The following is a 40,827-nucleotide window of genomic DNA, read 5'->3' as shown; positions in this document are numbered from 1 at the left end:
CGGTGATCGTTCGGCGCGGATCCGTGAACGACTGGGCGCCGCCTGGCGCGGCTGCAGCTCCCCGCGGCCGCTGACGGCGCGGTGATCGTTTGGCGCGGATCCGTGAACGCCTGGGCGCCGCCTGGCGCGGCTGCAGCTCCCCGCGGCCGCTGGCGGCGCGGTGAATCGTTCGGCGCGATCTGTGAACGCCTGGGCGCCGCCTGGCGCGGCTGCAGCTCCCCGCGGCCGCTGACGGCGCGGTGATCGTTTGGCGCGGATCCGTGAACGCCTGGGCGCGCTGGCGCGGCTGCAGCTCCCCGCGGCCGCTGGCGGCGCGGTGATCGTACGGCGCGGATCCGTGAACGCCTGGGCGCGCTGGCGCGGCTGCAGCTCCCCGCCGGCCACTGACGGCGCGGTGATCGTACGGCGCGGATCCGTGAACGCCTGGGCGCCGCCTGGCGCGGCTGCAGCTCCCCGCGGCCGCTGACGATCGCCCGCGCTGCAGCTCCTCCCAGCCGCCGCCGCCGCGGCCTTGGCCGTTCTTCCGTCGCTGAAACGCCTGGCAATTGCTCGATTCGGACAGAAGCCCCGGTCAATCGTTTTTCCACTTTCGATACTTAGGATGACCGGGTCATCGATCCGAATCGAGCAATTGCCACTCGTTTCAGCTGCTGAGCTGATGGAGTCAAAAACCTTCACCAAAATAAAAAAAGTGCCCCTGTAGGGCACTCATTCCTCCCCCATCGAAGAGCGACGGAGACGTGTTAATTTATCGAAGTCTGGCTTAGGTGGATCAGGCGGAAGCTCTGGTTTTTTTTCTTCCACCGCCGTCTGTTGAACACTTTGAATTAGAGCTTGTATTTCAGGCTCTGGAACAGCTCTGTTAGGGATTGTCCCGTTTACGAAAACACCAGAGTTAATTAAAACTTCAAGAGCCTCATAGATACGGACTTTCTCAGAGTCGACAGCAACTTTCTGCCCTTCAATGATCTGAATGCCAGCCTCAGTCGCTTCGCGCAGCTTCTCCTGGCGGTGTTTATTCTTCTCATTTTGCTGCCACCAATGAAGGATCTTATCGCTTGCGAGCAGTTGAATACGTGCCAATCAGATCATTCCTTTGCAGCCGCAGTAGCCTTTTTCGCAGCCTGTGCCTGGGCTTGTTTTGGCAATTCATAATACCGGCCGAACTTGTACATTCCGCGAGCAGTCGAGAATTGTGGATCCGTTGGGATTTGCACACGACGTGCATTCCAGTCCTTAAAGAGTGGTCCCCACTCTTCTACCGCACCGCCTACTGTAATAATACGCTTAAATCGGTCAGGGTCGTCAATGATTCCATTCAATTCCGCTATTAAATCAGCAAACACAGCTTTTACAGCATGATGATATACGTCATCAAAGCCTTGAACTGCTCCATCAACATTCGTATATGTCTTGATCTTGTTCTTATGTTGGCTCTCAAGTTGTCCAGCAACATCCTGTACGTCAATCTGACGCTGCAATGTTTGGGAAAGCCAGTCAGCGCAACGTTTGTAAACATCCCGGAAAGAGGTTAGAAGAGTTTCTTTCGGCAGCTTAATAAAGTCCATTGCAGAAAAGCGGCTGATATCAGATGTGCCGAAGCCGCAGTTGATGACCAGAATATCTTCATCAAGAATGGTTTCGTCAGCTACGTTTCCGTGTTCGTCAAAATAGAGATCGTAGAGAACAGCTTCCGTTTCACTCATTGGTTCATATTGAACGACGTTTATGACCTTTCGTTCGTCGTTGACATTGACCTTATGCAGGTCGTTGAGGATTGAATTCAGTTTACTTCGAACTTCAGGGTTGTGATAGTCGAATGATGGCGTAGACGTGATTAGTAGCACTGGCGTCATGTTAGGAGCGCCTTCGACAGCCATTGCCAAGCCGATCTTGGCGTATGTAGTAAACATTGGCTGCGCATATCGAACGAGACTGCTACGCGAATGCAAGGGAATCGGATCAACCTTGTATTTGTTTATAGCTTCATATCCAGCGACATATTTCTGCGGATCGGCTTCAATTTGGTAAGTGGTTGCCTCTTGCCGACGTGCCATACGGCCGCTGGACGATGGTGGTGCTTCGTACCGTCCGACAACTGCTTCAATGTAACCGCGCTTAACATAGTCGGAATAGATTTTCATGCCACCATTGCCGGTATCCAACGCAATAACAGTCACCGGCGCTTCGGATTTTGCCACTCAAATTCCTCCATTACACAATGAAATATGAACTTTACACACTCACTCTATCACAAGTTGTGAAATTACACAACAATTGCGCAAAAGTGTGTAATTTGTCGAAGAAATGATTAATTGAAGTGTGTAATGATAAGTGTTTAATACACAAAATCTGTTAAAATGTGTGTAACATGGTCATGTATTTACACAACTAATTGATTTCCAGTGTGTAACATGCATCATAAATTGCGCAATTGCTGAGATGTGAGTGTGTAATATGTTCTGGAAAATGTGTATCCAAGTAAGATGGTTCAAAACTAGTAAAGGAACGGAAAATGTGAAAAACGTAAAATAGGCAAAAAAGCCTATAGTATCAAGGGTTTTCGCGCATAACATGCACAATAAAAAATCATTGGGAAATTGGCGAAAAAAGACGTAACATGGAATATTTTATGTGATACAATTACCATGTAACCAGGAAAGAAAGTGGGTGTAATGATGCTTGAGTCCTTTGTTGACTATCTAAAGGCTCAGGGTAAAAGGGAGGATACAGCACGCGTATATGCGCGAAGCATAATGCGCTTTATGGAGAGCGATGGAAATGCGTCGGATCCAGAACAATTTGCTAAATCCTATCAACTATGGTTTCCACAACAGGGGAATTCGGGGGCAACTCAAAGCTTACATAAGGCTGCTGGCCAAATTTATTACTATTTCCTCACAGGAAAAAAACAAAAGTTTGATTTTCCGGCATCTGCAAGAAAGAGCAATAACCCGACTCCTTGGTTAACTCCAAATCAATTCGACCAATTGCTTGGCGCAATGAAAGAATTGTCGAGTCATAAGGGAAAAAGAGCCTATTTGTATCGAAGAAACGTAACGATTATTCAGACTTTTGTGTATACGGGGCTCAAGGTTTCACAAGTCGCCCAGCTGGATGTCGGAGATGTGGACTTTAAAGAGAACTGTGTTATGAACGGAGACCTTCGAATACCTATGGCACCGTCGTTACGGGACGCTCTTAGACTCTGGATTGATCATCGCAGCGATCTGCGCCAACTAAGTGCAGCTGCGCGCAAGAGATCCCCTCTGTTCCGTTCGAGCGCAGGTAAACGAATGTGTAGAAGGACGATATCGCTCATGATTGAGTCCTACTATCTGCCGGGATTGAAGATTACACCGGAAATTCTGAGGCATACCTTTGCAAAGTGGATGCTGGAAGCGACAAATAATGATACGGAGCTGGTTAGCCAGCTTCTGGGGGCGACATATTCTCCCTATTTGCAACCAGAATCGCGGCTTGATCTGGCTCAAATGAAAGAGCTTCCGCTCGGTTAAGAGGAGAACAAATGAGAGTTAGAAAAGGCGTAACCATACTGATCTATGTCTTGGTGATTTTCGGGGCAATTGGTGGATGTAATGTTTTACTTACTCCATTTAGAGGACAGGCTGCGCAGACAATTGTTGATCATAGTGGAATGCAGAAGGCTGCAGAACATTTCGTCCGTCTGTACCTTGCATGGGATGAACCACTAGAAAAGAGAAAGATAGCTATGCAGGAAATCGCCCCGTCCGTAACGCAATACCTCGTCTCCGGTAAACAAACAGTGGATTATGTGGAGTCGGGGACCCCATATTTTTCTGGGGAACGCGGCTATGTCGACGTTAGCGCCCTGACACATGCGAAGGTAGAAAATGAAGAAATTGCTCGGCGATATAAGCTTACCGTTTATTTCGTGGCTGACGGCGCGGGCGGATATGTTATAGAACGTATGCCCTTGATAGCAATTCAACCGACCCAGGAAGATCCAAGGCCGGTCATGACAAAAGAGCAGGAGACGGCCGCGAACAGCATTAAGCCGACACTGCAAGTGTTTTTGCCGGCGTTACTGAGTGGAGATCTTAGGAGTGTGCAGACTCTCCTGACGGATGATTCTCAAATTGTCCCATACGACGGCGAGTATAAATTCTTGGGAATCCAGGATATACGAGTCCGTGAATCCTCTCAACCGGACAAGGCGGATTATGCTGTCGATGTTGTTCTCAAGGTACAAGACGTACAGTTTCAACAGACGCTCTCAATCCAAGTCTACTTATGGATTAAAAGCTCCAAAGAAAAATACTACGTTGTGAGGGCGAACGTATGAACCATAAAGTTCATCAGATCGCAGGAGTCGTTATCGGCCAAGGTGCGCTGCTTTACCATCATACACCTGCTTTTTCGCTAACGACGATAGGTGTTATGTTTTGCGGATATGCAGCTGCCATGTTTCCGGATTTGGACAAGCCAGGCTCATTTTTTACGCAACATCAACCATTTCGGGCGTTTTCGGAAGGAATGAGTCGCATCGGCGTTCCTCATCGAGGACCAACTCATTCTCTGCCTGCACTCATTTTGGTCTACCTTTTGTTCAAGTTTGTGATCGAATTGCCGGACGTTTATCTATGGGCGATTGTCCTTGGTTACGCTTCACACATTTTTCTTGATCTGTTCAACGCGGCGGGCGTTATGCTGCTCTTCCCTTGGAGATTTGACTTTAAATTGCTGCCCTCGTTTATGGCGGTGTCATCGGAAGATTACAGTGTCACGCAATTGCTCATTTTTACAGTGTTGAGTGGGGTTTTCTATGCAATGCTTGCGAACACAATGCTTGATATTTTATCGAACACGCCACTTGTTGGACATGGAATCGGAAGGTTGAGGCTATGGGCACTAGACAAGACAGAGCCAATCTGGCGCCCGATTGTGCATTCAGTGGTGAGCCTTGTACAAGGGTTTCAAAGAGTAGTCAAAATATAAAAAAACGTTGGAGGAATCACCATGTGGGAGAACCTTAAGTATCAGATCACAGGCATAGCAGTGGTCGACAATATTTTCACGTTGTTGGTCAAAATCATTTGTATGGTATTTCTGATCATTATGGCAGTCCGATGCATTAAGAACTATAACGATGGGCAAACGGGGCAAATGATCATATCCGGTATCTCGGGACTCTTGCTGCTGGCAATGATTATCGGGTTCAGCAACATCGCCAATGCGGCGAAAGGCATCAGTGAGGCGTTCAATTTTGGCGGTGGATCTGGTTCCTCTACTGGCGGCGGATCTGCTAAGTAAATGGCTTACAGAACCTATAAAGAGGTCTTTAGGGTAAGGGCCGAGGTATCATCGCTCGGCGCCGGAAATAAGCGTGTCGTATTGCCAGAGTGGGCGACAATCACAATGGATGTTGTAATAATGTTTTTTCTGCTTCTACCCATCGGCAGCTTGATTATCGCCCCAATACCTAATTTGTTTATCAGCGCATTTCTAAATATCCATCATCCGTTCATGATTTGGATAGAAGGGGCTATCATGGCCGGTGCTGCAGCAATCTTTCTGCACAAGAAAGAGGCAGCCGGCAAAACTCCATTGCAGTTTATCGGAACAATCATGGGATTTGTAATTCGATCTGCTGTGAACAGCTGGCATGACGGGTGGGAAACAAGAAAGATCGAGCTTCAGACACACAAAGAAATGCAGATATACGTTCGACGATACGACGATCGTGCATGCGGTTCTTTGCCGGCACGGGGGTATAATATCAGCCGATTTCGTTTACATAGCGCAACGGCCGTGGCTGTCCGGAAGAATTATATTGAATTCAGCAAATCGGGAAAGCGTTTGGAGCCAGGCTATTACGAAGTCAATGGGAAAGTGATTGTCCCAGTCACTGAACCCATCCGGCGCGCGGCGCCATCACTGCGAGAGGAGGATTAAAATGCTGCCAGTATCACTCTTGGAAGGCAACGTTATATACGATACCCACGGCAATCCCTATGCTGCCTATATCGTGGATTCGGTGCCGTATGCTTTTCAAGACGCGACCACTAAAATGGGCGTCATACGCGAAGTCACGAACGCCTTAAAAGGGCTTACTGACGAGCTTTATTTGTATCTCCTTGCTCGCCAATATTCGGCAGAACAAATAGGGGAACAGATGGCAGACTTTTCGACGACGCCCGGTTGGCAGCGCCAAATTCGGTTGACTCAGAGGGAGTTAGAGGAAGAGCAGCCATTCCACCGGGTGAATTATGTTGTCGTTCCGCTGAATAAGCGTATGCCACTGTACTTTGATCAAGACAAAATTCAGTACATAAAAGAAGTGCTCGGGAATGTTTGGGCGGGCGTTCAGGATGTGACCGGGCGACTCACTCGTCCTTTGTTTGGACAGGAAATCTCATACACGCTTCCGTTCCTAGAGTTCGTGCAAGAGCAAGCAGATGAAATGTTGGATAAGCTGTCCGGATTTAAGAGAATTAGAAAAGCGACGATGAGAGAGTGCGAGTGGTGGCTCAAAAAGGGATACCACCGTGGCTTACCCGATCCAGAACTGCTCCTCCCAGAGCCTTTTCCTGTTCAAGTGCGAACGGACGACAAAGAGGTTCGTCGGATAATGCCTGTCCGAGCGTCGCTGTTTACTCTTTCTAAGCTTACAAAGGATCATTTTGACTTCCTGGAAACACACACTGATGACGGGATTGCCTACCATTCCTACATGCCAATCTTGTCAGTTCCTCCAGAAATCGACGAGCAGCACCCAATAGGGGACGAATGGATTTACGGAATGGTCGAAAGGCTCAGTTTCCCTGTTGACATTGCCCTAAAGCTTGTCCTAGAAACGCATTCTGAGGCCAGTAAAAAGCTCAAACGGCGGAGAAAAGTTGTTAAGGCTCAAATTAAAGAATGGCAGGCCGGCAAACAAGAAGTGCCCGAAGAAGTTGAGGAAGATCTTGATGGCATTGATGATGTTCTTCGGAAATTCCGCGAGCAAAAAATACCCCTGATACATATGACGGGTGTCTGTGCTGTAGGGGCAAGCTCGCAAGGAGAACTTCGCAGCCGTAAAAAAAGTTTAATAGATGCCGCTGAAAAAATGGATGTCATTTTAGCCAATTCTCCTGGTGATCAGCAACGAATGTTTCAGCACTTTTATCCTTTCGCTAAGAAAAACTTAACCGATCGATGGAAAATTCCAATGGAGCCAGGAATTATCGGATCGGCTGTGCCATTTGGGGTGCGGAAACTTGGCGATCCATCCGGTTTTTTTCTGGGGGAATTGTTAGGGGTAAAACGGCCAGTATTTTGTAACCCATATCGACCAGCGATGGATAAAAGCCTTAATCGAGCAAATACAGTTTTGATTGTCGGTGTTCCAGGCTCGGGCAAGACGGCTACAGCCAAAGACTTTATATACAATGTCACGGAATGGGGAGCGTTCGGGTTTGCTGAAGATCCGAAAGGAGACTTTCAACGGTTTTTCGAGCACCCACTCATATCCAAGGTTGGAAGATTGGTTTCATTCACACCTGGTTCGAATACTAGGTTTACACCATTTCGTTTATCCGAAGATGAAAGTGCACGACGTTCTGCTGCAGCAACAAATTTAGAACTGCTACTTAATCCAGCTGGTGCCGGTGTAAACGAGGTTCGGGGATTCGTCATTGATCTCGCAATGAATCGGACCTATGAATCAGACAAATGGGATATGCACCAGTTTGCAAGGGAACTACAACGAATTGAGGAAAACCATCCCAAAGTAGATTATAGGCATCAAGCTGAAATGTGCTTGGGTCATCTAAATAAACTGAAAACTCGTGGTATATCGTCAATGTTGTTTGGTGAAGACACCGGTGAATCCTTATTTGATCGGCAGTTGCTTATCGCAATTACTCGGGGATTAAAAATCCCTGATCGCCGTAAGGCTGTAACTGAGTGGACGGACGATGAAAGAGCTTCGGCTGCTATCAAGTACTCAACCTCTACGATGGCTCTTGACCGACTGATGGCATTGCCGGAGCACCTTCCGAAAGTTCTTGATCTTGAGGAGTATTGGATTCTTAAAGCCTTTCCAGGAGGGCAACAGCTTGTCGAGACGGCAATACGTTTTTCAAGGTACACGAACTTGCTCGTTATTCTTTCAACCCAAAATGCTACGGATGCGGATGACGATCAAGAAGACGGCGATGACGTTACCGGAATGTTCTCCTGGAAAATCGTGCTTCGTTTGGACTCGCAGGATCAGATAGCAGCTGCTTTGAAGCTACTCGGCATGAGCGGCGAACGGGCCAAAGATTGGTTGACCACGTTTTCGAAGGAATATAAGAATGGCAAAGGCATTGTCAAGGATCCGGAAGGAAATATAGGCGAGATGCAGATTAAGCCATTGGATCCGGATCTGATGAAGTATCTCGAGTCAACGCCTGGGGAAGACGAGGAAGTGATGGGAGCTTGAAGAAGGCAATAAAGCGTACGCTGCTGATAATCGGGTTATGCCTAATGGTAATGTCATCGACAGCTGCGGCCGCGGATAGCCAGGCTAGCGACGGTACTATTAAGCCGGATTATGTGGCGTTCTCCATCTTTCCCAAAATAGATGGCTTCGATGTTCCAGAACCTCATTTTTATATGTTCGAGAGTGACGGCATTTTTGGGAATGTGATGGGCATTATCGCATCCGTAATGTTGATCATGGGAACATCGCTTTTGCGAATCGGAATCATGATTATGGACTTCGGCATGCACCCGACTTTTCTCAATGGGATCATCGAGGATATTACCACCCGAATCCAATCAAATGGGTGGACATTGGTTCAATTATTAATACCTATTGTTGTGATTATTTCGTTCGTTTTACTAGGAAAGGACTATTTGAGGGGAGCGGCATCGACAACTGTCCGAAGGGGCATGGTGCTGGTTGTGTCGTTGTGCATTGTTGGGCTTTCCTTCGCTATGCCAGTAACAACCATGGTCAAGGCGCTAACGTTCACCACGGAGTTCAGCAACTGGTTTACCGGACAGATGACAAAAGTTTTTATCGCAGACGGCGAATCCCCTTCGGAGGACGGCCAAGATGCAAATCGAGTCGTCTACTACCAGGTGTGGGACATGCTGGCCTATAAGCCCTTTGAGCTTGGGGAGATCGGAAAATCGGATATCCGAATTACCAAAGAAGAAGCGGACAAAATAAACAAAATGATAGAGCCCTATAAAGTCAAGGCAGGTCTTAGATGGGGGGACGTCCTCTTATGGTTCTCTCCCGGATCCGATGATCGGGAGGACATCTTGGACTATTACTCAGATCGATACAAGGAAAATTACGATTACGCACAAAATGCAGGGTTTCGACTTTTATTAGGAGTGGTCATGGTCATCGTCACCCTCCTGGCTACACTTTTTTTGATAATCATGGGGGCAATGCTGCTGGCTCTGGCTGCCTACTTTATCGGTCTGCTCTGCGCCGGTGCTGTCATACTGCCATTCTCGCTAATACCAAGCGAGCAGGTGTTTATCCTCAAATACCTTACTCGCCTGTTGAGCGTCTTCCTGGCCATGTTTTTTATTAATGTTTACATCGCTTTGGTTTTTGTTGTCGTTAGGTTCTTATCATTTACCGATGGCGGCTGGTCTTTCCTCGGCGGAATGATGCTCGTTACGGTTCTGTTCATCTTGGCCACTGTTATGTTCTTCGTACTGCTGTCGAAAATGCAATCTGTTCCTATGTTCGGAGAGGTCAATAAAGTTATGTCTCCGGTAAGGAAAGCTGGCGGCCGTGTTCGAAGCAACGTATCACGTCGCTTTAGGCGCAGCCGTGCTGAACGACGCCAGGACAAAAGACGAAAGGCTCGTAACAGCGATCGCATGGAGAGCTACGAAGAACGCTTTGATGATGAAGACGAGGACGACGACGATGAATTTTTTGAAGATCCCCTTGATGATGATGATTGGGACGAAGAGGAAAGGGAGTACGCAGCGCGGGGTGGATCTTCTAGCCGCCGCAGAACGCGGAGCGACAGACTTGAGTCGTCAAGGCACGAGACAGTCAGTAGTCGCAATACGATTCATACGAGCAGATCTGTAACTCGGGGCGGATCCGAGGTTCAGGGTGAGCGCCGGCAAGCAAGTGATGACCGTGTAAGTTCATCAAGTCGCCGGGACGATTCTCAGAATGAACGACCTGCTCCTCGCTACATGACAGAGGTCCTCGATCGGTTTGTCCAAAATGATACTCCCAATCGTACGGAGACACTCGATGCCGTTATCGACAATGAACGATCTGGCTCTCAATATCATACCGGAACAGATGAAGGGGATAGGTACAGCCATAGCCTAAATGGATCCGCAGCTCCTTCACAGGTGCGAGAAGAGATGACCGAAGAAACTAAAACGGTAACCATTATTTATGATCAGGACGCACGAGTGGAAGTACCATCTGTAGCAAGCCAGGGAAGCTCCCAACAAGCCGTGAGCGACACAGTAGCATCAGCACCGGTCCAACCTGTCCAGAGCTCTGGTAGAGTAGCACGGCAAGCGAGCCCTAAACAAGCCGTGAGCGACACAGTAATGTCAGCTCCTGTCCAACCAGTTCAGAACGCTGGTAGAGCCCGTGAGAGCCGTTCTAGGCCTCCAGCTGCGGATGGCCAGAGTAAAACCGACCGTCTCTCTCAAAGCGCTCCTCGGGCTGCCAGAGAGGACGAAAAGAGAGAGACGTCTGAGCGGTCTCCAAAACAAGCGCGAACCGGAGAAATTGGCAATCAGAGTAACAAGCCAACAACAGAGGAAAACAAAAAGACAGCAGACGCAGTGATTATGGCCTCCAGAACCCCTGAAAGCCCTCCATTAGCCTCTGGGGCAACAAGCTCGGCTGATAGAGCGGCAGAGTCGCCATCGCCTCAGAACGAAAAACAGACGGCAGTGGAGCAGCGTGGAATTGATAAGCAGGAGCCAGAACAGAGAAAGAGTGCCCAGGGAGCTGCCAATGGAGAGCAGAACGAGGAGCAGGCATCACCCAGGAGTGAACCGGCCCGATCAGCTCCAAGTTTGCGGGAAGAGAAAATCGAGGTCCAAGTGGATACTCGAGAAGTAGCGCGGAGTGATGATCGCACTGAAAGCGAATAGGGATCAACCGGCGCAAGGAAGGCCAGGTAAGGAGCTAAAATATGCCGATATCAGAGCGAGTTACGTTCTCGCATTGCCGAATTTGTAATCGCAAGCTCACAAATGCCAGATCGGTAAGCGTATCTATGGGGCCAATTTGTGCGAAGAAGTATGGCGTGATCTTCGAGGAAGCGCTAGCGTACGCCAGATCCATTGGCCGGCAGCTGGATACCGGCACGCTGCAGAATCAAGCTATCATTGCAGCGCAGCAAGCATATCGCCAGCGCGTTACCCGGCAGCGCCGTGGTGGAGCAGCAGTTGACCCGGCGACCTCTGTTCCGGAAGATCGTACAGTCCAAATGTGGTCTGCAACGCGGCGGCGTGAGGAAAGCTTGAGAGTCGAATTTTCTGATCAGCACCGAGCTCGAGTTATCAGTGAATCAGGATCTACTTACGATGTTACAGAAAACTCGTGTACGTGTCCGCATCATCGAAACCGCCTGCAGGGGACAGAGCAGGCATGCCGACACATGGAAGCCATGCGCTTAGCTCGAGGAGGAACACCACCACCACCACCGCCAGCTCCTTCTGAGGAACAACGTGTTAATCCGTTTGTTGCGCAGGTCGTTGATCAATCTGCACATGCTCGTGTAGTACAGCGTTTTGCAGACATAAATTGGACAGAAGAAGAGGCGCGCGAAGGAGTCCTGAACGAATGGCGGCGTAATCGAGCTTTCGATGGAATCTTTATATCCCAAAACGATGAAGCATGGCGCGATTTACAGCAGCGTGCTCGGGGCGAATGGGATTATCAATACGAAAATGTTCTCGGCGGTACCGGAAATACATTCGGCATGGAAATAGAATTCGAATTTCCTCGAGACGTTTCCCGTCGTGATGTCACAAAGGCACTATATGAGGCAGGAATACTGGATCGACCACAAGTTTATTCTTACCATGGTGGCGGATTTAGAACAGGTCCAGGCTATTTCCGATTGGAGGAAGACGGATCCCTCAGTAATGGCTTAGAGCTAGTCTCGCCTATTCTCTTTGATAATCGTGAATCTTGGGAAAAGATCGAAACAGCAACAAGGGTGTTACGGGAGATCGGTGCCAAGACGAACAGTCGCACAGGGGGCCATATCCACGTAGGCATAGCCCCCCTGGATCATCGGGCTTATTCCTGGCAACGCTTGGCGCGGATTGGCGTGGGATATGAGCGCAATCTGTATCGAATGGGAGCTGCAGACAACATCCTATGGACAAGAACAGGCAACCCTGGCAGACATAGAGGAACAAGTTTCGCTTCACCGATTCCATCCGCAGCTTTTAATATTTCCGGTGAAAGCAGTGCTGAGGCTGCGAGAAGATCATTTGGTGGACGGCGTACCATATTTAACGCAACGAATGTAGATGCAGCGTATTATCGGAAGCCAACGCTTGAGTTTCGCTATCCAAATTCAACGCTCGATCATAGGCAGTGGCAAGCCCAGATTCAAGTGGCCAATGCCATCGTGCACCAGGCAGCTGTAATCCGGAATGAATCACCCCAAAATCAATTTACGCCGGGCCTGGAGCAAAGGCACAAGCATTTAAGATACGACAATGAGTGTAGCGATCAGATGGAAGTTGATCATTTCCGTAAATTTTTAGATGTTCTTGGTCATGAAAAAGATCGCTTCGCAGCAGCTTGGCTGCATGAGAGGGGACGTGTGTAAACCCATGCTTGTAAAAAATTAGGTTTTTGTATATGATTTACTCATCACTAAATCATAGTCATGACTAAATCAATATTTAGGATGACCACCGGGGGGGAAATTAGTTGGAATCTCCGCCGCCAAAACCCGAGAAAACCACGACAGTCAAAGGCGGCTACCGGGAAGGGTCCGGAAGGCCTAATTTGCAAAAAATGAACTTGGTCCCGTTGCAAACGAAGATGTCGTTGCCTCCAGAGATTATTACGTGGCTGGACATGTGCGCGACTTATCGAGACGGAACACCAAAGCAGTATCCAGAACGGCATCGGGTAGATGTGCTGCGAGACATACTCACTGCAGTAGGCGGCTTAATTATGAACAGCGGTTATTCTGATGTGGACCAGGCAAAAATGACGAAGCGATTGGCAGACATATTAACCTTGAAAGAAGGGATAAACGATGACCAAACAACTGATTGACAGCCGTAATTGGCTGGATCCCCAAGCTGAGCCCACGAAGCAATACTATATCAAGCTGTACGACGGAAGCAGAGGGCAGGCGGATACAGCTCTTCATTTGTTCGATTTGATTTGCGATCCTACCTATTCGGAATGCGAAGATCGGCAGTCGCATCTCATGATGCTCGCGCAAAAACTGAAAGATGTGGCCGCATTTGATCTTTCCGCCATGGGATTCCGCGCACAAGTTCATTCCGGCGTGGGGGTGTTCTACGATAACGGAGTACAAGCTCTCCCGGATGAGATTGAAGAGGCAGCTGCTGTCAAATTCGAGAATCAAGATGACCCGATTATTCTTGATTTTTGGAACGAATGGACCACCATGGCCAGTCTGATCACATGCGGCTATCTCAAGCTATTTGTTAAGGATGGAGAGAATCTCTCGGATCCGGAAGATGACTGGATTCCGGAATGGCTGGTTACGTTTGAGAACATGCCCGGAAATCCGAGCAGTGAAGCGCCGGCAGGATACCTTGAGATCTTACCGGCGACGATTGAGGATGAACCGACTTGGATTCCGCACTACGTGCGGATTCAAGATCGTGATCTTGAAGTCGATGATCTTCACGGATAATGCCATTCAACAAGACCACTCCGATGGATAGAGGAAAGGGTTTCGCATGAAACAGAACAAAATGGACCGGATGCTCTCATATTTCGATGAGGACGCGGCGCTCTTACTGATGATACCTCTTTACGTAATGGCAATTGGATTTGGTTTCCTAGACGGAACTCTATTTTTCACCTATTTGGCTATCTGTGTTTTTTACTACTTGGTGACAAGCGCCAAACTTCACTACTATCGCCGTCTAAGCAGGAAGCGTGGTCTTCAGTTTTTCACGGTGTACCCTAGTTGGGCTGCGCCTCTGATTTATCGACGGAAGCTTGGAATCACTGAACATTTGCAGGTTAGTGGATTTTGGAGAATTCACGTCAACTTTAAAAATTTAAGAGGAGTTAAAAATCTGCGAAAGACATTGCAAATGCGCAGTGAAGACTTGAAAATCCTTGCCAGGGAGTTCGACAAGTCCGAAGCTTTCATAATTGGCTGTACATATGCTGCCATTGGTCATCTTCAAGTACCTAATGCCAGGCATGATGAAATCCGCGTTCGATTGTTCCCAACCTCAAACTTTTTGTTTAGCAAGGGAAGAATGTTGAAGGAACAGCAACGCATTTTCGGAAGAGTGTTGTCGAACCCTGAGAAAATCAGCTGGGTTACTCACACTTTTTATTTCAGTAAATAGAAAGTGACAATTTCACGTTCCAATAAATGCGCATTATACATCGCGTTTAATGGATTATTTTGGAGAAAGGGTGATTTGTGAATGGATAGGCTGCGGCCGCGTTATCAGCCCATAAAGGATACAACAGATAATTTTTGCCTCGGTTACGAGGCAACAGTGCACATGATCCAAGGCAACGCGGACGTTAGCGCTAAGGATCTTTTTGACCGCGCAATCCAAAGGGGAAATGGAGCCTTTGAAGAACTGGATCGGGCAGCACGACGGGTGGCCATCCAGGAAGCAGATCTTTTTCTAGCAAAATCAGAGCTGCTATTTCTGAACGTTTCATCGCTGGAAGCATTGGAGGAGGAGTTTGACTCCTATCTCTTAAACAACCTGCAGCATCGGCTTGTATTTGAAATAACTGAGAATGTCACGATTGATCAGCAAGCTGTGCGGCTCATTGAGAGCCTGGCAAACAAAGGGGTCATTTTTGCAATTGATGACTTCGGCAAAGGACTTGCAAACTGGAAGTCGTTTGTTGAGTTGCCCGTCTCTTATCTCAAAATGGACATGTTTTTTGTTCAGCGGCTGAACAAGCTGAAGGCGAGACATGCGATCGGGAAAATGGTTGAAATTTGCCAGGAAAATAACATCCGACTGGTGTTGGAAGGTATTGAGACAAAGGATCAGTATGACCAGCTCCAAAGTATGGGTGTGCGATATATGCAAGGTTACTATTTGGGCCGGCCGGCAGGGCTGGACGAAAACCATCAGCACGGCAGAGTGCGAGCCTAGTTAACACTGACGGAGGTCATTTTCATGAACGACTCAAACGATCTGATGTTCGATTTCGATCGATTTGAGACCAAGGAAATAACTGCAGAAAGCTCATATAAACCAATTGGGAGCACCTTTTTCATCGCCGTCGGCGGACCTGAGAGACGTACAGGAGCAACCTACAGTGTGCTGCAAATAGCTATGGCACTGGCGGAATGGGGATACCGGGTGGGCGCCTTTGAGCGGAACGCCTCTCAGCTGAGCCCAAACGTCTATCATCTATATGCTGAAGGGGAGTCCCTGCACGGCCGTGGTGGCTGCCGGTTTAGAAATATCGACATCTACCCTTATGGTTACGATGACTTGAAATTCAGTGCTGTGTTCTCAAATTATGACTTTGTAATTCTCGACTTTGGTCAATTGTTGTCGGGAAATGAATTTACGCCTTATATGGATCAATTCCTGAGATCCAACCTTCAAATTGTTACAACGGGATCCTCGGTGTGGGATTTCGATCGGCTGACTGCAATGCTGGGACTACTGTACAGCAGGGATATCGCCAAGAGGTTAGAGGTACTTTTGAATTTTGCAGATGCCAGGCGATTCGGTGAGTTTGAAGGATACTTGTCTGCAGCCGAGCGAACAGAGTACCAGATCCGGTTCCATCATAATCCGTTTATCGCTGACGTATACAGCACCAGCGCTGAGACGAGGAAGACCATTCAGAAAATACTGAACGAAATGGCCGGAATAAAAGGAAAATCGCTTTGGAAGAAATGGAGAGGACAAAAATGAAGAAACTGATTCGGGTACTCGCAATATGCCTCATGATTCTTTGCGGGCCGGCAATGATTATCTACTTAAACCCAATCGTTGATGAAAAGTTGGGGACAGCGGAAGTGCTAACTGCAGCCAAAGAAATTCAACGCGGAGAAGTCATCAAACAGGATCAAGTGAAAAAGGTACGCATTAAAACGAGCCTGGTAGTGAAAGCAAGCCTGATGAAGAGCTCTAATGAAATCGTTGGACAAGAAGCAAGCAGATCGATTCATGCTAACGAGCAGTTTGATCAGTCTATGCTCATCTTGGATCGGCTAACGCCCGGCAACGGCGAGTATAACATGCCATTGCCTTCGGAGTGGGTGCTCTCTGCGCCAGGAAGCCTGCTTCGAGGCGACCAGGTCACCCTGACTCCTGTCCTCGAACAAAGGGTGAGCGTAACCGCGAGCGATATTACAGAAGAGAGTCCTGCTGCAGACGAACCAGCAGCATGGTCGGCAAAAAACCAAGAGCAGCTCTCCAACATAGATGTAAGTTTTGCTAAGTCCAGTAATAACCAGGAAGTGACGACAGAGGATAACGATCGTAAGAAGCCGACAGGGCAGGTTAACCGAATCGAACTGATTGTGAACCAAGAGCAACGCGATCTAATCGTAGGGCTAGGGCAAAAAAACTACAAATTTTTGGTTACCTACCGGTAAAGGAGTGGACTCGCATGAACGGATACCTTGATGTCGATCGTCATGACCTCTTGGAAGCTTTAACGGACATCAAGGGGATTGAGCAGCTGCATCCTTTTAATGCACGTGAACCGCAATCCCAAGCAATAAGTAGCGAAGATTTTCTACTCGTCTCGATCGAGAGAGCGGACATTAACATGCTCATCCACCTTCGGCAGCTCTATCCTCCAACAAAAATAGTGTATCTGATCAGCGACTATTCGGATGCGGAAGAAGTGGCGGTGGTGCAGAGCGTATGCAAAGCGCACTCCATTGTCGTCATCGAACCCAAAAGGTCACCCATCCAGATCGCAAGGGTCATTGAAAATCTCTATATTGGTGCAAAAAGTGAGAAGAAGCGCATTATTGCAGGTATAGGAGCTAGCTATGGTACGGGTCTTTCTTCATCGCTCTTTGTACTGGGCAAGCTCATGGCAGAGCGAAAAAACATTCGAGTTGGAATGTTCGGCTTAAACGGCGTCAATGCTGGAACGTCGTTCATTCCTTATATAGGGAAGTATTTAGACGAGGTATGGGGAGCTCTGGACGGCCGTCAACTCCAATCCGCAGACCTTTTAGGGCGTATGGATGAAATTGCTCCAAACTTCTTTTACCTTGCCGGCAATCGAGACCTTCTTAAAACCTACTACTATACGCCAGAAGGCATTCAGTATTTAATCGACCTGGCACAACAAAACTTTGATTTAGTCATGTTAGATCTGGGAGCGTTTCTTGATACTCCTCTTGCCGTTCAGGGGCTCTTATCCAGCGATATCATCCTTGTAAATACAAATCAACGGGACGGATCGAAGGACAACTGGAGGCGGCAGAAAGAGCAGATTCTTAAACGTGAGATGGGAATTCCCATGGAGAAACCGAATAACATCTGGTTAGTTACCAATCAGATGTATAACTCCCCGGATGTGGAGACACATATCCAGCTAGCGAAGGAATACGACTTGATACCGATGGCTAGTCTGCCCTATATCAATTCGTTTTATCGATACGAGATCCAAAAGGATCTATTGCAGCTGGCTGATAAAAAGTACCTTCAAGAGATCGGCAAAATTTGTGAAGCATTCAGTGATTACTATAATTATCCACCTCGGCCGGAGCACGACGCTTCCAAAGGATGGTTTAAGCGAGGGAAACGACATTGAGGCAGCCGCTAACGCGATTTAATGTCCGCACATACATGATTCAAGTTGGACAGGATAAAGCGCCTGTACCTGCAGTGACCAAGTTAAAGCAGGATCCTACTGATAAGCTCGTTTATGTTGGCTTCGACCAAGTTGTCCTAAAAGTAAAAGAAGAATTTGATTTACAGTTTGAAAGGGTCAAGGAAACAAAAGAAGGGCAGGACCTAACAAACTTAGAAAATGAAGCCATGATAGGGAAAGCCGAAGCTGTCACGACTTTAATCGAAAAAATAGAAAGCTATCTTCAAGCGAATAAAATCGCGAATGTAAAGATACCGGTATATTACCTTGATTTACAGAAGTATGGGACTGAGGAACAAAGAAAATATTCGAACTTATCTCACGCTATTTACCACGAGATCTACGGTTTGAATGCACTGGCCTACTGGCTGACGAAACCGAAAAGTTACGCCATGCAGCTCATTGGAAGAATGATATGGATTTTTGATCCGGAAAAGGGCCGAAACGTCCTTATGCCATTTCAGCTGCAGACGGATGAGGTCTTAAAAAAGATAATTCGGTCGCTGGAGTCACAGAAAACGAATGACAAGCTGACGGAAGCAAAACCTGTTTTGGAGCTCGATACCTATACGGGCGAACGTGTACAGATCGTCATTGAACCTCGTGTGCGTCGAACAATCATTACGTTTCGGCGAATCCTGCCCGAGTATGTAACGCTGGAAGATCAGAGAGAGAAAGGGTTATACCCCAGCGAGTTTCACCCGTTCATGCAGGGAGTCGCCCACGCTATGCCCAACATCGTAATAACGGGTGAAATGGGAACGGCAAAAACCGCCTTATTAAGAGCAATCATTCACGAAAGGCCTGACTACATCACTGGCTTCGGTATTGAGGACGATTATGAACTGCATATCAGTACGGTCAATCCGAACAAAAAATTTATCGAATTCATTCTTAGAGGGAGCTCTTTTGTAGATGCATTAAAGCATGCGCTGCGTACAGACGCTGTCTACGGAGTGATGCAGGAAGTCCGCATGGACGAAGCAGAGGGAGCCATGGTAGTCTCGGAACGCTTGCAAAAGGGATTTCTAGCCACTACGCACATTATTCGTCCAGACACCATTCCTGAGCGTTGGGGCCAGATGATTGTTCGAGTAAACGGTTCAGGTAATGAGCAATCCGAACAGAGGCGTGTCGCTGAAAACCTGGATCTCATCATTTTGATGGGCCAAGATGAGACGCAGACCAGAAAACGAATCATGAGCATCCAAGAACTTCGTTATAACCGCCAAAATGGTGAAATAAGCACGCATCAAATCATGCGGTTCAACTTGGATAGCGGCAAGTATCAGTATCGATTTGATTTAAGCCCAGTGCTTATAAGCGAGATGAAAGCAAAAAATAGCAAATGGACTGATGCGATGATTCAAACACTTCAAAATCTGGAGAAGAGCGCTCCAATACCAGATGGAGAAGGGGTCACAATTTTTAATCCGGCAATAGCAAACCCACAATACCGACTTGCCCTGGCCACGGAGCAAATGGCCGCCGAACAAAAACGGACAAACGAGATTTTGCAGCAGCTGCTCATGAATCTGAAGGGAGGAGCCAATGCTCATTCCATTAATTAAGGGCCTGATCTACTTATGTTCGTCCATTCTAATGGCAGTTGGTTTGTACATGCTGCTGCAGAAAAGGCTGCTGATCTTAAACGAGAAGATTCGAGTTGAAAATCGAATCCGGAATCGAGCTGCAATGCAGAAACGGACTCATCTGGGACTCGAATCAAAACCGGGGTCAACCGAGCGGTTTTTCAGAAATCTTGATTATATGTTGCAGGCTACAAGGGATAACTATAAAAAGGATATCACCCTGGCAAATTTCCTGATGTTTCACGGAATCACCGCAGCCATTCTATTTATCGTGGTATTTATATCGACATCAGGCCCTTTCTTCTCCTTTGTTGTAGGGAGCCTGTATCTGCTATGGATCTATATGGCAAATCTTGTGCAATTAAGACTGGCTCGGTTGGATCGCGGGTATCAGCTCGCAAATCTGACTGGAATTTTGAGCGCGAGTTACAACAGCAGCCTGACAGCACCAGATATTCGAAAGTCACTTCAATTGGCCATCCATGATCCGTTAGCGGCGCCGTTCAAGAATTATTTAATTGATATTGTGAGAATTGAAAAGAATTACTTGAGCCCTGCGGAATTGAAGGAAGCTATCGACCGGTTCATTTTCAGTATTAAGACCTCCTTTGCAAAGGAGCTCGGAATAACCATCTTTAAAAGTTTAATCACCAGAGAGAATGTGGGCGGAACTTTAACGAGAATAGATGCTAAGATTCATCAAAACATCAAGGATATTGCAGAAGAGTCTGAAGAAAAAAACAGTGTTCGAAATCTCAGCTCGCTTCATCTCTTAGCATTTCCAAGCTTGCTGATCGCGCTAGCACTTGTATTGAGAATTTCAAAGGAAAGCATTCTTCATTATCAATTTGGCACGAGACAGGGGCAAATTTTGTTTGTAATCTCAGTCTTTTCAATCGGTTGTGCCTGGGTTGTCGCGCAATGGTTTTCCAAGGAACCCAATGATTACTAGGGGATGTTACTGATGTCGGATTATATTTTCATCAAGTACCTTATCTACGCGGCTATTGTCGGTACTGGTTTTATCGCTGCTTACCAGATGAATAAGCTGTTTGCTGTTCCGGTCATGAGCAAAGAGCAAATAATCAAAGGTATAAAGGCGCAAAACTTAAGAATTAAGAATGCGATCGACAGTCCGACACTCAACGAAATGTTTGCGAATGCTGGCCATCCCTTCAAGCTCACAGGAGGCAAATTCCAAGCTCTGCGATATACATTAGGTTTTCTCTTGTTCATGGGAGCTGGCTTCATATTTCTAAATCGTCCGGATATACCGATCTTTATTCGACTGATCTGGCTTCTTATTCCGATTCTTATAACCTTTTCGATTTTAAGCCCTAAGAGAAAATTTATGCGCAACTTAATAGAAATTCAAAAAGACCGAAAAGATTATTTGCGAAATCAAGAGCTATTCATGTTGTTCTCCATCCTTATAGATGAAATTAAGGAATCGGGGAACGCAGTCAATATTTTGGATAGGCTCCGTAAACTGCGCCAGTACACCCCAAGCATTAGCGGATCCATCAATAAAGGAATCCGCAATCCGATGCTGGGTTTAGATACTGTAATGAAACTGATAGGGGAGGATATCGGAACAGAGGAAGCAATGGAGGTTTGTGGGATTATTGCATCTTTGCAGGACGTCAGTAACGAAAACCTTTATGACTTGGTTCGCGTACGAGACGAAACGTATATCTCAGCTTTAAGAGCCAGTCGCATCAAAAGGCGCAAGAAGTTAGCTAATACCGTAAATATTGTTGTTTGGCTGCCACTCGTCATTTATATGATGGACCTTTTGTTACTCTTCGGTCAAATGCTTAAGGCGATGACGGAAAATATTAATACACTCCAATAGAGGCGGGGATTAGATATGTTTAAAATGTCGCGCGATGAAATTATGGAAAACATGGGCTCGATTATTATTTGGGGGCTGATTATTGTCGGCGTAGTGTTTGGGTTGATTTGGGGGTTGACGAACAATCTTAACGACACGTTCAACAACATCAACCTGTTTAGCAACAGCGTAAAGCTGTTTAACAGCATCACCCTGTTTAGCGGCGGCAACCTGTTTAACAGTTAACCAGGAGATTTTATTGGTCAAGCAGGGGGAGGGAAACCCCTCCCCTGGACCATGGAGGAGAACCATGTTTAAGAGCGCACTGGGAGAAATACTGGGCTTTGTGTTCCTCGTGATATACCTCTTTCAACCTGTTGTTCATGAAATTTATAACGTTCGTAGCAATGCAGTCGAGATTATATTGAACCAGGGCATAGCCAAGGCTACATCCAATGATAATGGGCGGTTTACTCCAGAGATTATTGCCGAGATGAAGGAAACGTTAAAGACTAGGTTTTTCATTGCCGACAAGGATATTAACTTTACCGGGACGACAAGTCTAACGCCAAGAGGCGAATATGTCGAGGGCACTCTTTCAATTAAGTCTATGCCTGTTTGGCTTATTGAGAGCATGATGGGCAAATCAAGACCCGTCGTAATAGCGAGGCATGCGACAATGATGAGTGAATACATAGACAGGTGATGAGAGTCCTGTATGCGAAAGACACTGATGATTCTGCTTATGAGCTTTGTTCTGTTATTGGTCGAAATGCTGAATGCAAACCGCCATATTAACCTGTCGCTTGTCAACGCAATGACAACAGGGTTATTTCGAGCAGCACACGATGCTTCATTACAAGTGGATCCGTCACAGCAAAACGATGGATTTATCGTTTTTGATCGCGAGAAAGCTCACGCTGTCTTCGTGGATACATTTGCTAGGAATCTTCGATTGAAAGCTAACTTAGAACCACAGAATGGATCATGGCTTAAGGATCCGGTGGAGATCTTACATGAAGAATACATTGATGATTCCAGTGGGGTGTCGTTTCCTTACAACTACAGGAACGATCAATTTAAAATATACCGCACCCTTAATGGACCGGCAGCTATCTTTGAGGTTCGAATTAAGTCACCCAGAAGCTCAGCTTATTCGTACAACGGATACATTTACAAGAACATAATTCAGGAGTATCCGTTGCTCAACTAAAACCAAGGAGTGAAATCAGTGAGAAAAGATTTTTTTAGAAAAGTTACGTTTATTCTATTTGCATTAACACTATTCTTACCTGGCTCTGCGTGGGCTGCCAGGGCGACCGCGCCGTACAGTACTAATATCCAAGTCGTTAATAATCCAGCTGGAACACCTGACACCGTAACAGTAAGTGATCTTTTGCCCTCCGATATTATAAAGGTATATGCAGATTCCTCAACCATGGCCACGCTGGGAACCACGACCGTTGCTGCGGGCTCTACAAGAGGCACGGTAACAATAGCTCAAATCGGCACTGCATCAGGAACGCTGTACATTACGGTGACCTCGGGCGCGCTTTCCGAGAGTAATCGAACTGCTAAAAGCTTCGCTGCTGAGCCTCGGGCAGCTCGGCTAGATACGGCTCAAATCACAGTCGTTAATAATCCTGTCGGCACTGCGGATGTTGTAAAGGTGGAAAACGTGAGTCCAAGTGACGTCATTAAGGTGTATAACGACCCCGTCGATACACCTGTTATTGGAACTGGAACCGTAGCGAGCGGTCAAAACGAAATATTAGTAAGTATTGCCCAGCTGGGAACGACTTCAGGAACAGTGTATGTCTCGATTACAACTGGAGGACTGCCTGAGAGCCAACGGACAGCTAAGAACTATGCTGCAGAAATTGCATCTCTACAGATCGTCGCAACTGATGTAATCATCAGCAATAACCTCTCGGGATTGTCGGATACGATTGTGGTTATGAATGTGCAATCAGGCGACGTCATCAAAGTTTATGGATCGAGTCTCAGCACCACGCTTTTGGCACAGGGCACAGCCACAGGAAAAACGATCACTTTGTCGGTAGCCCAGCTCGGAAGTAATGCAGGGGTTGTGTATTTAACAAGGACACGTGCGCCGTCGGTAGAAAGCGTCCGGACAGTAAAAAATTACTCGGCAGAGTCAAGCAGCAGCTTAGGAGTATACGGCATAAAAGTCATTAATAATGCTGGAAAAGCAGATCTAATCACCATTCCTAACGTTTTGCCTTCCGATGTCATCAAAGTCTACGCTAGCAGTTCTGCGACAACCCCACTAGTTACAAGCACTGCAAGCAAGAACCTGGTTCCTAATTTTAATTTTTGGACCTTTAAAGCACAATCATATGATATTACCGGAAATTACAGCTATACGTTGGCTGCTAACAGCACCTCGAGTAGCATTAACTCCAGCTATTACGACGTTCCAGTACTGCCTGGCCAGACTTATGCTGCATCGATCGGAACGGTGGGCACTGGAGGCCTAGTCAATCTTATCGAGTATAAGAACGGGGTAAGCAACGGAGTAACAAAGACGTTAGTAAGCGGTGGCACTACTACCTGGGCACTCAAGTCGGATACCACTCATGTCCGATTTGAATTAACAAGTACCACGATTGCTGTTATTAATTTCAACAATCCAATGTTGGTGCTCGGGTCAACAGCCGGCGCATTTGAAGAGCAGTCTGGCTCCATCAGGAAGAATCTACTTCCGCCGTTGAGCGCTTGGAACAGTCTGAGTTCGATCTCTTCAATACTGAGTGACTACAAGTTGCAGCTTAACCCAACAGCAAGCAATGCGACTAACTATGTAATGGTCCGCGTTCAGCCAAATACTAAATATTCGTTTACTGTGAAACACAATGGACTTGTCTCTTTCACCGTGATGGATAACACAAAGTCGACTGTAGCTACTCCATATTTGGCGTCTACTGAGCAAGAAGGCACATTTACGACACCGGCAACAGCGTACTGGGTTCAAGTGGCATTTTCAAATGGAACATCTCTCGAACAAATTACGTTTTCTAACTTCATGTTGAATTTAGGAGGGGTAAGCAGTTTCGAGGCCCAAAGATTGGATTCTGTCAATGCAACCGTATCCTATGCCCAATTGGGTACTGCAGCAGGAAAGGTCTATGTTACGACAACGACACCAGGAAAGCAGGAGTCCAAGCGAATGGTTGCAAGCTATTCAGCAGAGCCGAGATCCGCAGCACCTGCATTGGCTGGTATTAAAATTGTCAATAAAAAAGGCACCGGAGACACGATCACTATCACAGGTCTGGCCGTGGGAGACGTGGTGAAGGTATATCGTACAAAAGCGACGCCCACAGTGCTTGCCTCCTATACGGTAACGTCAGGAACTGTTGGGTACGTCAATGCAGGCCAACTCGGGACATCCGCGGGGACGGTCTATATCACCGTAACGAATTCTGGGAAAGTAGAAAGCCTGCGGGTCGCCAAGAGCTACACGAAAGAATAGAGCAGCTGCAAGAAGTGTGCCGGCAGCCGTCCGGAGTCGTGCGGATCTGCAGCGATGGACAACCAGGTGCCGGCGACGGTGTGGCCGGCGGTGCTGCGATTGAGGAGCAGCTGTAGCTGAAGGCGCCGGCAGCCGGGCGAGTCATCCGGATCTGCAGCTATCGGCAACCAGACGCCGGCGACGCCGCGGCCGGCGCTGCGCACGAGGAGCTTGTGGCGAGCGGCCGGACGTGGAATCCGGATCTGCAGTGACCGACAACCAGGCGCCGGCGACAACGCGGCCGACGCTGCGCACGAGGAGCTGCAGCTGAAGGAGCCGGTAGCCGTCCGGAGTCGTGCGGATCAGCAGCGATGGACAACCAGGTGCCGGCGACGGTGTGGCCAGCGGTGCTGCGATCGAGGAGCAGCTGTAGCTGAAGGCGCCGGCAGCCGGGCGAGTCATCCGGATCTACAGCGACCGGCAACCAGGCGCCGGCGACACCACGGCGATGCTGCGCACGACAGGAGCCGGCAGCCGTCCGGAGTCGGCAACCGTCCGGAGTCGTGCGGATCTGCAGCGATGGACGACGGTGTGGCAGGCGGTGCTGCGACCGAGGAGAAGCTGTAGCTGAAGGCGCCGGCAGCCGTCCGGAGTCGTGCGGATCTGCAGCGCTGGGCAACCAGGTGCCGGCGACGGTGTGGCCGGCGGTGCTGCGATCGAGGAGCAGCTGTAGCTGAAGGCACCGGCAGCCGGGCGAGTCATCCGGATCTGCAGCGATCGGCAACCAGACGCCGGCGACGCCGCGGCCGGCGCTGCGCACGAGGAGCTGGTGGCTCGCGGCCGGACGTGGCATCCGGATCTGCAGGAACGGCAACCAGTCGCCGGCGACAACATGGCCGACGCTGCGCACGAGGAGCTGCTGCTGAAGGAGCCGGCGCGCGGCCGGACGTGGCATTCGGATCTGCAGCGATCAGCGATAGGCAACCAGGTGCCGGCGACATCGAGGCCGGCGTGGCGATCGATGAGCAGCTGCAGCTGAAGACACCGGCAGTCGATCAGATTCGTACGGATCTGCAGCAGCCGGCAATCAGGAGCCGGCGACGGTGCGGCAATCAGTGCGGCGATCGAGGAGCCGTTAAATAAAGTCGCCAGTAGCCGTCCGGAGTCGAATAACGCCGGGGGAAAATCATACAGCGATCGCTGGAGCATATGCAGCGGTCGCAACTTTTCTCTTTGAGAATGGCGTACAATAGTGCGCAATTTTTTATTTACAAATAGTTACATAACGAATAATATTGAAATAGAAATGACTAAATCAAATACTGCCGTATGTAAGCTGGAGGGAGCTATTTTAATGAAAAAATCGTTGTTTACTGTTTTGATTATGGCCCTGTTGCTAGCAAGCCCTGGATTATCGGCGAACGCTGCCCCAACTACCATGAAGGATGTCGCGAATCATTGGGCAAAATCGGCAATCGAGAAAGCTGTATCTACCGGCTATGTTGCAGGCTATCCGGACAATACCTTCAAGCCTAATAATAAAATTTCGCGAGCTGAGTTTATAAAAATGGTCGATGTGGCCTTTGGATATCAGCCGAAAGCTACAGGTGGCTCATGGTATAGACCGTATGCGGATTTGGCAATAACATATGGCATTCATGATGAAGCCGACTTTAAGGACTACACCCAGAACATTACGCGGCTCGAAATTATGAGAATTGTATCGAGAGCCCTCGGAACACAGAAATCTTACCACGCTTATCTAGATTCTTTATCGGGTCTGTATAATGGGGACATTCCCTTCACCGACTATAAGAGCTTGGCAAGCAAGGATATAAAATTAGTTGCCTTAGCGATCGGATCGCAGGTCGTTTCTGGATATGCCGATAATTCGTTGGGATTGAAGCTGCCGGCGACAAGAGCTGAAGCCGTTGTGATGATCGAGAGGGCTTTAGAGGTATCGAAGAAGGAAGCCACGAGCTTTCCCTTTCTAAAGGAATTCCAGGAAGTATCGAAAACGGGAACGAATGCGACCTCGGTTTCTCCTTTCACTTTTTATGAAGGAGTTAATCTCTCTAATAAGCCCTTGGCCATACAGCACCCGAAATTTACAGGTTCTTTAAAGCGAGTCTACGTTATTCCTGCAAAAGCAAAATCCATTTTTGAAAAGAAGTTTTTATGGAACAAAGAAGAGTTTGCCAAAGAATATTTTGCTGGAGTAGGCGGATACGTCTTTGGAGTGCTAGACATCACCGCAAAATCAAACATTGATAATAACACCATACAGCAGATTCAAGTCATCCCATCCGGTCTTTACGATTTTCAAAAGTCTCGGTCGAAATACGGATTTGAAATCGCATATCCAGATAAGTTAACGAAATATGCCCAAGGGGCAAAATTTGAACTGGTTGTGGCCGGCTATTACGGCGACAAAGCCTCGGATTCATTCGATGACCATATTATCCTGCAAACAAGTAACGCAACGTCCGGAAGCTACTACTACGTTATGGAAGAGTCGAGTGAGGGACAAGGGACATGAAAAGGCTGAACTTTTGGACTAAGTGTATCTCAATTTTTTTACTGTTTATTCTGGCGATTGAAGGGATCGCCAGTTTTCCTTTTCCCTTCGGTAGAGCAAGTGCTGCACAAACGATACTTGTTACTTACAAGGGATCATACACTCCCGGTTACTATTGGTGCCAACATCTTAACGGAGATTGGAGTACCTTCAGTAGCTTAGACGGGACCATTAAAAGGGGCAATGATGGGGGGCAGCCAAAACTAACCTCAGATAAGGTCCGAACTTACGCAAATATTTCTGTTCCAAGCAATGCAACTTGGTCAGACGGAGTCTCGAAGACCCCCGATGTTTCTGACATTCAACCGATTAAAATTGATATGCAACAGGCGGTAAAAGACAAATTGCAAGCCGATCCCTTCATTTACAACAACAAAGTTGTGATCAGTGGACTGTCGGGAAAAGGAATGCCCAATGGCTCTGTCGATAACACAGCTTGTGGTTCAAGTCCCGGTTATGTTTATGAATTTCCTGTTCAAGTAACGTGGCAGGGGAAAATAACCAAAGTCGACGACGAAAAATTTGTAAATCTTGAAATTGACCCAACCTATAAGATTCTGAATGTCGGCCAAACGCAAAGCTATGCTGTCTTTGCAAATTACACGGTTAATGGTACGCCGAAAAAATATGGTGTTACAAACGACAAGCTAAAATGGACTTCAAACCAAGATTCAAATGTATCAGTTTCTACATCGGGCGTTGCAACAGGCAAGGTGGCAACCACAACAGATGCAACGATTACGGCTGAATTTGTCGGATCTGGACTAGCCAAGGGAGCGAAGGTTACGACGAAAGTCAAAGTCATTAAACCTTCTGCAAATGAACCTACCGCCGACTTCAGCATCACTCCATCATCGAGCATTACATATGGGGATTCATTTTCGCTTGAGCCGAACGTAACGATCCCTGCTGCCTGTACGTTCACATCGTTTACCTACACGATTAAGCAAGGCTCATTGAGCTACACTTCGGAAACGGTGACGGTGAAAACGAAGGTATTGACCTATACCAAAGCAACCTATCCAGCGCTTATCAAAGCTGGTGCCTCGCATTCGATCACGATGGCCGTTAAGACGAGCTGCGGAAATGCGGATGCTGGCCCTAAGACACTTTATGTTGGGGAAGAAGGATCAACAACAACGCCGACGCCGACACCGCCAGGCGGGGGCGGACCTACGCCTCAACCTAACAATCCACCGCATGTAGATGTCGCTTGGTATGACCCAGCAACAATGGAACCGGTCGGCATGGTGGAGCTGAATAAGACGACAAATCTTCGTGCGACAAACATGACCGATCCAGACGGAGATCCGGTCCACATCGTGAATTGGGATTGGGATAAAAGTACTCAATGGCTGAAGGATCTGCCAGCTAATCGTCCAATTACGGGAATTGCCCCGGGATACGACGGCATTATCATGAACGGTGAGGGGCTTCATACGGTTTATATAACCGTCGCAGATAGCAAGGGGGCCGAATACACGGCAAGCGCGTCCATTGGAGTTGTGGACCCTAAACCTGTTGCCGTTATTACTGGGACATCGCGAATCAAACAAAACCGAGTGCTGCCTAATCCTTTAAGTGGAGCCAACTCTTATAGCCCTATTGGCAAAGCAATTGTAGGCTACACGTGGACCAACAAAGCAGATAAATATCCGAATGTGGGCGTTGAGACAGTTACACTTAAAGTCAAGGATGAGGACGGAAGAGAATCCAATCTAACAACATTTGATGTCACTGTCATCGAAGATCTGCCCCCTGTTGATACGCTCATTGTGCCTGCCGAAGCAACGAGGCTGGACAGCGTAAAGATCCAGAGTGCAGCGTACAGTCCGGATGGTGACGAAATTGTTAGTCATAAAATTGAGATGAAGTATGATGCAAACAATAACGGATTTGCCGATGATTCCTGGAGTGTCGTTGTAAATGGGGCAGCGGATGCTTACACATTTACACCGGCAGTTGTCGGCAAGTATTTGTTTAGAGAAACCACGTGTGAAGATTACGGAAAATGCGGAAACACGGATGGCCAAGATGAGTCAGAGCGGATACTTGACGTAAAGAATTTACCGCCAGAGGTCAACGTCGAGACATCATCACCCGTAATCGACCCTGACAATAAAACGCCGATATCGCTTGCCAATCTTTACAACAACGGCTCGTACTACTCGCTGGCGACACGTAGTACCACGCCAAAAGATAGTTGGCTTTATCAGTCGGGTATACTCAAAACCAAGGTTTACGACAAGTACGATGGGCTTTCAAGCGATGCTGGCACCGTTTCGACGCTCCCAATATCACAAGATAGCTGGTCATCCAACCCTAACTACAATTGGGGTGTGCGTGAGCCTTATGATTGGACTAATAGCCCTTATATGTCCTTTAATAACGGATCATTTTCGTCCGAGTTTTTAACTGGTGCTCTTGATAATTACGGGGATACAGGCGTAAATTTCCAACATAACTCTACAAATGCACCGATAGTTGATAAAGATTCGATCTATATACGGCAAACGGATATGAGCTATGACAGCTCAAATTACCCTGTATTCACAACAAATGTCAAAGCGTACGACAAAAAGACCAGGGCTTTAAAGTGGGCAACTACGCTACCCGGAAGCGCTTCTCCGGATGGTAATATGATCTTAATCAATAAAAAAGTTTATATGGTCTCGCAGATATATAGCGTCGGTGCCTCACAAACAAGACTGTCTGTTACGCTTCACACCCTAAATGTAGAAACGGGGGCAATCGAAAAAGCTGTAAACCTAACGACCAGTAAGGGGTCGTTTGATGGCAGCGTTTATATGTATTCTCTACCCAATGGTCTGTTTATAAACATCATGGGGACGTTGACAGGAACACCGAATCAGGGTCACAGAGTTAGCTTGATGTATGACCTGAACGGCACCAAGATCAATGAAATATGGGATTCATTCGGTATCTATGGCTATTCAGAGAAAGCTAATGTATTTCTGATGAGTGACTGGACAAACAATGATGTGGTAGGAATCGATACGAGAACCTATCTTGAAAAATATCGAATTCCTTATACAAGTTTTACTAATATGGCCTCTCAGAGAAGAACCCTCGGAATTGATTCAAACGGGGTGCTGCACATGCTAGTATACAGCGTATATCAGTCTCAGTATTCATGGATGCAATTTGTGAAGATTAACTTGGCGACTGGTGCAATACTTTCAAAGGTTGATGTGGCAACACCAGATATAACAACGTATGGGTGTACGGATTACAGTGGCAATTGTATCGGCTCCTACGCCAGCTCACGTAACGGTATGTTCTACCCTCTTGGTATGGACAAAAATGGGAATTACTTATTTTCGTTTCAAGACCAGAACAACCAAGCTATTGTTGCTTATAATCAGTCAGGAGCGATTGCAAAACAGTTCGGAGCGTTTCCTAATCCTAGCAGCACGTGGAATCAGTATTCTTTTGACACAAGTACACTTACAGATTCTAGATATCCTCGCCTAATGAAAGCATTCGTAGGTGCGGACGGTCGCATCACTGTTGTTGGGGATGCTGTGGCTGGCAATTATGGTTATCGAGTTTTGACGTTGGTCATGGATGAAAATCTGAACGTTGTAAATAGGCGTATTGATAGTCAATTGTATGAAGTTGGTTATGGTTCATCTATTCATCCATTTATCTTGCCGTTTGACGATCAGACGTTGATGATCGCACACAGAAATGTTGAAAACAGAACCAACAAATCATTCATAGAATTACTTAAAACAACTGGAAGTCCGGTAGGAACCAAAAAATACGATGTGGGTTCCCCTTCGAACGATTTAATTCTCGGCGACAATTACGATACGGACGCCACAATTGAAGGAGATGTCGTATTTACGGTCACGGACACAAAATCGGCCGGTTATGTGTTCCGGGCACAAAATCAATCAAATTACTATTCGGTTGAATTTGATAACGGGCAATTAAAGGTCAACAAAACAGTCAACGGCACGGAAACGAACCTGTTTGTGAAGGGCTATCCGATAAACCTCAATTCCGCGTACAAGGTTAAGCTCGTACCGAAGAGCGGAGGCTTTGACATTTATGTAAACAAGCTTTATCAAACGACGATCAATGAGACGGCTTGGAAAAGCGGTAAATTTGGGATTATCAATAAAGGGCGGTCGGGTGTGTCGTTCTCAAACGCTTCCTATTACGTGACGGGTGAAAATGCTGGGCGTATATCGGGCGTGGTTCTGGTTGATCAGGTCATTGACTATACCGTGTCGTTTACTGATCCAGAGAACGATCCGCGCTTTACTACGGATGAGTCTTGGTATTACACGCACAATCCAAACACACTCATTAATGCCGGTCCAAACTGGGGGAAGGATAATCAAAAGCAAAGCTCTTCGATTCCAGCGTTTAGCATTCCTGGCGATTACACTTTCAAGTTTAAATCCAAAGACGATCCGAATGGAGCATTGTTTGCAGGGTATCGACAAGAGTCCAATGAATTTACTGGAACGATTCGAGTTCACCGTTACCCATTCGCAATCTTCAGCATCACGGTTAATGGTGACAATACGGTAAATATAACGGATAATTCGTACGACCCTGACCGTTACAATCCGTCGAATGGCCAAATTTCCACCGAAAATACGGGTATCAATTACGCAGCGAATCATGGCATTATTGACCGCAAGTGGAAATATCGTCTGGTGCAGTCCACCGCCTATGTAGAGGGGAAACCCACTCGCCTTGCGATGGCAGGCACATATGAAGTGGCTCTTTCCGTAGTCGATGAGTATGGGGCATGGAGTGACTGGGAAACACAGACTGTAACCGTGAATGGCGTAACGGCACAGCCCCCGGTTGCAGGCTTTACCGTTTCGACGCCAACGACTTATCGGTTTACGACGGTGGTCATTAACTCGACCGCCTACGATCCACAAGACGGTGCGAGGGAAAACATCCAGCATGGGTACTATGTGAAGAATCTCAGTACGGGCGCTCCGGAATCGCTGCAAAGTGATTCAAGAACGTCCTGGGAAAAGGAGTTTTCATCGCTGGGGCTATTCCAGATCCGACAAATTGTAGTGAACAGCTATGCATTGTCTGCGGAAGCAACACAGAATGTCAATGTCATCAACCGCAAGCCGAATGTTAGTATTACGGACCCCGTATCAACAAATCCGGCAGCTCCGGACTTGTATCGCACTTTAAGACCGACGATTAAGTGGTCCTATTCTGATGGAGACGGCGATGTGCAGCAGCAATACCAACTTAATTTTTATAAGTCGGATGGATCGTTCTATCGAGACTCGGGAGTTCAGAACGGATCTCCTGCAAACTGGACACCGACGGCTGACTTTGCAGACAATACCTCATACTACGTTTATGTCAGGGTTTCGGATGGCATGGATGGTGCGGATTGGTGGAGTAATTGGAGTACGCCGCACTACTTCCGTGTCGAAACGAATAAACCACCGACAGGATCGTTTACGTGGACGCCTCAGCCTGTCTATGAGGATGACACTGTTACAATCCAACCAACGGTCAACGATCCGGACAAGGACGTGCTTGACGTATCATTTGCCGTGACCTCGCCAAGTGGAGCCGTACAAAATTACACTTACGCGTGGTCCTACCCGTATCCGACAACGGGGCCTGTATTTAAAGTGCCGACTGTAGGGGATTACAATGTTGTCATGACGGTGAGCGATCGAAAGGCACCGGCCGTCACTGTGCAGAATGTAATCAAGGTAAATGATTTATGGATCCAAGGGGCGGTTACGCATACCGAACGCTACGAGGAATTCCGTAAATCATATAACTTAAAAGCCACAGGTGATCTAAATTCCCCAAGGGCGCCAAGCTGGTTTGTTGCGGGCGAGACATTTGTACTGGGGGCTAAGACAACCGATACAGGCACGGCTGTCACGAAGGCAAAGCAGGTGCATGTGAGCAGATCACCGTTTGATTTCGCGGTCTTGCTCGCATCAAAAACGAAGCTAGACTGGTCAGGAAAAATGATCGATGACAACAACAATACGAAGTTAAAGGACGGGGACTATACTTTTACATTTACCGCCACTTGGACGAATGGGCACACAGAATCCGTAAACGTGATTATCCATGTTGAAGGCGATTATCGAATTTTCTTAAACACATCTCGACAAGAGACAAACTCATAAAAATGGCGAACCCGAGAGGGTTCGTTCTTTTTTTATGGGTACTGGAAGAGCCAGCAGCCGGACCAGGTCAATCGGAGCAACAGGCCAATGCAGCGCAGGCGCGTTATCCAGATCTGCAGCGATCGGCAGCCAGGAGCCGGCGACGTCGCGGCCGTCGCTGCGCTCGAGGAGCAGTTGCAGCTGCAGGCGCCGGGAGCCAGCTGTGTCATCCGGACCTGCAGCGATCGTCAACAGGCGTATGGCTACGTCGCGGCCGGCGGCAAACTCTCGAGGAGCAGCTGCAGCAAGGCGCCGCCGGCGGCGGCCGTGGCATCCAGATCTGCAGCGATCGTCAACCAGGCGTATGGTCACGTCACGGCCGGCGATCCGCGCACGAGGAGCAGCTGCAACTGGTGGCGCTGGCAGTCGGCCGTGGCATCCAGATCTGCAGCGATCATCAACCAGGCGTATGGCCACGTCGCGGCTGCGCGGCGCACGAGGAGCAGCTGCAGCGGAAGGCGCCGGCGGCCGGCTGCGTCATCCAGATCTGCAGCGATCGGCAACCAAGCGTATGGCCACGTCGCGGCCGGCGATCCGCGCACGAGGAGCAGCTGCAGCTGAAGGCGCCGCCGGCGGCGGCCGTGGTATCCAGATCTGCAGCGATCGTCAACCAGGCGTATGGTCACGTCACGGCCGGCGATCCGCGCTCGAGGAGCAGCTGCAGCTGCAGGCGCCGGCAGTCGGCCGTGGCATCCAGATCTGCAGCGATCGTCAATCAGGCGTATGGCCACGTCGCGGCTGCGCGGCGCACGAGGAGCAGCTGCAGCGGAAGGCGCCGGCGGCCGGCTGCGTCATCCAGATATGCAGCGATCGGCAACCAAGCGTATGGCCACGTCGCGGCCGGCGATCCGCGCACGAGGAGCAGCTGCAGCGGAAGGCGCCGGCGGTCGGCTGCGTCATCCAGATCTGCAGCGATTGTCAACCAGGCGCATGGCCACGTCGCTGCTGTGCGGCGCACGAGAATCAGATGCAGCGGAAGGTGCCGGCGGGCGGCCGGCTGCGTCATCCGGATCTGCAGCGATCGGCAACCAGGAGGAGTCGGCAATGTCGCGGCTGCGCGGCGCTCGAAGCAGCTGCAGCGGAAGGCGTCGGCGGGCGGCCGGCTGCGTCATCCGGATCTGCAGTGATCAGCAACCAGGAGTCGGCAATGTCGCAGCTGCGAGGCGCACGAGGATCAGCTGCAGCGGAAGGCGCCGGTGGGTGGCCGGCCGCAGCAGCTGCAGTCGATGGCGACGGGAGCCGGCCGTTTCATCCGGATCTGCAACGATTGGTTAACAAGGAACCCGGCGACGTCAGGGCCGGCACGGGGCACGGGGATCAGCTACAGATGAAGGCGCTGGGAGCCGGCCGTGTCATCCGGATCTGCAACGATCGGCAAGCAGGAGCCGGCGACGTCATGGCCGGCGCGGAGCACGAGGAGCAGCTGCAGCGATAGGAGCCGGCAGCCGGCCGCGCCATCGGATCTGCAGCGATAGACAACTAAGTGCCCAGCGACGTCGCGGCCGGTGCGGAGCAGGAGGATCAGGTACAGCTGAAGGTGCCGGCTGCCGGCCGTGTCACCCGATATGTAGTGATCGGCACCAGGTGCCCTGCGACGTCACGGCTGCGAGGAGCACGAGGAGCAGCTGCAGCTGGAGGCGCCGGCAGCCGGCCGTGTCATTCGGATCTGCAGATCGGCAACCAGGAGCCGGCGATGTCTTGGCCGGCACGGATGTTGGCAATCGTACGGACAATATAAATTCAAGATATATATCGTTTGACATTGTAAAACATTGGTGCTACATTTGATTTACATAGTAAAACAAGGCGCAGACACAGTACGGTGTCGGTCGCGAGGAGATCATAATAATGACGAATTTCGGAACGGTAATGGTGAACGGGCAAGAGATCGTGCTGTCTGAGCAAGCGGACTTCACGAATCGCCAACTCACTGACTGGCAGATGGAGGAGGGGATAGCAGAGTTCGCGGCCAACGGAATCGATGCACAAGGCAACAAGGTTCGTGTCTTCTGGCTGCAGAAGTCTCGAGATGTCGAAGACCTATCGGATCTCGATTGGAGCGAAGGTGATCGGGTCGAGCGCCTGGGGGAGTAATTCCCCCACTCGTAGGCGTAACGGAGGCGGCGGAGATCCTTGGATGGTCGAAGCAGCAAGTGTCCGTATATATCAAGCGCGGAAAGTTTCCGCCAGAGATACAACGACTATCGAGTGGGCCCATCTGGACACGGCAGCAGATTGAATCATATAGAGACGGACGATTAAAAAAAGAGCAGTAGCCTATGGGCCACTGCTCTTTCGCTTATAGGTAAACGAACAAATCTCCGCTGAAGTACGTTTCCGGCTTTCGCCATTCCTTTTCTTTTGCCTCCATGCAGCGATCGGCAACCAGGAATCGGCGACGTTGCGGCTTCGCGGAATTTGTCTTTATACAGCAAAAAGGACCCCTAGTTGGCGGCAAGGGTCCTTTTTGCTAGGAATAATAATGAAAGTACCTTTATTTTGTACCCATATAACCATTGTGGCAAATGAGTTCTAATTTCCGACGCTCAATTAGCTTCTGCAAAGTAAAATTGAAATAGTCATTGCTAAATCGATTAGTAGCAACTATAATTCAAGTATGAAATAGAGATTACTAAATCAAAGGAGGATGAATATGAAGATCTTGATGTTTCTGATTAAAAACGTTTGGTGGATGGTCATTTTACTGCTGATCCTGAGTGGAAGAACGGAGGCATGGTGGTGGAATCCGTTGGGGGCTACTTTAGGGATTATATCCTGCGTATTGCCGATTTCCTGGCTTGTGAACGCTTGGCGCGATGATTGGAACGCCCATCGTGAGAAAAGGGCGCAGCAGCTGCAGCACGAACAACAGAAAAAGAGCAAAATTTTTTTATACTTTTGAAAAACAACATTCAAAAATCAAGTTGACAACATGAAAAATAGATGTTAAGATTCAAGTATCAAGACATTAACGAAGCAGAGGAGCAAAACGATATGATGGGAACTTTGAGAAGGTATTTTAAAGACATGGCTATTTTGCTGGAAAACGCTGCGGAAACGGGTAACATGGATCGAGTAAAAGAACTTGCCCAGGATCTGAATACGGTTCAGGAAACGATGGCCGGTGGGAAGAGATGGGCACATGTTGAAGAAACACAGCCCCTCCTTCTTGCTTTGACCCGGGGAAAAGTAGCTGCGATTGAACAAGAAGTTGTGAACGCTCGTTCAAACCAAACCGATCCTGCCGCCGACGAAGCCGAATAAACCGGGTAAGTGACACATAAGCCGCCTTTTGGCGGCTTACCTTGTCCTTGGGTGCAATTGAGATATGATAACGGTGAGGGCCAAATGAGAGCTGTTTTTTTGTTTAAAAATGCGCACTATACAACGCCAAAAAGCGCAATATAGAACGCATTTGTCTTTTGATCTGTTATTAATGCCGTGACTTCGCCTCGAGGAGGGTCCCGATGCTACTGCCATATGCCGAAATGCTTGGCGCTTTAAACGACCATATCTTAGCTGTCGAGAAGATTCTGAAAGGCTTGCAGGACAAGTCCTTGGGTGATGGAGAGCTCATTCTCTGGATGAATAATCGTCAATTTATCTTCCGGGAAGACGAACAGCTAATGGCTGTCCTGTCGAGCGCAGCGCGGACGCCAGATGCGCGTTTTCGGATAAAGGCCGAACAAGCTATTAATGAGTTTTTAAAAAGTCTGCAGGAAGTTACGCAGGAGCTGTTAGAAATGCGCGAAGTGTCAGAGCGTGGATCATCGGCTAATCCAGAGAATCTTGTCACATGCTCGGTTTGTGGATGCGGTCGACACGAATCCGATGTCAATATCATCGATTATCCAATTGATGTCTGTGTGATTTGTGAGCCAAAGTACATCAAGGCTAAGCAAAGGGGGCTGTCCCGTTGAACATTTTCCAGGGTGAATACAAAGGGAAAAAGGTCTACCGACGTACGAATGGCAGCGTAACTCATGTAATCGCCTACGTCGGTGTAGACGGCGTGCTATACGGTGTTGTGTGGTGCGCTCGGCACGATCTGGCAATTAAGCAACTGCACCAACATCAGGCAGTACGCCAGAAGTCAATCTTCTTAGGCGGCGCTGAAAATAAAATCGTGAAGCTCGTGGAAGGTCCTGTAATGCTCCCGGTTACGCTTGTCGAGGATCATTAATCATAAACGGTTAAACCGTCTGATGATACCTGGTGGCGCTGGGTTGAAACGCCGAAAGGCGTAACGGAAGCCAAATGATGGAGGTAACATTATGCCGCACGAATTTGATGCACGCTCCACGCTGCGACGCTTCATCCGAACCATTGAGAAGAGAGGAAGCATTGTTACAGCAAATGGAAAGGTCAATCTGTTTGCTGGAAAAACGAATCTTTCCCTGCACTTGAAAACATCTGAAAGTCGCCGGCCCATCACGCTATCCTATAAAATGATTCGGTCGGCCCTTCAACTGACCTTTTATGCCCGGTCGGTCACTCGTCGTGATTTGGAAGTTTATTCTAAAGGGTCAAACAGTGCGCTTTTGGGAGTACTTATCGAAATCTTTGGTTCTAAAGGGAAGCTGCAGCGGCTTTCATCCGGAGCAATCCGGCTTTCTTTACGGGGCATTCGATACTTTTTTGCAGGCGGTGATCGCTCGGTAAGAGATATCACGGTTGCAGCTCAAAACGGAGCTAAGTATGTGCTCATGAGCTACGCGCATATACGAGCCAGGAAGGCCTGGCGGACACATGTTGAGCGACTGGGGTTAAAGGTGTTGTTGGATTCGGGTGCCTACACCGTTTGGCAAGCAGCACGCCGTGGAAAGCAAGTAGATCCTATCGAATTGGAACAATATGCTGAGTTTATTTTAAGAAATCAGCAGATTTTATACGGCTATTTTAACTTAGATGTGATTGGAGATGCGGAGGGAAGTCGCCGTAACGCCGAGTATTTGCGGCGCCAAGGATTACACCCTATTGAAGTTTGGCATATAGGCAACTCTGTTCGTGAGCTTGATCGCATGGTTAAGGCAGAACAACCGATCGTTGCTGTAGGAGGAAGTGTCGGTCTCAGTGAGAAGAAAAGAGCGCGTATCTTTCGCTGGGTATTTCGGTTATTCCCGGATCAGAACTTTCACTTTTTGGGCGGAAGCAGCAAGCTACTGCAAGCATTTCCCTGGTTTTCGGCCGATTCAACCGGATGGACCGTAGGACGAAAATATGGCGCGATCATTGATGCTTTTGGACAACGAAAAGGACCGGAAGGCGCAGATCCGTTAGAGCTGCTTGCATACAACGTCCGATACCTCTCAAGCCTGGAGACGGCCGCTTAATATGGGATGGTTTTAGAGTTAATGATAATATAAGTACATCCCGTATTAAGACGAGAGGAGCCCTATAAGATCATGAACCAAACGAAGAAAACGAAGTCCGGTGATAAGTGGGGCGGTGCGCGCGAAGGAGCCGGACGTAAAAGAGACGAGAATCCGAAGGAACGCAGAGGAATATCAGTATATCTGACCGACGAACAGTGGGCTGCTTTTGAGGAAGACGCTAAGGCGCAGGGTTACAACACTGTAGGTACGTATATTAACGCCTGGGCAGAGCAACGCGCTGCTTTGCAGGCCAAGATACGACAGACAGGAACCAAGGCCCCAGAAAAGGATATGTAGTGGTTCGTAAAGGCGCTAAATAGGGGCGCCTTTTTATTATGGTTTACAACATCCAAAATTCAAGTTGATTACTTGAATAATAAATGCTAAAATTCAAGTATATCAAACATTGGATGTGATGCTTAAATGGATCCAAGAAAGAATGCCTACGAAATATCTCTTGGCCAAGTGCAAACGGAATGGACGGATCGCAAGGGGAAATGGCGGATATCAGGATTGATCCGTACTTTGGCACACGGCGATGAATTCAGATATGAAACGACGCTGAAGTTTATCAGTAATCCAGAGGCAGGTCTGAAGTCGAAAGGGTGGGGCTATGCATTTCTAGGGTTCAATAAAAAAATATGCATAGAAAGCTTCCGCCGGCAGGTTAAGCGTGCAGTCGGTTATACGCCGAGCCTAAAGATTCAAGAATCCGTTATAGCGCAGCTGGAGATTCTACAACAGGCCCATCTGGAGGAAGATCGGTTCTATGCGCCAAAAGATAAAGCCCCGGCCTATGAACATGTTGAAGCTTGCTTCCAGCTGGCTATGAATCGCTATTATCAAAGAGAAAGCCTCCCGGAGCAATATACCGGTTCCCACCGTAGCAACTTTGATCGCTTTGTCTCAAAAGAAGAGCAGCAAAGCTTGACTGAGGCGTTTAAGGTTATAAACGGGCATGCATGCGTAATGCCCGAAAATGGTATTCATGGCGGCCATATGCACTTATTTCGAACAAGATTAAGGGATGCCATTGATGAAGCTGATAGGACTGCGGCGGCCCAAAAAAGTCGCGAGAGGCTACAACGTCTTGAAGGTCTATTGGAAACTGATCCTGGATTCCGCCGTCTCGTCGCGCATGCGTTGGCGGCTGCTAAGACATCCAGATACCGGCAACTAGCTTACGAGTATGAACTGTCTTACCGATTATACGGGTACGCCAAGAATATAGACGAAATGCGAAAATCGATCGGGGAGTTGCGTGAGGCATTAGCACCTTACCAACTCGAGACATACGACGTAACATTGCTGATGAAATTGGGACGAGCATACTTAAATGCCGGCGGCATTCTGCCTCCTGTAAGTGCACCATTCGAGCGTGATAATAGGCGCTATTATTTTGGTGATAAGTATGACGTTGGGGGCCGATGGGTGGAGGTTAGAGCAATGAAACGCCTTTATCTTTACCTTGGTAACGGATCAAGGGTGCGGATATCTGAAGAAAAGGCCGATATAGTAAGCAAATAAAGGAAGGGAGTAAACCATGAAAACTGCTGCAGAAGCACAAGAAGAACTGAGATCGCAGTACGATCGGCTGATTGGAATTTTTGCTGAATCCATTGACGCTGTGCTCGATGAGGAGCTCCCAGTCAACGAGTTTCCAGATCTGATAACCAAGCTCGCTCGAGAAGGAAAGAAGCTGGAGTTCCCTTTGACCCAGCATAACGTAA

General features: G+C 48.3%; 38 protein-coding genes and 2 pseudogenes (1 of these 40 running past the window's edge). 37 read left to right on the top strand and 3 right to left on the bottom strand.

Annotated elements, in window-relative coordinates; translation table 11 throughout:
• The 3 genes and pseudogenes from ACFSR7_RS06255 to ACFSR7_RS06245 form a co-directional block, all read right to left on the bottom strand.
• Window positions 1–708 (bottom strand): annotated as a pseudogene (locus tag ACFSR7_RS06255) (hypothetical protein); the annotation flags it as partial.
• On the bottom strand, window positions 709–1,083 hold the full coding sequence (locus ACFSR7_RS06250; RefSeq protein WP_378159719.1) for a hypothetical protein: 375 nt from the start codon (window positions 1,081–1,083) through the stop codon (window positions 709–711).
• Between the two features lie 5 nt (window positions 1,084–1,088).
• Window positions 1,089–2,201, bottom strand: coding sequence for a ParM/StbA family protein (locus ACFSR7_RS06245; RefSeq protein ID WP_378159717.1), 1,113 nt, complete (start codon window positions 2,199–2,201; stop codon window positions 1,089–1,091).
• 474 nt (window positions 2,202–2,675) lie between these two features.
• Here ACFSR7_RS06245 and ACFSR7_RS06240 point away from each other — a divergent pair, with 474 nt between their 5' ends.
• The 37 genes and pseudogenes from ACFSR7_RS06240 to ACFSR7_RS06060 form a co-directional block, all read left to right on the top strand.
• On the top strand, window positions 2,676–3,518 hold the full coding sequence (locus ACFSR7_RS06240) for a tyrosine-type recombinase/integrase (protein ID WP_378159715.1): 843 nt from the start codon (window positions 2,676–2,678) through the stop codon (window positions 3,516–3,518).
• 11 nt (window positions 3,519–3,529) lie between these two features.
• Window positions 3,530–4,327 (top strand): conjugal transfer protein, encoded by a 798-nt coding sequence (locus tag ACFSR7_RS06235; protein ID WP_378159713.1) that lies wholly within the window; start codon window positions 3,530–3,532, stop codon window positions 4,325–4,327.
• On the top strand, window positions 4,324–4,980 hold the full coding sequence (locus ACFSR7_RS06230; RefSeq protein ID WP_378159711.1) for a metal-dependent hydrolase: 657 nt from the start codon (window positions 4,324–4,326) through the stop codon (window positions 4,978–4,980). The genes ACFSR7_RS06235 and ACFSR7_RS06230 overlap by 4 nt, the downstream gene beginning before the upstream one ends.
• 21 nt (window positions 4,981–5,001) lie before the next feature.
• The gene (locus ACFSR7_RS06225; RefSeq protein ID WP_378159709.1) at window positions 5,002–5,295 is read left to right on the top strand and encodes a hypothetical protein; all 294 of its coding nucleotides are present in this window, start codon (window positions 5,002–5,004) and stop codon (window positions 5,293–5,295) included.
• Window positions 5,296–5,937, top strand: coding sequence for a hypothetical protein (locus ACFSR7_RS06220; protein WP_378159708.1), 642 nt, complete (start codon window positions 5,296–5,298; stop codon window positions 5,935–5,937). It begins immediately after the preceding gene.
• Window position 5,938: 1 nt separating this feature from the next.
• Window positions 5,939–8,452, top strand: coding sequence for an ATP-binding protein (locus ACFSR7_RS06215; RefSeq protein WP_378159706.1), 2,514 nt, complete (start codon window positions 5,939–5,941; stop codon window positions 8,450–8,452).
• Window positions 8,449–11,115, top strand: coding sequence for a hypothetical protein (locus tag ACFSR7_RS06210; RefSeq protein WP_378159704.1), 2,667 nt, complete (start codon window positions 8,449–8,451; stop codon window positions 11,113–11,115). Before ACFSR7_RS06215 ends, ACFSR7_RS06210 begins: the two co-directional genes overlap by 4 nt.
• 41 nt (window positions 11,116–11,156) lie before the next feature.
• A pseudogene (locus ACFSR7_RS06205) lies at window positions 11,157–11,258 on the top strand (DUF6011 domain-containing protein); the annotation flags it as partial.
• 366 nt (window positions 11,259–11,624) lie between these two features.
• Window positions 11,625–12,812, top strand: a complete 1,188-nt coding sequence (locus ACFSR7_RS06200; RefSeq protein ID WP_378159726.1) for an amidoligase family protein — start codon at window positions 11,625–11,627, stop codon at window positions 12,810–12,812.
• A gap of 104 nt (window positions 12,813–12,916) precedes the next feature.
• Window positions 12,917–13,270, top strand: a complete 354-nt coding sequence (locus ACFSR7_RS06195; protein ID WP_378159702.1) for a hypothetical protein — start codon at window positions 12,917–12,919, stop codon at window positions 13,268–13,270.
• Window positions 13,251–13,883, top strand: coding sequence for a hypothetical protein (locus ACFSR7_RS06190; protein WP_378159701.1), 633 nt, complete (start codon window positions 13,251–13,253; stop codon window positions 13,881–13,883). Before ACFSR7_RS06195 ends, ACFSR7_RS06190 begins: the two co-directional genes overlap by 20 nt.
• 46 nt (window positions 13,884–13,929) lie before the next feature.
• Complete coding sequence (locus tag ACFSR7_RS06185; protein ID WP_378159700.1) at window positions 13,930–14,556, top strand: hypothetical protein; 627 nt, start codon at window positions 13,930–13,932, stop codon at window positions 14,554–14,556.
• Between the two features lie 81 nt (window positions 14,557–14,637).
• Entirely contained in the window at window positions 14,638–15,333 is a 696-nt protein-coding gene (locus ACFSR7_RS06180; protein ID WP_378159698.1) for an EAL domain-containing protein, read from the top strand.
• A 24-nt stretch (window positions 15,334–15,357) separates the two neighbouring features.
• Window positions 15,358–16,110: a hypothetical protein gene (locus tag ACFSR7_RS06175; protein ID WP_378159696.1), complete on the top strand. Its 753-nt coding sequence runs from the start codon at window positions 15,358–15,360 to the stop codon at window positions 16,108–16,110.
• Window positions 16,107–16,796 (top strand): SAF domain-containing protein, encoded by a 690-nt coding sequence (locus ACFSR7_RS06170; RefSeq protein ID WP_378159694.1) that lies wholly within the window; start codon window positions 16,107–16,109, stop codon window positions 16,794–16,796. The genes ACFSR7_RS06175 and ACFSR7_RS06170 overlap by 4 nt, the downstream gene beginning before the upstream one ends.
• Before the next feature lie 14 nt (window positions 16,797–16,810).
• A complete protein-coding gene (locus tag ACFSR7_RS06165; RefSeq protein ID WP_378159692.1) occupies window positions 16,811–17,974 on the top strand; it encodes a CpaE/TadZ family protein in 1,164 nt (387 codons plus the stop codon).
• The gene (locus tag ACFSR7_RS06160; RefSeq protein ID WP_378159691.1) at window positions 17,971–19,605 is read left to right on the top strand and encodes an ATPase, T2SS/T4P/T4SS family; all 1,635 of its coding nucleotides are present in this window, start codon (window positions 17,971–17,973) and stop codon (window positions 19,603–19,605) included. Before ACFSR7_RS06165 ends, ACFSR7_RS06160 begins: the two co-directional genes overlap by 4 nt.
• On the top strand, window positions 19,586–20,578 hold the full coding sequence (locus tag ACFSR7_RS06155; protein WP_378159689.1) for a hypothetical protein: 993 nt from the start codon (window positions 19,586–19,588) through the stop codon (window positions 20,576–20,578). The genes ACFSR7_RS06160 and ACFSR7_RS06155 overlap by 20 nt, the downstream gene beginning before the upstream one ends.
• A 12-nt stretch (window positions 20,579–20,590) precedes the next feature.
• The gene (locus ACFSR7_RS06150) at window positions 20,591–21,481 is read left to right on the top strand and encodes a hypothetical protein (protein WP_378159687.1); all 891 of its coding nucleotides are present in this window, start codon (window positions 20,591–20,593) and stop codon (window positions 21,479–21,481) included.
• A 15-nt stretch (window positions 21,482–21,496) separates the two neighbouring features.
• Complete coding sequence (locus ACFSR7_RS06145) at window positions 21,497–21,706, top strand: hypothetical protein (protein WP_378159685.1); 210 nt, start codon at window positions 21,497–21,499, stop codon at window positions 21,704–21,706.
• A 13-nt stretch (window positions 21,707–21,719) separates the two neighbouring features.
• Window positions 21,720–22,166, top strand: coding sequence for a hypothetical protein (locus tag ACFSR7_RS06140; RefSeq protein ID WP_378159683.1), 447 nt, complete (start codon window positions 21,720–21,722; stop codon window positions 22,164–22,166).
• A 12-nt stretch (window positions 22,167–22,178) separates the two neighbouring features.
• The gene (locus tag ACFSR7_RS06135) at window positions 22,179–22,673 is read left to right on the top strand and encodes a hypothetical protein (protein ID WP_378159681.1); all 495 of its coding nucleotides are present in this window, start codon (window positions 22,179–22,181) and stop codon (window positions 22,671–22,673) included.
• 18 nt (window positions 22,674–22,691) lie between these two features.
• On the top strand, window positions 22,692–24,956 hold the full coding sequence (locus ACFSR7_RS06130; RefSeq protein WP_378159679.1) for a hypothetical protein: 2,265 nt from the start codon (window positions 22,692–22,694) through the stop codon (window positions 24,954–24,956).
• Between the two features lie 808 nt (window positions 24,957–25,764).
• Window positions 25,765–25,974: a hypothetical protein gene (locus ACFSR7_RS06125; protein ID WP_378159677.1), complete on the top strand. Its 210-nt coding sequence runs from the start codon at window positions 25,765–25,767 to the stop codon at window positions 25,972–25,974.
• A 315-nt stretch (window positions 25,975–26,289) separates the two neighbouring features.
• A complete protein-coding gene (locus tag ACFSR7_RS06120; RefSeq protein WP_378159675.1) occupies window positions 26,290–27,474 on the top strand; it encodes an S-layer homology domain-containing protein in 1,185 nt (394 codons plus the stop codon).
• Entirely contained in the window at window positions 27,471–33,683 is a 6,213-nt protein-coding gene (locus ACFSR7_RS06115) for an RHS repeat domain-containing protein (RefSeq protein WP_378159673.1), read from the top strand. Before ACFSR7_RS06120 ends, ACFSR7_RS06115 begins: the two co-directional genes overlap by 4 nt.
• A gap of 87 nt (window positions 33,684–33,770) precedes the next feature.
• On the top strand, window positions 33,771–34,283 hold the full coding sequence (locus ACFSR7_RS06110; RefSeq protein ID WP_378159671.1) for a hypothetical protein: 513 nt from the start codon (window positions 33,771–33,773) through the stop codon (window positions 34,281–34,283).
• Window positions 34,234–35,157 (top strand): hypothetical protein, encoded by a 924-nt coding sequence (locus tag ACFSR7_RS06105; RefSeq protein ID WP_378159669.1) that lies wholly within the window; start codon window positions 34,234–34,236, stop codon window positions 35,155–35,157. Before ACFSR7_RS06110 ends, ACFSR7_RS06105 begins: the two co-directional genes overlap by 50 nt.
• Window positions 35,158–35,570: 413 nt before the next feature.
• Window positions 35,571–35,816: a hypothetical protein gene (locus ACFSR7_RS06100; protein WP_378159667.1), complete on the top strand. Its 246-nt coding sequence runs from the start codon at window positions 35,571–35,573 to the stop codon at window positions 35,814–35,816.
• Window positions 35,817–36,375: 559 nt separating this feature from the next.
• Complete coding sequence (locus ACFSR7_RS06095; protein WP_378159665.1) at window positions 36,376–36,624, top strand: hypothetical protein; 249 nt, start codon at window positions 36,376–36,378, stop codon at window positions 36,622–36,624.
• A 92-nt stretch (window positions 36,625–36,716) separates the two neighbouring features.
• A complete protein-coding gene (locus ACFSR7_RS06090; protein WP_378159663.1) occupies window positions 36,717–36,986 on the top strand; it encodes a hypothetical protein in 270 nt (89 codons plus the stop codon).
• A gap of 203 nt (window positions 36,987–37,189) precedes the next feature.
• Window positions 37,190–37,642 (top strand): hypothetical protein, encoded by a 453-nt coding sequence (locus ACFSR7_RS06085; RefSeq protein WP_378159662.1) that lies wholly within the window; start codon window positions 37,190–37,192, stop codon window positions 37,640–37,642.
• Entirely contained in the window at window positions 37,639–37,905 is a 267-nt protein-coding gene (locus ACFSR7_RS06080; RefSeq protein WP_378159660.1) for a hypothetical protein, read from the top strand. Before ACFSR7_RS06085 ends, ACFSR7_RS06080 begins: the two co-directional genes overlap by 4 nt.
• A 91-nt stretch (window positions 37,906–37,996) precedes the next feature.
• Complete coding sequence (locus ACFSR7_RS06075) at window positions 37,997–39,055, top strand: hypothetical protein (protein WP_378159658.1); 1,059 nt, start codon at window positions 37,997–37,999, stop codon at window positions 39,053–39,055.
• 72 nt (window positions 39,056–39,127) lie between these two features.
• Entirely contained in the window at window positions 39,128–39,394 is a 267-nt protein-coding gene (locus tag ACFSR7_RS06070; RefSeq protein ID WP_378159657.1) for a hypothetical protein, read from the top strand.
• 126 nt (window positions 39,395–39,520) lie between these two features.
• Window positions 39,521–40,624 (top strand): hypothetical protein, encoded by a 1,104-nt coding sequence (locus ACFSR7_RS06065; RefSeq protein WP_378159656.1) that lies wholly within the window; start codon window positions 39,521–39,523, stop codon window positions 40,622–40,624.
• A gap of 16 nt (window positions 40,625–40,640) precedes the next feature.
• Window positions 40,641–40,827: the 5' portion of a hypothetical protein gene (locus tag ACFSR7_RS06060; RefSeq protein WP_378159655.1), read on the top strand. The gene runs 302 nt beyond the window's last position; only the first 187 of its 489 coding nucleotides appear in the window; its start codon is at window positions 40,641–40,643; its stop codon lies off the right edge, out of view.

The sequence above is a fragment of the Cohnella sp. GCM10020058 genome, from assembly GCF_042683485.1.
Taxonomy (GTDB): Bacteria; Bacillota; Bacilli; order Paenibacillales; family Paenibacillaceae; genus Cohnella.
Note: the sequence above shows the minus strand (reverse complement) of the source record. Positions and strands in the feature narration are given on the sequence as shown.

Bases quoted from the DNA above. Each gene is read 5' to 3' on its own strand.
- ACFSR7_RS06240 (WP_378159715.1), top strand. From the start codon at position 2,676: ATGATGCTTGAGTCCTTTGTTGACTATCTAAAGGCTCAGGGTAAAAGG.
- ACFSR7_RS06235 (WP_378159713.1), top strand. From the start codon at position 3,530: ATGAGAGTTAGAAAAGGCGTAACCATACTGATCTATGTCTTGGTGATT.
- ACFSR7_RS06230 (WP_378159711.1), top strand. From the start codon at position 4,324: ATGAACCATAAAGTTCATCAGATCGCAGGAGTCGTTATCGGCCAAGGT.
- ACFSR7_RS06225 (WP_378159709.1), top strand. From the start codon at position 5,002: ATGTGGGAGAACCTTAAGTATCAGATCACAGGCATAGCAGTGGTCGAC.
- ACFSR7_RS06220 (WP_378159708.1), top strand. From the start codon at position 5,296: ATGGCTTACAGAACCTATAAAGAGGTCTTTAGGGTAAGGGCCGAGGTA.
- ACFSR7_RS06215 (WP_378159706.1), top strand. From the start codon at position 5,939: ATGCTGCCAGTATCACTCTTGGAAGGCAACGTTATATACGATACCCAC.
- ACFSR7_RS06200 (WP_378159726.1), top strand. From the start codon at position 11,625: ATGGAAGCCATGCGCTTAGCTCGAGGAGGAACACCACCACCACCACCG.
- ACFSR7_RS06190 (WP_378159701.1), top strand. From the start codon at position 13,251: ATGACCAAACAACTGATTGACAGCCGTAATTGGCTGGATCCCCAAGCT.
- ACFSR7_RS06185 (WP_378159700.1), top strand. From the start codon at position 13,930: ATGAAACAGAACAAAATGGACCGGATGCTCTCATATTTCGATGAGGAC.
- ACFSR7_RS06180 (WP_378159698.1), top strand. From the start codon at position 14,638: ATGGATAGGCTGCGGCCGCGTTATCAGCCCATAAAGGATACAACAGAT.
- ACFSR7_RS06175 (WP_378159696.1), top strand. From the start codon at position 15,358: ATGAACGACTCAAACGATCTGATGTTCGATTTCGATCGATTTGAGACC.
- ACFSR7_RS06170 (WP_378159694.1), top strand. From the start codon at position 16,107: ATGAAGAAACTGATTCGGGTACTCGCAATATGCCTCATGATTCTTTGC.
- ACFSR7_RS06165 (WP_378159692.1), top strand. From the start codon at position 16,811: ATGAACGGATACCTTGATGTCGATCGTCATGACCTCTTGGAAGCTTTA.
- ACFSR7_RS06155 (WP_378159689.1), top strand. From the start codon at position 19,586: ATGCTCATTCCATTAATTAAGGGCCTGATCTACTTATGTTCGTCCATT.
- ACFSR7_RS06150 (WP_378159687.1), top strand. From the start codon at position 20,591: ATGTCGGATTATATTTTCATCAAGTACCTTATCTACGCGGCTATTGTC.
- ACFSR7_RS06145 (WP_378159685.1), top strand. From the start codon at position 21,497: ATGTTTAAAATGTCGCGCGATGAAATTATGGAAAACATGGGCTCGATT.
- ACFSR7_RS06135 (WP_378159681.1), top strand. From the start codon at position 22,179: ATGCGAAAGACACTGATGATTCTGCTTATGAGCTTTGTTCTGTTATTG.
- ACFSR7_RS06120 (WP_378159675.1), top strand. From the start codon at position 26,290: ATGAAAAAATCGTTGTTTACTGTTTTGATTATGGCCCTGTTGCTAGCA.
- ACFSR7_RS06115 (WP_378159673.1), top strand. From the start codon at position 27,471: ATGAAAAGGCTGAACTTTTGGACTAAGTGTATCTCAATTTTTTTACTG.
- ACFSR7_RS06110 (WP_378159671.1), top strand. From the start codon at position 33,771: ATGCAGCGCAGGCGCGTTATCCAGATCTGCAGCGATCGGCAGCCAGGA.
- ACFSR7_RS06105 (WP_378159669.1), top strand. From the start codon at position 34,234: ATGGCCACGTCGCGGCCGGCGATCCGCGCACGAGGAGCAGCTGCAGCT.
- ACFSR7_RS06100 (WP_378159667.1), top strand. From the start codon at position 35,571: ATGACGAATTTCGGAACGGTAATGGTGAACGGGCAAGAGATCGTGCTG.
- ACFSR7_RS06095 (WP_378159665.1), top strand. From the start codon at position 36,376: ATGAAGATCTTGATGTTTCTGATTAAAAACGTTTGGTGGATGGTCATT.
- ACFSR7_RS06090 (WP_378159663.1), top strand. From the start codon at position 36,717: ATGATGGGAACTTTGAGAAGGTATTTTAAAGACATGGCTATTTTGCTG.
- ACFSR7_RS06085 (WP_378159662.1), top strand. From the start codon at position 37,190: ATGCTACTGCCATATGCCGAAATGCTTGGCGCTTTAAACGACCATATC.
- ACFSR7_RS06075 (WP_378159658.1), top strand. From the start codon at position 37,997: ATGCCGCACGAATTTGATGCACGCTCCACGCTGCGACGCTTCATCCGA.
- ACFSR7_RS06070 (WP_378159657.1), top strand. From the start codon at position 39,128: ATGAACCAAACGAAGAAAACGAAGTCCGGTGATAAGTGGGGCGGTGCG.
- ACFSR7_RS06065 (WP_378159656.1), top strand. From the start codon at position 39,521: ATGGATCCAAGAAAGAATGCCTACGAAATATCTCTTGGCCAAGTGCAA.